Raw genomic sequence first — 42,213 nt, forward strand, 5'->3', positions numbered from 1 at the left:
TCGTGGAACGACTACCTGTTCGGGCGCGTGTTCATGAATTCCCTCGATAATCTCACGCTCACGGTCGGGGTCATGCTGTTCTTCGAGGGCACGCACGTGGACTGGGGCCTTTTGATGGCGGCCTCGGTGTTGATGACCGTGCCGATGGCGCTGGTGTTCGCGGCGCTGCAACGCCACCTCGTCGCCGGGTTCGGCGCGGGCGCGGTCAAGGGTTGAGGCCGCCGGTCATGGACGTTCGTCTCGAAGCGATCAACAAGAGCTTCGGCACCGTCCAGGTGCTGAAGGACATCGACCTCGTGTTTCCCGACCGCAAGTTCGTGACCCTGCTCGGCCCTTCGGGCTGCGGAAAGACGACCCTGCTCCGCATGATCGCCGGACTCGAAACCATCACCTCGGGCGTCATCAAGTTCGGCGATCAGGTGGTCAACCGGCTCGCGCCGCGCGATCGCAACATCGCCATGGTGTTTCAGTCCTACGCGCTCTATCCGCAGATGACCGTGCGCCAGAACCTGAGCTACGGATTGCGCGTGCGCGGAACGCCGAAGGCCGAGCAGGACGCCCAGGTGGCGCGCGTCGCCCGCGTCCTGGAAATCGATCATTTGCTCGAACGCAAACCGGCGCAGCTTTCCGGCGGCCAGCGCCAGCGCGTGGCGCTGGGGCGGGCGATGGTGCGCAAGCCCGATATTTTCCTGATGGACGAGCCGCTCTCCAATCTCGACGCCAAGCTCCGGGTCACGATGCGCGCCGAGTTGCGCCGGTTCCACCTCGATCTGAACGCGACCACGGTTTACGTCACCCACGACCAGCTGGAAGCCATGACCATGTCCGACCTGATCGCCGTTATGCACGGGGGCGTGGTGCAGCAGTTCGGGACTCCGGCGGACGTGTACGGCCGTCCCGCCAACTTGTTCGTCGCCGGGTTCATCGGCAGCCCGCCGATGAATTTTCTCGAAGGCGAAATCGCAGCCGACGCGGGGGCGCCGGCGTTCGTTTCGCCGGGCATCCGGCTCCCGTTGCCGCGCCTCGCCGGCCGGCTCGCGCCCGGCCAGCGGGTGATGCTGGGGGTGCGGCCGCAAGCGGCGACGCTCGCCCCCGCGGGCGGGGCCGCGACCGTTCGCGGCCGGGTTTGGGTGGTCGAATTGCTCGGTTCGGAAAAGCTGGTCGACGTCGAGCTCGGCGACAAACGGCGGTTTACCGTCCAGGTCCGCGCCGATAGCGTTGTCGGCGTCGAAGAGGAGGTCGGCATCCGCCTCGATCCGGAAACGGTCCATATTTTCGACATGGATTCGGGCAACGCGGTTCGGTCAGAGGACTGACGCCACCCGCCCGCCCGGATGCGCGCGGTGCCCGTTGTCTGTTGACGGGCTTTGACCGGTGCGAACCCGGCTTAAACCTGGCCGAGAACGTCGTCGAAGCGGCGCAAGAACTCCGCGCAGATCGCCTCGTCGTGGGCGACGGAGAGATAGAGCTTGGTACCCATCGGGTTAATGAACACGCCCCGCGCGAACAGGCCGAGCATCAGCTTTCGCGCCTTGGCTTTGTCGCCCCGCGCGGTCGAGCGGTAGTTGTTGACCGGCCGGTCGGTGAACACCACCTGGGCGAGCGGCCCGTCGCCGATCACCTGGGCGCGGATCTGGCGGTCGCGCAGCACGCGGGCGAGGCCTTCGCGGAACGTCCGGCCGAGGGCGTGCAGCTTTTGGTAGGTGCCGGGCGTCCGCAGCACGCCGAGGGCCGCGTTGGCGGCCGCGGTCGATACCGGGTTGCCGCCCAAGGTGGACGCCATCCACACGTAGCCGTCACCGCCGATCCGGCTTTCGTCGACCTGCTCCATCAGTTCGCGTTTGCCCCCGAACGCGCCGATCGGATAGCCGCCGCCGAGGGCCTTGCCGTAGGCGACGAGATCCGGGATCACGCCGTAATATTCCTGCGCGCCGCCGTAGGCGAGGCGGAATCCGGTCACCACTTCGTCGAAGATCAGCGGCACGCCCGCTTCGGTCGCGAGCGCGCGCACGCCTTCCAGGAATCCGGGCTCGGGCGGCGTGCAGCGCTGCAACGGCTCCATGATGATGCCGGCGAGTTCATGGCGGTGGGCACGCACGATCTCGGTCGTCGGGCCGAGTTCGTTGTAGGGCGCGATCAGCAATTCGTGGGCGGCGGCGGGCGTGCCGGCGCTGGTCAGCTCGGGCGTGGGAAAGAGGAGATTCTTGTTGGGAAAGAGACTGGTAACACCTGCCTCGTTGGCGCCGTGGTAAGCGCCCTCGAACTTGAGGATCTTGGCCTTGCCGGTCGCGGCGCGGGCGAGCCTGAGGCAATACATGGTCGCCTCGGTGCCGGACGCGCAGAAGCGCAGCCGCTCCGCCGCCGGCGAGATGCGCCGGATTTCTTCGGCGAGCGCCAGCACCTCGGGATTGAGGTAGGCGAAGTTCGAGCCGAGCGGGGCCTGGCGGCGGACCGCCGCCACCACCTCGGGCCGGGCGTGGCCAACCAGCGCCGAACCCCAGCCCATGGAGAAATCGATGAATTCCTTGCCCTCGGTGTCCCAAAGCCGCGCGCCTTCCCCGCGCGCGATGGCGACGATGGCGTCCCCGGGCAGGCCGAATTCGCCGTTCGATATGCCGCCCGGAAAGACCGCGTGGGCGCGGGCCGCGATGTTCCCCATGCCGTCCGACGTCATGTCCGCTCCTCCCTCGCGGGCGATTATCGGCGGGACGGGGGAAAACGCCATATAATAATGTGTCGTAATAATATGTCGGGCAATTCACGGCCCGCGAACGAATAAGCGAACGAACGAAAGGAAACGTCGATGCTCAGCTTTCGCCTGGCCGAAGACCAGGAACGCCTCAGGGCCCGCGCGCGGGCCTTCGCCCGCGATGTGGTCGCGCCGCACGTCGAGGAAATGGACCGGACCAACAACTATCCCTGGCCGGTGGTCAAGGCGATGGCGGCCGAAGGATTCATGGGACTCACCATCGATCCCAGATACGGCGGCGGCGGGCGGCCGCTGATCGACGCCCTGCTGGTGGTCGAGGAACTGGCCAAGGTGTGCGGCACGGTCGCACGCATCTGCGTCGATGCCAACACCGCGGTGGGCAAGGCGATCGCCGAATACGGCACCGAGGATCAGCGCGCGCGTTATCTGCCCAAGGTGGTCGCCGGCGACAAGCCGGCGATCGCCATCACCGAACCGGACGTCGGCTCGGCCGCGACCTCGATCACCACGCGGGCCGAGAAGCGGGGCGATCATTACCTCCTCAACGGCGAGAAGCGCTGGATCACCGGCGCCGGCGTCACCGGGCTCTACCTCGTATTCGCGCGCTTCGAGGGCAAGGACGGCGCCGCCGGCATCGGCGGGCTGCTGGTGGAAGCCGATACCCCGGGACTCTCGGTGCCCAAGGTGCGCGTGATGATGGGCGTGCGCGGCATGCCCGAAGGGGACGTGGTGTTCAAGGACTGCAAGGTGCCGGCGGCGAACCTGATTGCGCCTCCGGGCCAGGGCTTCAAGCGGCTGATGACCGCCTACAACGTGCAGCGGCTCGGCGCCGCCACGGTGGCGCTCGGCATCGCGCAAGGGGCGTACGAGCTCGCCTGCGGCTACGCCGTGCGCCGCGAGCAGTTCGGGCAGCCGATCGGCGAATTCCAGGGCATCCAATGGATGCTCGCCGACATGCGGATTCAGCTCGAGGCCTCGCGGCTGCTGATCTACCGCGCCGCCGCCGAGGCCGGGCACGGCTTTCCCGACAAGGTCGATTCCGCCATCGCCAAGGTCCATTCCGCCGACACCGCGGTCGCGGTCACCAACATGGCGCTGCAGATCCACGGTGCCGCCGGATACTCGTGCGACCTGCCGCTCGAACGCATGGTGCGCGACGCCCGCATGTTCTCGATCGGCGGCGGCACCGCCCAGATGCAGCGCAACCTGATCGGGCGCGAGGCGCTGCGGTCGGCCAAGACCCAGATCCAGGAAGTGGCCGAATGACCGCCGTGCGTTCGACGCCTAATCCGCGCTTTCGATCGACCGGTGGTCAAGGCCAACGTGCTCGCCGGCGGCGACGATGATGGCCCACGCTTCCTCGGGCAACGGCACGCCTTCGGCCTCGCGCCGCGCGCGGGCGCGCCGTTCCGGCTCGCCGGGCGTCAGGATTTCGTCCTTGCCGAGGGCGAGCTTGGAGCTTTTGAAGAATTCGACGTAACTGCGCGCCTCGGCGGCGAAGGCGTCTTCACCCGCGAATGTCGCGGGCTTCAGGAAAATAGACAGCATGCCGTTATTGACCGGGCGCGGCGGCGGTCCGGCGCAGCCCGATCCGGTCAGCGCGCCCGCTAGCAGTTCGATCATCAGCGAAAGGCCGGAGCCCTTGTGCTCGCCCATGGCGCGGATGGCGCCGCGCCCGCCGCTCGAGTGCGGAATCTGGCCCGGGCGCTTCGGCCCGTAAAAGACGGCCGGATCGGACGACAGCCGCCCCTCCTCGTCGATCAGGCTCCCTTCGGGCAAGGGCTTGCCGCCGCTGTGGGCGACGATCGCCTTGCCCTCGGCGACGGCGGAAGTCGCGAAATCGAGGATGAGCGGGGGCTCGTTCGGCAGCGGCACCCCGATCGTGATCGGGTTGGTGCCCATGCGCCGCTCGCGGCCGCCGAAGGGGGCGACCAGGGTGCTGCCCGCGACGTTGACGAAATGAATCGACACCAGGCCCGCTGCCGCGGCCATCTCGGCGAAATCGCCGATGCGGCCCAAATGCCCGCTGTGGCGGAGCGCGACGATGGCCGTGCCGGCGGCCTCGGCCTTGCGGATCCCGATTTCGGTCGCGCGCGGCCCCAGGGTCTGGCCGAAGCCGTAATGGCCCTCGAGCAGGACCAGGGTTTCGGATTCGGCGATCACGGTCGGCGTTTGATCCGGCTTGAGCCAGCCCTTGCTCATCCAGTCGAGATAACGGGGGATGCGGATGACCCCGTGGCTGTCGTGCCCGGTCAGGTTGGCGAGAACCAGGTAATGGGCGATGCGCGCGCTTTCGTCGGCGGAGCAGCCGGCGGCGACGAAAATGCGGCGGGTCAGCGCGCGTAGGCGTTCGGCGGGGATCAGGATTTCGGACATGGGATGGACAACGACGGAAAAGGAGGACGGTGTCGGTGCGAGCCGCTCACAACAAGTGGAAGGCGAATATAGCAACCAAGGTCGGCGGCGCGGCGGCGACCAGCAAGCCGAGCGGGCTGATCGCGCCTTCGTCGAAATTGCCCTTGAGGATGGCGAACCCGGCCGGGTTGGGCGCGTTGGCGATGATGGTCAGACCGCCGCCGGTGACCGCGCCGGCGACCAGGGCGTACTTGAAGGCATCGTCGACTCCGTCCACCAGCGAGCCGAGATAGGTCAGCGCCGCGTTGTCGGTGATCGCGGTCAGGGCGGTGGCGCCGAAATAGAGGGCGTTGGGCGAGAGGCCCGAAAGCAAGGGCTGCAACCACCACTTCTGCATGCCGCCCAGGGTAACCAAACCGGCCAGGAAGAACGCCACCATCAATCCCTCGCGCAAGATCAACCGAGACTGATAGCGCTTGTAGGCGTCGGTGAAGCCGAGGAAGAACAGAAACAGCGCGCTGAATACGATCGCATGGTGACCGAAGAAAACGACGCCGCCCAGAAACATGAGGTGTACCGCGACGACCGGGACCGGAATCCGTTCGAGCTTCTCGCCCGGAAGTCCGTCGGACAACTGGGCGAGTTGGCGACGGAAGATCGCCGTGATCACGACCGCGTTGATGATGACGGCGATCACCGCGCGCCAGCCGAACGTCTTGAGCATGAAAGCGATATCCCAGCCCCAGGTCGAGGCCACCATCAGAACCGGCGGCGCGGCATAGGGCGTAAGCACGCCGCCGATCGAGATGTTGACGAAGAGAACGCCGATGGTCGCGTACTTGAACGGCGCGGGGACATTCTTGGCGAAATAGCGATCGCGCAGGAGAAGCGCGGATAGTGTCATCGCGGCCGGCTCGGTGATGAAGGAGCCCAACAACGGTCCTACCGACAGCGCGACGAGATAATAGGCCGTGGGTTGTCTGAGCGGCATCAATCGCGCGATCAAACGCATCACCGCGCCCGCGAATTCCAGTACCGGACGGCTCGCGGCGATAACCATGATGACGAACACGAAGGCGGGCTCGGTGAAGTTGAGGCCTTCCAGGTATTCGATGGATCGCGCCGGTCCGAGGTGAACGGCGACGAACAGCAGCAGGATCAGCGCCCAGAATCCGAACACCGCTTCGACCTCGCCGAGCAGGTGCCATAGACCCGCGTGCGCCCGATTGACGTGGGCGAGGTGCTCGAACAGCTTGGTTGAAAAGGTGTGCACGACCGCAACCGCAAACAGGGCGGCGGCCATGATGTCAATAGCCGAGGCTAGGGATAGGGACGACATCGCATGTTCCCGGTCGGTGGCGCGGCCTCGAACAACCAATTCCAAGACTCGTGATTTCATCTAATAGAGCATTCCACGGGCGTTGGAAATCGCATGTTGCGCCCCGAAGGCGAAGCGTTCACCCTAATGTCGTCTTCATGGCAAGAAACGGAGCGCCCGCCGGCATCATCGGGGCGACCCTGGCGGCGTTCGCGACATCGTCGCCGGAACTCGCGGTTGCGATCACTTCTGCGCTCGCCGGAGCCCCGAGTTGGCGCTCGGCAACATGACCGGCGGCAACATCGTGAACGTGGCGCTGGTACTCGGGCCGCCGCCGATGATCGCAGGACTCGCGGCGCCTTTCCGTTCGACGGCCGCGTGTCGCGCGGCGAGGCCGCCGTCATGTTTCTGCCGTTTTTGGCGTAGCTGGCGACCACCGGATTCGAGGGACGCCGGCGCCGCGATCCGACTGCGCCCGCGCTTGACAGCGAAACCCCCGCGTCGTGGCGTGGCGTTTCGGCGGCGGCCTCGTTCTTCTGTTCGCCCCCGGCCAACTGATCGTAACCGGCGCTTTCAGCGCGGCGGTCGTCGCGGTTATCTATCCCGGCCCGAAAGGCGTCGTGACGCGCCGGCGCGGCGTGGTGCCGATTCTCCTGTGGGTTGCCTTTGTCCTGGTCCAAGCGCAGGCGCGTGGCGCGATTTAGGCAAATCTTCCGAAAATAATCGCGCATCCATTGTTGCGCCGCGCGCTGAGATCGTTATCTTTAAGGCGTACCGCCATCGTTGAACGGAATCACCGGTCCCCACAATCGGGGACTCGCCGCGCAATCTTTTAGCGGCGATGGGAGTGGAGGACGAACATATGACCGGCGCCCGCGAGCGATTCAAAGAACTGAACGAGGCCAAGGCGAACTTCGACCGCCTCTACGCCGCGCCCGACCCGCGCGAGTATTATCGCGTCCTCTACGGGCTCGACTACATCGTTCCCGACCTGGCGCGGCCCATTTTCCGCGCGCTGATCGCGGCGCGCGAAGCGGATCTCCGGCGACGGGTGCGGGTGCTGGATCTTGGCTGCTCCTACGGCGTCAATGCCGCGTTGGCGCGCTTTCCGTTCGATTTGGCCCGCTTGGCGCAACGCTATGCCGGCCCCGAGATGCAGGGCCTCGCGACCTCGACGTTGATCGATCTCGACCGGCACTACTTCCGCTCCTGGCCCCGCCTGACGGATGCCCAGTTCATCGGCCTGGACGCGTCGAGGCCGGCGATCGACTACGCCACCGCCGTCGGTCTGCTTGATTACGGCGTGGCCACCGACCTCGAGCACCATGAACCGACCGCGACCGAATCCGAAATCCTGTCCGGGGTCGACCTGATCGTGTCGACCGGATGCGTCGGTTACGTCACGCGGCGGACGTTCCGCCACCTGCTCGACCGCGCCCATCCGGGCGATCCGCCCTGGGTGGCGTCGTTCGTGCTCCGCATGTTCTCCTATCAAGAAATCGCGGACTTGCTCGCCCGGCACGGACTCGTCACTGAAAAACTCGAAGGGATCACCTTCATCCAGCGCCGTTTCCACAGCGAGGACGAACTGCGGTCCGTCGTCGCCAACCTGGAAGGACAGGGGGTCGACCCGTCGGGCAAGGAGGCGGACGGGCTCTATCACGCCGAGCTCTACGTTTCCCGACCGGAAGCCGTCGTCCGCGACATGCCGCTCACGTCCGTCTTGTCGATCACCAGCGGCGCAAGCCGGCCGTTCGGCCGGCGGTTTCGTTTCGTCGACGGCGGTTCGGTCAAGCTGGTTCCCTAAATTCGCGCTCCACGCCGATAATTTCACAAAACCGTCACGTTCGGGTCGAAATACCTTTACCGAACCTTGCTAGGGTGCGCTCCGCCACGAACCCAACGAACCGTTAAGTCGGTAGGAGATACATGATGATGTTGCGCACTTCCATCGCCGCTCTGGCGGCAATGGCGTTTTTCGGCCCGGTGGCCACAACCCCGGCGTTTGCGCAGGCAGTCACGCTGGACCCGAAGCTTGCGGACTACAAGACAGCGAGCGGGGTCTCGGGCAGCCTCAAATCGATCGGCTCGGACACGCTCAACAACCTGATGACGTTGTGGGCCGAAGGCTTCCGGTCGGTCTACCCCAACGTCAAGATCGAGATCGAGGGCAAGGGCTCCTCGACCGCGCCGCCCGCCCTGATCGCCGGCACCGCCCAGTTCGGGCCCATGTCGCGGCCGATGAAAGGCGCCGAGATCGACGGCTTCGAGAAGAAGTTCGGCTACAAGCCAACCGCGATCCGGGTGGCGGTCGATGCCCTCGCGGTGTTCGTGCACAAGGACAACCCGGTCAAATGCCTGTCGCTGCAACAGGTGGACGCGATCTTCTCCAAGACGCGCAAGGGCGGCCACGACAAGAACATCGCCACCTGGGGCCAGGTGGGATTGAGCGGCGAATGGGCTAACCGGCCGATTTCGCTCTACGGCCGCAACTCGGCGTCCGGCACCTACGGCTATTTCAAGGAAGAAGCCCTGTTCAAGGGCGACTTCAAGGACACGGTCAAGGAACAACCCGGCTCGTCGACGGTGGTGCAGGGCGTCGCCTCCGACAAGGGCGCGATCGGCTATTCCGGCATCGGCTACAAGACCGCCGACGTGCGCGCGGTGCCGCTCGCGGCCAAGACCGGCGGCAAGTGCGTGGAGGCCAACGCCGATAACGCCTACGCGGGCGATTACGCGCTCGCCCGGTTTCTGTACGTCTACGTCAACGCCGATCCCAACCGCCGGCTCGACCCGGTGCGGGCGGAGTTCATCCGCTACGTCTTCTCCAAGCAAGGCCAGCAGGCGGTGCTCAAGGACGGCTACTTTCCGATCACCGCCGGCATCGCCGGCGACGACTTGAAGATGGCGCGCCTGGCCGAGTAAAGCCCGCAATCAATGTCCGAAGGCCGGCATTCCATCGTCGATCGGCGCCGCGACCGGCGGACGCGCCGCTCCGTGCTGCTGGCCGACCGGATCGCCGATTGGACGATCCGGGTCGGCGGGATCGGCGTCATCGTCGCGGTGTTCGCGATCATCGTGTTTCTCGCGCAGGTGGCCGCCCCCCTGTTCGGCGGGGCAAGGATCGAGAGCGAAAGGAAGTTCTCGACGCCGGGCGCGACGGCGCGGGCGCTCGGGCTATGGGTGGACGAATACAAAAGCCTCGCCCTCACGCTGCTGGAATCCGGGGAAATCTCCCTCGTTCACATCGCGAGCGGCCGTTCGCTGCCGTCCGCGCGTTTCGATTTCGGCGGCAACCAAGTCACCGCGTTTGGCCGAACCCTGACCAACAATTATGTTGCCTTCGGATTCGCTGACGGTCGTGTGCGGCTGGGGCGGCTCGATATTTCGGCGCAAACCTTGCCCGGCGACGCTGTTCCGACGCATGCGGAGCGGTTGGACGAGAATAATTTCGCCGCCGGGGATACGCTTTATGCCCGCATTGCCGGCAACCAGGTCCGTAAAATATCCGTGGCGACCAGGATCGAGCCGGCGCAGGATATCGCACCGGGCAAGGCCATCGTCGCCATCGATTACCGGCACGGCGGCACCGCCGAGCGCCCCAGTGAAGCCTTCGTCACCCTGGATTCGGCCGGGATTGTCCGCTTAAGCCGAACCGAGACCCGCCGGAACATGTTGACCGGACGGGAACAGAAAACGGTGACCTCGGTCGAATTCCCGCCGCTGCCGACGGGCGCGGTGTCGCACCGGATCCTGATGAACGAGGGCGGCGACGAGATTTATCTCGGCGCGCGCGACGGCACCATCTATCGCTATGACGCGCGCGACGTCAAAGGCCCGATTCTCGCCGAAACGCGGCGGCTGCTGACCGGGGACGCAACCCTCGGCGTGTTCGGGTTTCTCAACGGCGACCAATCCCTGGTGGTCGGCGGTTCCGACGGCTCGGTTAATATTTATTTCCGCCTGCAGAGCGAGACGAGCGCGGATGTTGGCGAGCCGACGGCCGACGGATTCGCGCTGGTCCGCGCGCACATGCTGGAAAGGCAACCGGCGGGGATCGTCGCGTTCGCCGCCAGCCAAAGAACCAAGCTGTTCGCGACCGCCGACGCGCGGGGCGGCGTCTGGCTTCGCCATTCCACCAGCGAACAAACGCTGCTCAGACTCGCCGCCGCCGACGCGCCGGAAGCGATCGCGCTGGCGCCGCGCGACAACGGGTTGATCGGACGCGGCGGCAGCGGCGATTTCGGCGCCTGGGATATCTCGGCGCCGCACCCGGAAACCACCCTTAAGACCATCTTCGGCAAAGTCTGGTACGAGGGCTATCCTGCGCCCGCCTACACTTGGCAATCGTCGTCGGGGACCGACAGCTTCGAGCCCAAGCTGTCCCTGACCCCGCTGATTTTCGGGACCTTCAAGGCGACGCTCTATTCGTTGCTGTTCGCGGTGCCGGTCGCGATCTTGGCGGCAATCTACACCTCCGAATTCGTGCACCCGTCGGTTCGCGCCGTGGTCAAGCCGACGATGGAAGTAATGGCGTCATTGCCGTCGGTGGTGTTGGGGTTCATCGCCGCGCTGGTGCTGGCGCCGTTCGTCGAAACGTGGATCGTCCCGATCATCCTCGGCTTTTTGCTATTGCCGCTGACGTTGCTGGGCGGGGCGATGGCGTGGCAGACGCTGCCGTCGCCGTTGGCGTTGCGGTTCGGGGGCTTGCCGAAGTTCGCGTTGATGTTCGCGGCGCTCGGCCTGGGCGGAATCGTGGCCTATGGTCTCGCCACGCCGTTCGAGAAGTTGTTTTTCGCGGGCGATTTCAAACTGTGGGCCGACGGCCAGATCGGCAGCGACCGGGCGCTGCTGGCTTTGATTTTGTGGCCGCTGTCCTTCGTCCTCGCGTGGCTAGCGTTCGAACGTCTCGGCGGGCCGTTCGGCGGGTACGCTTGGCGGGGGAAATTGCGGACCTGGCCGCGAACCGTCGCCGGCGTCGCCGACGGCGCGCGCACCGTCGGCCTGCTGATCCTGGCCGGAGCGCTGGCTGGCGCCGCCGCGATCGGCCTCGATTGGTTCGGCCTCGGCCCGCGCGGCACGCTGGTCGATACCTACGTGCAGCGCAACGTATTCGTCGTCGGCTTCGCGATGGGTTTTGCCGTGATCCCGATCATCTACACCATCGCCGAGGATTCCCTCAACGCGGTGCCCGCCCACCTGCGCGCGGCCAGCCTCGCCTGCGGCGCGACGCCCTGGCAGACGGCGATCCGGGTCGTCTTGCCGACCGCCATCAGCGGCGTGTTCGCGGCGGTGATGATCGGCATGGGCCGCGCGGTGGGCGAAACCATGATCGTGGTCATGGCCGCCGGCAACACCCCGATTTTAGACCTCAACGTGTTCAGCGGTTTGCGCGCGCTTTCCGCGAACATCGCCGTCGAGCTGCCCGAGGCGGTGCGCGACGGAACCCTCTACCGGATGCTGTTCCTGGCGGCGATCGTGTTGTTCGTGATGACGTTCATCGTCAACACCCTGGCCGAACTGGTCCGGCTGCGCTTCCGCAAGCGCGCGGCGCAATTGTAAAACGACATGGATTGCCGATGAACCAAGCCATAATGGCCGCTTCCCCCGATGCCCGGGTGCGATCGGTCCGGGCGAGCGATCTTTCGGCCCACGGCGAGCTGCATTTGTGGATGCTGGGCGGCGCGCTGGCGCTCGGCGTAATGATGGTGGTCGGGTTTCTTTTGTTGGTGGCGTGGAACGGCTTCGGCACTTTTTTGCCCCGACCGATCGAGGTGGTCACCTTGATCGACGACGGGCGCGTCGCGGGCGAACCGTCGCGCACCGAGGTTTTCCGAGTTCCTGCCGATCGACTGGCGACGCTGCCGCCGGACGCGCAGGAACGCATCCGGGCGAACAACGGAGTGGCGCGCCGCACCATTTATCGCACCGGCAATTACGATATTACCAACGAGGATTTTCGCTGGGTGTCCGACTTCGAGGCGCGCGAACGCGTCTTTCCCAGGGACATGGTATTCGTCGAGCGGCTCGAATGGGGGCCGTTCATCGGTCGCGTCAAGGGCTTGGCTGTCGACAGCCGGGCGCTCGACATCGGCGATTTGCGCGACGCGCGGGCGCGCAAGGCGCTGGCCGAAGCGCAAAAGCGGTTGCAGCGCATTCGCGCGATCGAGCGGAAGGAAATCGGCGCGGTCAATCACGAATTGGAACGCGACCGGCTGGCGCTGCGCAAGGAACTGCTGGCGTCGGGCGAAAACAGCGAGGACTATCGGCGCCTCAAGGCGCGCACCGAAGCCAACGCCGTCGCGCTGCAAGTCCGCTTCAAGGCCTTGGCCGAGGAAGCCCAGAATCTCAAACAGCGCGACGAACGCGATACGATTACGCTCGCCGACATCGGCGGCGCGGAAAAGACACTGCCGCTCTCGGCCGTGGTGCGGGCCTATTACGCCAACGATTTGTCGTGGGGCGCGGCGGCGGGCGTCTATCTGTCCCGCTGGTGGGAATTCCTGAGCGAAAGCCCGCGTGAGGCCAACACCGAGGGCGGCGTTCTGCCGGCGATTTTCGGCACCTTCGCCATGACCATCCTGATGGTCATCCTGGTGGCGCCGATCGGGATCGTCACCGCGCTTTACTTGCGCGAATACGCGAAGCAGGGGCGCTTGATGGCGCTGGTGCGCATTTCGGTCAACAACTTGGCTGGCGTGCCGTCGATCGTGTACGGCGTCTTCGGCCTCGGGTTTTTCGCCTATTTGCTTGGCGGCAACATCGATCGCCTGTTTTATCCCGAACGGCTGCCCAATCCGACCTTCGGCACCGGCGGCCTGTTGTGGGCGTCCTTGACGCTCGCGCTTCTGACCGTGCCGGTGGTGATCGTGGCAACGGAAGAAGCGCTCGCCGCCGTGCCGCGCTCGATGCGCGAGGGCTCGCTCGCCTGCGGCGCGTCGAAATGGCAGACCATCCGCCGCATCGTCCTGCCGCGGGCGATGCCGGGCATTCTCACCGGTATCATTCTGGCCATGGCGCGCGGCGCGGGCGAGGTCGCGCCGCTGATGCTGGTCGGCGTGGTCAAGCTGGCGCCGGAAATGCCGATCGACGGCATTTTTCCGTTCATTCACCTCGAACGAAGCTTCATGCACCTCGGATTCCACATCTACGACGTCGGCTTCCAATCGCGCAACTCGGAAGCCGGCAAGCCGATGGTTTTCGTCACCACGCTCCTGCTGATCGCCTTGGTCGCGGCCATGAATATCGCGGCGATCGTCATCCGCAACCGGCTCAAGCGCAAATTCGCGGGCGGGCACTTTTAGTCGCCCATTTTTACGCCGTACATTTTTTTTGATGACCTTCCCCCGCCTTGGGTCAAACCGCAGAGTTCAATAAACCGGCTTTCCCATCACTGAGCGGGATGCAATGATTACGCGGTTATCCACAGGGTTCCGCATAACGAAAGCCGCGTCGCGCTGAAATTACGGTATTAGCCGAAGCGGGCCGTTATGATTTATTCATAGGAACATGACGCCGTCACGCCCCATCTCCGCCGCGCCGTATGAAGCGGAACGAAGCCAAGCCCTGGCGTTGGCCGCCGCCGGCCGCGAGGAAAGCATCGCGGCGCTCGCCCGGCTGGTGCGAATTCCGAGCTTGACCGGCGAGGAAGGCGCGGCCCAACGGCACCTCGCCGCGAGCCTCAAGGATCTGGGCGCGGAGGTCTCGCTGCTGGAGCCCGATATCGCGGCGTTGTTCGCGCGCTTTCCGAACATCGCGCAGTATCCCACCCATTGGCAACACGATCTGATTCTGCCCTACACGGACTTGCCCACATACGAAGCGTTGCGGGCGAGCGGCCTCGAAAACGTGCTCAATTACCGCGACCGGCCAAATGTGGTCGGCATTTTCCGTGGCACGGGCGGCGGTCGTTCGCTGATCCTGAACGGGCATATCGATACGGTGACGATCGAGCCGGCCGGCGAATGGACGCGCGATCCGTTCGGCGCGGCGATCGACAACGGCCTGATGTACGGGCGCGGCACGTCCGACATGAAGGGCGGTCTGATGGCGGCGCTGATGGCGCTCACGTTCCTCAAGCGGGCGGGCGTGCGCTTGCGCGGCGACGTGATTTTCCAAAGCGTCGTCAACGAAGAGCACGCGGGCAACGGCACCCTCGATCTGGTGCGGCGCGGCTTTACCGCCGATGCCGCCATCGTGCTGGAGCCGACCAACAACGGCGTCGCCGTCAGCCATCCGGGGGGCCTTTATTGGCAAGTTAGAATTCCGGGGCGGCCGCGTTCGCCGGGCGCGCGCTGGCAGGGCGGCATCCAGGATGGGGTTAGCGCCATCGAAAAACTCCCCAGAGTGATCGATGCGCTGCTTGATCTCGAACGCCGATTCAACGCCGTTCCCAACGACGACCCGATGGAACGGGGCCGCGCGCCCTTCGCGCTGGTTATCGGCAAGGTCGCGGGCGGCCATTACGAAACCGTGACCGCGGGCGAGGTCAGTTTACGCGGCGGCGCCTACTTCGCGCCCGGGGTCGGCGACATCGGCGACGTGATGCGCGATTTCCGCCAAGCGGTCGGCCGGGCCAACGACGCCGACGACTTCCTGCGCCAGCACCCGGCGCGGCTCGAATTCCTCCACCACGACGACAGCACCCGGCAAAGCCCACAAATCCCGCTTGCCGTCCACATGGCCGAGGCCCTGAAAGCCCGCGGCGCCGACGGCGGGGTGCGGCCGGGCCCGTTTTGCTGCGACATGCGCCATTTGGTCAACCAAGGGGGCATTCCGTCGATCATTTTCGGGCCCGGAACCATCGCCCAGGCCCACAAGCCCGACGAACACATCGCCCTCGGCGAATACCTCGACTGCATTGAGCACTTGATCGAGTTCATCCCGGCTTGGTGTAATTCGGACGCCGAACCCGAGGCCGGAACCCAACCGGCACGCCGCCCCTAAACAGAGGAGATTCCGTCATGACCCCGTTTCGCCTGATCGCCCTTACGACCGCCGCGTTTGCCGTTGGCGCCTTGCTGGCGCCATCGGCGGAAGCGCAGAAAAGAGGCGGCACGCTCACTTACACCTATCAGCCGGAAGCGACGGCGATGTCCACCATCTCGACTACCGCCGTGCCGGTCGCGCTGATTTCGACCAAGATTTACGAAAGCCTACTGGAATACGAGGGGGCCGGAATGACGCCCAAGCCCGGCCTCGCCGAATCCTGGACGGTGTCGTCCGACCGCCTAGTCTATACCTTCAAGCTGCGCGCGGGCGTGAAGTGGCACGACGGCAAGCCGTTCACCAGCGAGGACGTGAAATTCAGCATCGAAAAGGTGGTCACGCCCAACCATTCGCGCGGGCGAACGTATTTCGGCAACGTCGCAACGATCGAAACGCCGGACACCCATACCGTCGTCTTTAAATTGAAGGCGCCGGTGCCGTATTTCCTGCGCGCTTTCCAGCCGAGCGAAACGCCGATGATGCCCAAGCACGGGTTCGCCGACGAGGAACTCGCCGCCGACAAGATCCGTCAGGCCAAGATCATGCAAAATCCGATCGGCACCGGCCCCTTTAAGCTGAAGGAATGGAAAAAGGGCAGTCACATCATCCTCGAACGCAACGCGGACTATTGGAAGGCTGGCCGGCCGTACCTCGACCAAGTGGTGATGCGGGTCCTGCCCGACGGCGCCGCCCGCGCCATCGCGGTCGAGAAGGGCGAAGTCGATCTCGCGCCGATGAACGCGTTGCCGCCGGCGGAAATCCAGCGCTTGAGCAAACTGCCCCAGTTGGTCGCATCGCAAGAGGGCAGCGAAGGCCTCGGGCCGATCATGTGGTTGGAAGTCAACCTGCGCGAAAAACCGCTGAGCGACGTCAAGGTACGCCAGGCGATCAGCCTGGCCATCGACCGCGCCAAGCTGGTCGACGTCATCTGGTACGGCCAGGGCAAACCGGCGCGCGGGCCGGTCGTCAGCGGCAACCCGACCCACTTTGACAAAACCCTGAAGCCTTTCGAATACAGCCCGGCCAAGGCCAACAAGCTGCTCGACGAGGCCGGTTACAAGCGCGGGGCCGACGGCGTCCGCTTCAAGCTGACGCAAAACTTCCTGCCCTACGGCGAGGAGTGGGTACGCCAGGCCGAGTATATCAAGCAGGAACTCGGCAAGGTCGGAATCCAGGTCGAGACCCAAAGCCTCGACATGGGTGGCTGGTTGAAGCGGGTGTACACCGACTGGGCGTATCAGTTCACGTCCAACTTCACCCACAACTACTCCGATCCGACCATCGGGGTGCAGCGCGCCTTCATTTCCACCAACATCAAACAGGGCGCGACCTTCAACAACTCGATGAACTACCGCAATCCGCGGGTCGACGAACTGTTCGGCCTGACCGCACGCCTGGAGGATGGGCCCGAGCGCAACAAGGCATGGGCCGAAGTCCAACAAATCATCCGCGACGAATTGCCGGTGATCTTCCTGATGGAAATCAGCTTCATGAATGTCTGGAACAAGCGGGTGAAGGGCCTGATTTCCAACGGTATTTCGATGTACACCGGCTGGGATCAGGTGTGGATCGAGTAGCCGTCGCGCCACGCGCGTCGTTTTCGGGGCCTTGCCCTTCGATTCGATCGGGGCAAGGCCCTTATTTCGCCGCGCGGTGGATGTGACGCGCACAAACGGCTCTGACGCATCCGAGGAAACGTCGACTCCATGCGTAAAACTACCCTGGCATTCGTCGTCCGCCGATTGTTGCATCTGGTACCGGTGGTGTTTGCCATTGCCGCGATGAATTTCCTGCTGATCAAGCTGGCGCCGGGCGATGCGGCCGACATCCTGGCCGGCCAAATGGGCCATGCCACCCTGGAGTTCACCGAACAACTGCGCCGCAGCTTCGGGCTCGATCTGCCGCTGGCGGAGCAATTCGTCGTCTATATCGGGCGGCTGCTCCGGCTCGATTTGGGCATGTCCTTCATCCAGGGCGTGCCGGTGCTCGACCTGATCGCCGACCGTCTCCTCGCCACCGTCATCCTGATGGTCGTGGCGATCGTTCTGGCCGTCGGTGTCGGCGTCGTGCTCGGCGTCGTCGCGGCGCGCCGGCGCGGCACATGGATCGACACCGTCATCTCGGTGTCGGCGCTGATCGTCTACGCCACGCCCGCGTTCTGGCTCGGCCTCATGCTGATCGTGCTGTTCTCGATCGTGTTCGACCTGCTGCCGTCGGGCGGCATGATGAAGATCGGAGCGGATCTGAGCGGCTTCGCCTATGCGCTCGATGTCGCGCGGCATTTAATTCTGCCGGCGGCGACTCTTGGCCTCTTTTACGTGGCGATCTACACCCGCCTCATGCGCGCGGCCATGCTCGAAGTCTATAGCCTCGATTTCATCACCATGGCGCGGGCCAAGGGCCTTTCCGAAACGACGGTTGCCTGGACGCACGCGTTACGCAACGCGCTGCTGCCGGTGGTGACGCTCGCCGGCGTGCAAATCGGGCATTTGCTCGGCGGTTCGATCCTGGTCGAAACCGTGTTCGGCTGGCCGGGACTCGGGCGGCTGGTGTTCGACGCGTTGTTGCAGCGCGATCTCAATCTGCTGCTCGGCATTCTTTTCGTTTCCTCGATCGTGGTGGTGATCGCCAATCTGATCGTCGACCTTCTCTACGGTTTCCTCGATCCGCGCATCGTCCACAAATGAACATTCTCTGGGCCTTCTGGGCACGTTTCCGCAACAATCGCGCCGCCGTGGGCGGAGCGGTTGTGCTTGCGCTCGTGGTGCTGCTGGCCCTGGTCGGGCCCTGGCTCTATCCGGTCGATCCGTTCGACATGGTCGGGCGGCCGTTCATGCCGCCGTTCGCGCGCTTCCCGCTCGGTACCGACGTTGCCGGGCGCGACATCCTCGCCGGAATTATTCACGGCGCACGGATCTCCCTGCTGATCGGAGTGATGGCCAGCCTGGCGGCAACCGCCATCGGCGTCACCTTCGGCGCGCTCGCCGGTTACTACGGCGGACGGATCGACGACGCCCTCATGCGGATCACCGAATTTTTCTTGACTATCCCGTCGTTCGTGCTCGCGGTCGTGCTGGTGGCGATCTTTTCGCCGACGGTCGCCAACATCACCATCGCCATCGCCATCGTGTCCTGGCCCTCGGTCGCGCGCCTCGCGCGCGGCGAATTCATCGCCCACCGCGACCGCGAATACGTGCAAGGTTGCCGCGCCATCGGCATGCCGGATTGGGAAATCATCCTGCTGCAGATCATGCCCAACGCGCTGCCGCCGGTGATCGTCGTCGCTTCGCTCACGGTCGCGACCGCGATCCTGACCGAATCGGGGCTGTCGTTCCTGGGACTCGGCGATCCCAACCTGGTGTCGTGGGGCTATATGATCGGAGTCGCGCGCACGGTTTTGCGCGTCGCGCCGTGGATGGCGGCGATCCCCGGACTGATGATCCTGGTCACCGTGCTCGCTATCAACCTGGTCGGCGAGGGCTTGAACGATGCGCTCAACCCGAGGCTCAAGCAGCGATGAGCGCCGTGATCGAGGTGCGGGACCTCTCGGTGCATTTCCGCACCACGCTCGGCGTCGTCAAGGCGGTCGAGGGACTTTCGTTCGCCATCGGCGAAGGGGAAACCATGGCGATCGTCGGCGAATCCGGCTCCGGCAAAAGTACGGTCGCGCACGCGCTTCTGCGTCTGGTTCCCGATCCGCCGGGAAAGATCGTCGCCGGGCATGTACGGTTCGAGGATCAAAACCTGCTCGATCTGTCCGACGCTGCCATTCGCCACGTGCGCGGGCGGCGCATCGCCATGATTTTCCAGGACGCCATGGCCGCCCTCAACCCGGTCTTTACGGTCGAACGTCAGATCGGCGAAGTGCTGCGCCTTCACCTTGGCCTCGCTCCCGATCGGATCGCGGCCGAAGTGGTCGAGCTGCTGCGCCTGGTCGGCGTGCCGGCGCCCGAGGCGAGGGCGCGCCAGTATCCGCACAACCTCTCCGGCGGCATGCGCCAGCGGGTGATGATCGCGATGGCGCTCGCCTGCCGGCCGAAGCTGCTGATCGCGGACGAGCCGACCACCGCGCTCGACGTCACCGTTCAGGCGCAGGTGCTCGACCTGATCCAGTCGCTGAAAGCGCGCTTCGGCATGGCGGTGCTGCTGATCACCCACGATCTCGGCGTCGTCGCCGAAACCGCGCATCGGGTGATCGTCATGTACGCCGGGCGCAAGGTCGAGGAAGGCGCCGTCGGCGATATTTTCGGCGACCCGCGCCATCCCTACACCCGGGGTCTGCTGGAAGCGGCCAAGCGCGAGGAATCCGAAGGCGCGTTCCTGCGCGAAATCCCGGGCACGGTGCCGTCGCCGTTCGAGATGCCGAAGGGATGTAGCTTCGCGCCGCGCTGTCCCGACGCGTTCGATCACTGCCGGATGGAGATGCCGGAGTTGCGGGATGTCGCGCCGGGCCGTCCCGTCGCCTGCTTCGCGGCGCAAGGGGCGTCCCGATGACGCCCATCGCCGAAACGGTTCTCGAAGCGCGCGACCTGGTCAAGCATTTCCCGGTCAAGGAAGGGCTGTTCGCTCCGACGCGCGTGGTACACGCCCTCGACGGAATTAACCTGACCCTGGCGCGGGGCGAAACGCTGGCCATCGTCGGCGAATCGGGCTGCGGCAAGTCGACGCTGGCGAAATGCCTGATGCGCCTGGAGGAACCGACCGGCGGACGCATCGTCGTCTTGGGGGAAGATGTCACGCACGCCGGCAAACGAGCGCTGCGCGGCCTCCGGCGCCATTTGCAGATCGTGTTCCAGGATCCCTACGCCAGCCTCAATCCGCGTTGGTCGATCGGCGCGATCGTCGCCGATCCGATCCGCCTGCACGAATCTCTCGACCGCCGCGCGCGGCGGGACAAGGTGATCGAACTGTTGCGTACTGTCGGCCTCGGTCCCGAATTCGTCGAGCGCCATCCGCACGAACTGTCGGGCGGCCAGCGCCAGCGCGTCGCCATCGCCCGCGCGCTCGCTGTCGGACCGTCGATCATCATCTGCGACGAACCGGTTTCCGCCCTCGACGTGTCGATTCAGGCCCAGGTGATCAATCTTTTGAAGCGGTTGCAACGCGATCTCGGCATCGCCTACGTGTTCATTTCCCACGACCTGGCCTTGGTGCAGCATATCTCCGACCGTATCGCGGTGATGTATCTGGGCGAAATCGTCGAGATCGCCGATACCCGCGCGCTGCGGCAGCGGCGCCTGCACCCCTACACCCAGGCTCTGTTCTCGGCGGCGCCGGTCGCCGATCCGAAACTGGCCGGATCGAAGAACCGGATCATCCTCGCGGGCGAAGTGCCAAGCCCGCTCGATCCGCCCGCCGGCTGCCGCTTTCATACCCGCTGTCCTTACGCCGAGGCGCGCTGCCGCGCCGAGGCGCCGCCGCTGCGCGCGGCCGAGGATCGTCTCGTGCGTTGCCATTTCGCCGGCGAGCCGGGATTTCCGCCCGCGCGCGTTGGACCCGCGCGGGGGATCGAATCGTGAAACGGAAATACGCCTGCGACGCGGACCGGCTGCTTGGCGCTCTCGACGAGGTGTCCGCGTTCGGGCGCACGGCGGGCGGCGGGGTAACGCGTCTCGCCGCCAGCCGCGAAGACGGCCAAGCCCGCGATTGGCTTCGCGCGCGCCTGGCGGAGGCGGGGGCCCGTGTCCTGATCGACGCGGTCGGCAACATGTACGGCGTATTCCCGTGGGCCGGGCCGGACGCACCCTTCGTCTTCGCCGGATCGCACCTCGACAGCCAGCCCGCCGGCGGCCGTTACGACGGGGCCTACGGTGTCGTCGCGGCATTGGAAGCGGCGCGCGCAATCGCGCGCACGACGGCGCGCGGCGGCCCGAAGCCGACCCGCAATCTCGCCGTCGTCAACTGGACCAACGAGGAAGGCGCGCGCTTCGCCCCAAGCACCCTTGGCAGTGCGGTCTACGCCGGATTGGTCGAAACGGAATTCGCGCTGGCGCGCGCCGACGGCACCGGGATCACCTTGGGTTCGGCTTTGGAGGATATCGGCTATCGCGGCGGCGACGCGCCGCCCCGGTCGTTGGCGGCCTACCTGGAACTGCACATCGAACAGGGCCCGGAACTCGAACGCGAAGGAAAAACCATCGGCGTGGTCGAGGGCAACTGGGGCACGGTGAAATACGTGGTCGAGATCGTCGGCGAAGCGGCGCACACCGGCCCGACCGCCATGGCGCGGCGCCGCGACGCCCTGCTGCCGGCGGCGGAATTGATCCTGTTCGCACGGGGGCTGTCGGATCAAACCGGGGGCGCGCTGCTGTCCTCGGTCGGGCGGCTCGACGTGCATCCCAATTCGACCAACGTCGTGCCGGGCCATGTCCGACTGTACGCCGAATTCCGCGACGCCGACGCGAATCGCCTGGAAGACACCCGCGCCCGGTTCGAGGCCCGGGCGCGTGCGCTTTCGACGCCATCGGTTTCGGTGGCGCTGACGCGTACCGTCGATCGACCGGCCGGCGCGTTTGATCCGGCCTTGCGCGCGCTCATTGAGCGGGAAGCGCACGGTGCCGGCTACGCCACCCATAGGCTCGCGACCGTCGCCGGGCACGATTCGATACCGCTGCGCGCGGTCGCGCCGTCGGCGATGATCTTCGTGCCCTCGGTCGGAGGCGTCAGCCACAACGAGACGGAATTCACCCCGCCCGAGGACCTTGCCGCCGGGGCCGATGTTTTGACCCGCGTGTTGACGCGACTGATGACATCGTAACGCCGTGGGACGGGAAAAGTCGCGTCCCTACGGAGGCTTCGGCCGCACGTACACCCCGCACGACGGTTTCCACATAGCGGCTGCCGTCCGTGCGATAGCCGCGCGGCAGAGCCGGTTCGACTCGGCAAGGGGTGGGACGAGATTAAGCCCTCAATATTAAGCGCAAGCGTCCCGCAGAATCATGTCGCTGGCTTTTTCGGCGATCATGGTGACGGGCGCATTGGTGTTGCCGGAAACCAATGTCGGCATGATCGAGCAATCGACGACGCGCAATCCGCCGACGCCGTGAACGCGCAGACTCGAATCGACGACGGCCATGGGATCGTTACCCATCTTGCAGGTTCCCGACGGGTGAAAAATCGTCGCTCCCTGCTCGCGGCAGAAGGCGAGCAGTTCATCGTCCGATGTCGCCGCCGGGCCGGGACGGTATTCTTCCCGAACATAAGGACGCATGGCGTCGGTTGCCGCCAAGCGCCGGGCGAACTTGACGGCGGCGACGGCGCAGCGGCGATCGAGCTCCGTGGACAGATAATTGGGCCGCATGGCGGGCGGCTGCCAGGGATCGAGGGACTGGATCCGTACCGTTCCGCGCGACGACGGGCGAAGCTGGCAGACGCTGAAGGTGAAGCCGGAAAACGGATGCGGTTTGGCGCCCGCCATGTCGGCCGAAAGGGTGGCAAAATGAAACTGGATGTCCGGCGTGCGGGATTCCGGCAGAACCCTGGTGAACAGCCCGCCTTGGTTGATGCCGACGGCGAGCGGACCGGAGCGGAGCAGCAGCCATTGCAAACCGATTTTGGCGGCGCGAATCCAGGACCGAAGATCGTCGTTGGTGGTGATGGGCTTCGCGCACTTGAAGATCAATCGGAATTGAAGGTGGTCTTGAAGATTTTCGCCGACGCCGGGAAGATCGGCGACGACATCGATAGCGAAATCGCGCAGTAGCCGGGCGGGACCGATGCCGGACAATTGAAGCAGTTGCGGGCTTTGCAGGGCGCCCGCCGCCAGGATCACTTCCCGGCGTGCGCCGGCGACGAATCGCCGGCCGTGCCTGGCGTATTCGATGCCGACCGCGCGCGGCCGTTCCCCGGGCGGATTGGTAAAAACAATTCTCATGGCCTGAGCATCGGTTGCGACGGTCAGGTTGACGCGTCCGCGCGCCGGTTTCAGATAGGCGACCGCGTTGCTGCATCGCCAGCCGTTGCGCGTGAACAACTGGTAATAGCCGACGCCTTCCTGGGTCGCGCCGTTGAAATCGGGGTTGCGGGGAACGTCCAGGGACTGCGCGCCCTTGATGATCGCCTCGATCAGTTCGTGCGGCTCGCCGATGTCCGAGCAGCTTAAAGGGCCGTCGCCGCCGTGCCAGTCGTCGGCGCCGCGGCTGTTTCCCTCGAGTTTCTTGAAATAGGGCAGGACGTCCCTGGCGCTCCATCCGGCGTTGCCGAGTGCGGCCCAGTGGTCGTAATCCGCGTGCTGGCCGCGGATGTAAATCAAACCGTTGATCGAGGACGATCCGCCGAGGCAGCGTCCGCGCGGCCAGTAGATTCGTCGGTTGTCCATTCCGGCCTCGGGTTCGGTATAGAACTCCCAGTTGAAAACCGGGTGGAACATCGTCTTGGCATAGCCGATGGGAACGTGAATCCACGGATAATCGTCGACCGGACCCGCTTCCAGCAAAAGAACACGATGCCGGCCGCCGTCGCTCAGCCGATTGGCGAGAACGCACCCGGCGGTTCCGGCACCGACGATGATATAATCGTAACCCATCCCATCTTCTCGAAAAAACTGCATTTATTCAAAAAATGGAACATATAGTTCCATAATAGCCGCCGACAGTATTGTTCTCCGCAACGATCGTGTCTAGCATGTTGCGGCCCGCCGACGCGATCGGTCGGGCCGAACAGGGCGTGCGGGATTCGCCATCGGGCACATCGAAGGCCAGGCGTTCGCGCGGGGAGAACCGGGAGGGAGGACGCGACGATGTTTCGCTCGGCGCCTTGGCCGACTGACGGGCAAGACGCTCGAAGCGTTCCGTCGGGGCGGATGCGATAATGGGGCAACGCGCGGCGCTTAAGCCGGTACGGCACGCACAGCCGGTCGCGGAGTTGATGGAACGCGATCCCGCGATCGTTCGTGGGCTGAAAATCGTGGAATTGGTGGCCCAGGCGGACAGGCCGTTGCCGCTGACGGCGATCGGTGAAAGCGCTGGTCTTTCCAAGGCAACGGCGCATCGCATTGTACGTCTTCTCGAACGGGAAGGTTTTCTCCGCCGCGAGCCGGATTCCCGCCGCTTCGAACCCGGTCACCGGCTGGTCGGCATTTCCCTGGACGTTTTGCGGCATTCCTCGCTGCGCGGGGAGCGGCACGCCATCATGCAGGCGCTGGTCCGGAAGATCGGCGAAACGTGCAACTTCACCATGCGTGACGGCAGCGACGTGGTTTATATCGACCGCGTCGAGGCCGATTGGCCGTTGCGGTTGCATCTGCAGCCGGGCTCGCGCGTGCCGTTGCACTGCACCGCCAGCGGCAAGTTGTTCCTCAGTCACCTGTCGGCGCGCGAACGCCGCCGGCTCCTGGCGTCGCTGCCGTTGGCCCGGTGCACCGATAGGACCGTCACCGATCCGCGCGCGCTCGAGACCGCCTTGCGCGAGATTCGCCGTACCGGGGTTTCGACCGACAACGAAGAATTCCTGAAGGGATTGATCGCCGTTGCCGTGCCGGTGACGGATCCGCGCAACCGCAAGCGGATTTGCGGGGCGCTGGCCGTTCACGCGCCGACCGTCCGATTGAGTCTCGCGCGGGCAATGGAGCACGTGGAGGCGTTGCGCGCGACGGCGGCGCGTCTTTCGCGGACGCTGGGACAAGCCGCATCGGCGGTCAAACGATAAAGATCGGGGAAACGGCGAGCGGGCCATGGCAATCGAATATCTGAAAAAGGCGGCGAAAACGCCGGAAACGGAAACTTCCACTGCGGAAAAGGTCGTGGCGGAAATGCTGGCCGAGATCGAAAAAGGCGGCGAACGGGCGGTCAGGGATTACGCGCTGAAGCTCGATAAATGGAGCGGCGATATCTTGGTGTCGGCCGAAGAAATCGAGCGGCGGACACGGGGTATTCCGACATCCGTCAAGCGCGATATCGAATTCGCCGCCGAACAAGTAAGGGCTTTCGCGCTGGCGCAGAAGGCATCGCTGAAGGAGTTCGAAACCGAGTTGCGTTCGGGCGTCACGGCCGGCCAGCGCGTCATCCCGGTCAATGTCGCCGGATGCTATGTCCCGACCGGACGGTACGCGCACATCGCGTCGGCCTACATGGGCATCGCCACCGCCAAGGCGGCCGGGGTGCCGACCGTGATCGCGTGCTCGACGCCGTTCCGGGGCGAAGGCATCCATCCGCAGGTCTTGTACGCGATGAAAGTGGCGGGTGCCGACGTCATTATGACCCTGGGCGGGGTTCAGGCGATCGCCACGCTCGCCTACGGGCTGTTCACGGGCAAGCCCGCCGACATCATCGTCGGGCCGGGAAACAAGTTCGTCGCCGAGGCCAAGCGCAAGCTCTACGGCAAGGTCGGCATCGACGTTTTCGCCGGCCCATCGGAAGTGGCGGTCATCGCCGACGATTCCGCCGACCCGGCCCTTGTCGCCTCGGATCTCGTGGGACAGGCCGAACACGGCCACGAATCTCCGGCCTGGCTTTTCACCACTTCTCGCGTCTTGGCCGAGGACGTCATGCGGCGCGTTCCCGATCTGATCGCCAAACTTCCCCCGACCGCCCGCGACGCGGCCGGTGCCGCGTGGCGCGACTACGGCGAGGTGATCCTGTGCGGCTCGCGCGACGAAGTGGCTTCCATTTCCGACCGTTATGCGAGCGAACACCTGGAGGTTCACGCGCGCGACCTGGATTGGTGGCTGCGGAATTTGACCTGCTACGGCTCCCTGTTCCTGGGCGAGGAAACGACCGTCGCTTTCGGCGACAAAACGTCCGGCCCCAATCACATTCTTCCGACCAAGGGCGCGGCGCGGTACTCGGGCGGGCTTTCGGTCCATAAATTCATGAAGACGCTGACGTGGCAGCGCATGACCAAGGCCGCGGCGAAGGAAATGGCCCTGGTCACCGCCCGCATTTCCCGGCTTGAGGGGATGGAGGCCCATGCCCGGACTGCGGACGACCGGCTGGCCAAGTATTTCCCCGGCGAGACGTTCGATCGCGGAACGCCGGTCGAGGCGTGAATGAGCGGACAATCCTTCCTGCAACGCTGTTTTTCGCTCGACGGTCGCCGCGCCTTCGTTACCGGGGGCAATTCCGGTATTGGTGCGGCGATGGCGCTGGCCCTGGGGCTGGCGGGCGCCTGTGTCATCATCGCGGGGCGGCGGGAAAAGGAAAATCGCGAAGCCGCTGCGCGCCTCAAGCAAGCCGGAATCGAGGCCGACTCTTTCGTTTGTGATCTGTCGAACCAGGACGCACTGCCGGACATCGGGCGGACCGTCGCCGGACGATGGCCGGATGTCGAAATTCTCGTCAACGCGGCGGGGGTCAACCTGCGCGAGCCTTTTGCCAAGGTCACGCCCGAAACCTGGCAGACCCACATCGCGCTTCATCTTTCGGCGCCGTTCTTCCTGACCCAGGCGTTGGCGCCCGCGATGGCGGCGCGCGGCCGGGGGCGGATCATCAATCTGGCGTCGCTGCAATCCTACCGGGCGTTCGAAAACGGCGCTTCCTACGGCACAGCCAAGGGCGGCATCGTGCAACTCACCCGGGCGATCGCCCAGGAGTGGTCTTCGCGCGGGATCACCTGCAACGCCATCGGGCCCGGTATTTTCCCGACGCCGCTGACCGATCCGGTTTTCAAGAACGAAACCTTGGCTGCCCGTCATGCCGCGCAAACGGCCATCGGCCGAAACGGCCGGGATGAAGATCTTTACGGCGTCACCGTGTTCCTGGCCAGCGATGCCTCCGCCTACATCACTGGACAGGTGATCATGGTGGACGGCGGATACACGGCGAAGTGAAACGGCAAAGGAGCAGGGTCACGCCGCGATGAAAGCCTTAGTCTACACCGCCCCCAACGAGGTCCATCTGCTCGATCGGTCGTATCCCGATCTGGCGGAGGGCGAGGCGATCGTCCGTATCGAAGCGGTCGGCATCTGCGGATCGGACATGCACGCGTTTCGCGGTCACGATCCGCGCCGAAAGCCCGGTCTCGTGCTGGGGCACGAATTTTCGGGGGTTGTCGCGGAATCGGCGGACAAAACCTTGAGGTCCGGCACGCGCGTGACCGGCAATCCCCTGATCGTGTGCGGACGATGCGAATATTGCCGGCAGGGACGGGACAATCTTTGCGCCCACCGCACCATGGTCGGCATGACCCGGCCGGGTGCTTTCGCCGAATACATGAGCATTCCGGCGGCGGCATTGATTCCGATCCCGGACGATCTCGATCTGACCAAGGCCGCGTTGACGGAACCGGCGGCGACGGCGCTGCACGCGGTCAATCTTTCCGTTCGCCAACTGGCGAAACCGCTCGCCGATTGCCGCGTCTTGATTCTGGGGGGCGGCGCGATCGGGCTTTTGAGCACGCTGCTCTTGAAAGGCCGCGGCGTCACGCGCCTCGACGTCGCCGAGGTCAATTCGGAAAGGCGGATGCGATTGCAAGCCGTCAGCGGGTATCCCGCCCACGATCCACGGGAAACGCCGCCGGCCGAGTCGAGCGCGGACTATGTGATCGACGCGGTCGGATCGGCGGCGACGCGCAAGGCGGCGCTTCATGCGGTCCGTCCGGGCGGAGTGGTCATGCACATCGGGCTGCAGGATTGGGCCAGCGAAATCGATATGCGCAAGCTGACGTTGGCCGAAATCGCCCTTCTCGGCACCTACACCTACTCGACGGCGGATTTGCGCGAAACGGTAAGGGCGCTCGCCGGCGGCGACTTCGGCGACCTTTCGTGGATCGAAACCCGACCGCTGTCCGAAGGACCGGCGGCCTTCGCGGATTTGCATCACGCGCGGGTTTCGTCGGCGAAGATCGTTCTTCTTCCGCACGCGGCCGACCCCCGAATAGGCGCGGCTTCGGCATGCTGACGGATAATTTGCCATGGTTCTTGATCATCGCGATTGCGGCTGGGCTTGTGCGGGGACTGACGGGTTTCGGCGGCGCCATGGTTATGACTCTTCCCCTGGCGTGGCTGCTCCCGCCCGGGGAAGCCATATCCGTCGTGCTGTTGATGGAGAGCATCGCCGCCGCGCCGCTGCTTCGCCGCGCATACGCCCATTGCTCGGGAAAGACATTAGTGCCCATTTGCGCGTTCGCCGCCGTTTTTCTGCCCTTCGGCGTTCTGGCTCAATCGCGGATGGATCCCGATGCCATCCGGACGGGAATCGCGTTGCTGGTTCTGGTCTTTTCCGTGTTGTTGATGTTCGGCGCCGGAATTCGGAACACACCGCCGCGCTGGGTTTCCGGCGCGGTGGGAAGTTTGAGCGGATTTCTGATGGGCTCGACCGCGATCGGCGGCCCCATTGTTGTCATTTACCTCATGGCGTTGAAAGATCCGCCCGAGGTCTCGCGCTCGAATCTCATGATCTACATTACGTTCATCGCCAGCTTCGGGCTTTTGATTCTGGTTTTGAACGGGCTCGTCGGCCGGTCGGGACTTTATCTGATGCTGCTGATGACGCCGATTTATCTGGTTGGCGGATTCGGCGGCGAACGCTTGGCCCGCACCTTGCCGGTGAATGCGCTGCGCCGCTTCACGCTTTCGTTTCTCGCCCTTTCGGGGCTGGCGTCCCTTTTTTTCTGATGAAGTCGCAAACAACGAAATCCCCATATGAATCCGCACGTGGAGAAAGGAGGCCAACGACAAGATCCTTCGTTGCGAGTGCATATCACCTACAAGTACGATGACACATCCAACACAGGGAGACCGATATGAAACTGTTGAAAGCGATATGTGCGATTGTGGTGGGAGCCGGCCTGATGGCGGCTCCGGACGTTGCCGACGCGCAAAGCAGAACGGTCAAGATCCGCGTTCAATCCGTCATTCCGACGTCGGCCGACGAAGTGACCATGCTGAAGGACTTCGCTAAGGATGTCGCCGATCTGACCAACAATACGGTTCAATTCGAGGTTCTGCCGGCGGGCGCGGTCGTGGCCGTCGCCGATACCCTGGACGCGGTCGACAAGGGCCTGATCGAGGGCGGCTTCGCCTGGACTCATTATTGGTCGGGCAAGCACCCGGCGGCGACTTTGTTCGGCTCGCCAGCCGCGGGGTCCGGCGTCGGTATGGACAATTTCGCCTGGCTGTCGTGGTTCCTCTACGGCGGCGGTCAGGCGCTTTACGACGAGTTGTGGAAGGAAATGAAGGTCAACGTGAAGGGATTCATGCTCCAGCCGGTCGGGCCCGAGGCGCTCGGCTGGTTCAAGAATCCGATCACCAGCATGGACGATTTCCGCAAGCTCCGCTTCCGCACGCCGCCGGGCATTCCGGGCCAGATCTATAAGGATATTGGCGTCGCTTCGGTGGCGATGGGCGGTGGCGACATCCTGCCGGCTCTGGAGAAGGGCGTCATCGATGCGGCCGAATGGTGCTGCCCCAAGCCCGACATGACCTTCGGATTCCAAAAGGTTCTCAAGAACTACTATCTTGAGGGCCTTCATCAGGTGGTCGTGAATGCCGACCTCTATCTCAACGGCGATCTCTGGAAGAAATTGACACCCGGCCAGCAGAAGGCCATCGAAGTGGCGGCCAACGCGTCGCTGACCAAATCGGTTGCCTATCGCATTCACGAAAACGGCAAGGCCCTGCAGGAACTGACGACCAAGCATGGCGTGATTCTGCGCGACACGCCGCCCGAGTACTTCAAGCTCTACGGCGAAGCGGCACTGAAGAACTTCGAGAAGAACGCGAAAGAAAACGCTTTCTTCAAGAAAGTTTGGGACAGCCAAAAGGCGTTCGCCGATACGGCCATTCCGTTCTGGGCGCGCGCCCAGAAATCGAATGCCGCACTCGGCACCGCCTACGCCGACGTACTGGCCAAAGAGAAAAAATAACGGCGCTTTGAAGAGTGCAAGGAGGGCGGCAAATGCCGCCCTCCTTCTTTTCAAGAGGAAACCGCATGACGGAACATCTTGAACCCATGGACGAGATGATCGCCGGGCGGCGCGCCGGCGATCCCGATCATCTTCCCGGCGACATGCTCCCGTGGATGCGGCATGCCATCGCAAGGATCGATCATTTTTCCATTTTGACCGGCAAGGTCATTTGCTGGCTTTCGCTCCCCCTGATGGCGGCGATGGTCTACGAAATCGTCGCGCGGTACCTGTTCACCGCGCCGACGGCGTGGGCCTACGACATCAGCCGGATGATTTACGGCGCCATGTTCGTTCTCGGCGCCGGGTACGCCCTGCAGAAGGGCGTGCACATTCGTTCCGATTTCCTCTATCGGGACTGGCCGGTGAGGACGCAGGCCAAGGTCGACCTGGCCATGTACGTCGTTCTCTATTTTCCGACCATGCTCGTGCTCGTGTGGTTCTCCGGCGAGTGGGCATGGACCTCGGTCGTGCGCACGGAACGGGGAATGGACACCACCTGGATGCCCTACCTGGGTCCGATCAAGATGTGCCTGCCGATCGGAGTCGTGGGGCTGATCCTTCAAGGTTTTTCCGAAACGTTGAAGGCTGCTTACGCCTCCAAGCATGGGAAATGGCCCGGCAATGGAAACTGAACTCATCGGCTTGCTCATGGTCGTCGCCATGCTCGGCGGGATCTTCGTCGGATTTCCCATTTCATTCGTTTTGATTTTCCTGGGAATCGTTTTCGGTTATTGGGGGTTCGGGAAAGTAGTTTTCTACCAGCTCACCCTGCAATTCTACTCGTCCATGATGGAGCAAACGCTGGCGGCCGTGCCGCTGTTCGTATTCATGGGCGTTATGATGGAACAGGCGAACCTGATGGAACGCCTGTTCAATTCGGTTCAGAAGCTTCTCGCCAAGGTACGCGGGTCGCTTTATCTCGCCGTCATGTTCGTCGCGACAATATTCGCCGCGGCGACGGGAATTGTCGGCGCATCGGTCACCATCCTGGGGATCATGTCGGGCAAGCCGATGATCCGCTCGAACTACGACGTCAAGCTTTCCGCCGGGTTGATCGCCGCCGGCGGGACATTGGGCATTCTCATTCCGCCGTCGATCATGCTGGTGGTCATGGGGCCGATCCTCCAGGTTCCGGTGACGACGTTGTTCGCCGCGGCGATCCTGCCCGGCATCCTTCTCGCGGTGCTGTTCACGGCCTACGCCATGATCCGCTGCTGGATCGACCCGACTCTCGGTCCGCCGCTTCCGTCTGAGGAGCATTTGAAGAACCTCGGCGAGGCCTGGATGGAGTTCTTCAAAGGACTGGTGCCGCCGGCGCTGCTGGTTCTGGCGGCGCTGGGAAGCATCATCTTCGGCATCGCGACGCCGACCGAAGGCGCGGCGTGCGGCGCTGCGGGTGCCCTTCTGCTGTGCGCGGCCTACGGGCGCCTGACGATGGAAAACCTGAAGGACGCCCTCATCAAGACGCTCGAGATTTCCGTCTTGATCTTGTTCCTGGTCGGGGCGTCGAATTTCTTCGGCGCCGTGTTCGCCCGGCTGGGCACCCCGGGCATGCTGGTGGATTTCCTGCTGAATTTGAACCTAAACCGCTACGTGATCCTGGCGATCATCATGGGCGTCATTTTCCTGCTGGCTTGGCCCTTGGAATGGGTTCCGATCGTTCTGATCGTGGTGCCCTTCCTGATCCCCCTCATAGATAAACTGGGCTTCGATCTTGCGTGGTTCGGAATCCTGGTTGCCGTGAATCTGCAAACGGCGTGGCTTTCGCCTCCCGTGGCGCTGTCGGCCTACTTTCTGAAGGGGGTGGTTCCGGAATGGAATCTTGGGGATATATACAAGGGCATGTCCCAGTTCATGGTTCTGCAGTTGCTGGGATTGGTCTTGGTGGTCGTATTCCCCGGGATCGCGTTATGGCTGCCCGAAGTGTTGGCTAAGTAAACGCCACTCACTCTCCTTCGCAGCGGGGTCTGGCCTCGGATGTGCCGTGCGGCGCCGGCGTGTCCTGCCGCCGAGAAGGGATAGGCCAACAAGATCGTCTCGGGCCGCGCCGGGCGGAGATCTTGAGTGCTCAGACAGGTCTCCGATTCCGACGTGATCCGTTGGATTAGGTTGTCTCAATCGGAAAAGGTTGGCGGAGGGAGAACATCTGAAATCCAACGTTCTCTCGCAAGATTACGCTCCTCCCCGCATGATTATGAGGATATTTATCTCCTGGATTAGGTCCGCTTAGGGAAGAGTGCTTCGGTTGGCAACACGGTTTGGGCGGATGCCGCGAACGCGGCCGATTCACACCACGTCATGACGGCATCAAGTTCGGGCCCGAGCGATGCCGCCAGGTCGCCGTGGTACGCCCGCCAGGGCGCGAGATACGGCTCGCGCACGGCCGTGAGCACAGGGATCCCGGCGGAAACCGCCGCCGAAACGCATGTCAACAAGCCTCCGCCGTGCGATTCCGCCCGGCCGAAACGATTGACGACGAGGAGATCGACGCGCTCCTCGATGGCCGCCAGAACCATCGGCACCGTATCGACCAGGCTACGTTCGTCAAGACGACAGTCGGACGTGCGCGCGCCGGGGCCTTCCCAGATGTTGAATTGCCGGCCGCTGCGCAAATCGATTGCCGCGATCGATCCCGCGCGCGAGCCGCGAAGACCGGACATAACCTGGATCAGGCCGCCGAGCCGCAGCCCCTTCGCCGATAGCCGGCCGCACACGCTTGCAAGGAAGGAATCGAGGGTAAACCCGCGCTCGTAAATAATGGCGGCGAGACGAACGGCATCCGTGTCGGCCATGGTCGAACCCCATCCACCGGTCGCCGAATGGCATTCTACGATGCCGCTTCCGCGCGACAATGAGACAATTACAGCGCCGCTCCTGCCGCCGCTTTGACCGATGTCAAATCGGGACAGCCTTTGAGCGAAGTTCGCTCTGATTGCTTCCTCGCTCCCGACTCAGATCCGGTCAGGAAGCCAAAGCCAGCGAATGGCATCATACACAAACAGCCGCACCAGCATGTACCATTCATGTGCCGTGCCATAAGCTAAAGCTAACAAGGCAAGGTCTACGAGCCGGCGATCTGTATGTTGCCGATCATCGCAGAGCGCCAGCGGCTATTTGCGCTTCTTTCCTGCGGGCGCTCTTATTTCTTCAACCCCACGTAACTCCTCATGGAGATCGGCGGACGCGTGGCGTAGCTGAAGGGGAAGCTGAACGCGTGCACGAGCTTGGTGAAGGGCAGATACGCGAAGAAGACGAACGCGACGATGATGTGCAGCTTCATCGTCAGCGGAGCGCCGGCAAGCAACTGAGGATCGGGCTGCAACAGGAAAAGGCTCACGAACCACGGGGCGGCAGCGTACGTGACGCCAAACACCATCTTGACCGCCGCGTGATAGAGGCCAAGACCCGCGATAATGAGCAGGAACACAAGGACGATGTAATCCTCCGCGCTGCTCATCGCACGCAGTTGGGGAATGGCAAACCTTCGCACCAGGGCCCACGCCATCCCGTAGAAAGCGAGCACGCCGCCGAACATGCCAGCCCAGCGGAAGGCCTCGACCCAGGCGGGCCACCCGGCGACGCCTCCGGCCAGGCCCACGATGTGAGAGATAAACAGGATGAATAGACCCCAATGCAACGCAAGTGCCGCCGGTCCGATGGAAGCTCGCCCGAAGAACCCTGATGACCGAGTGGTCCACAAGAGATCGCCGCGCGCGCTCCAGGTCCATCTGCCCCGGGCGATGGTCCGGAAGCCGGTGAAGGCCCGATAGACCGAACCGCCGACGAGCAGAAGAATAGCGACATAGGGCAGTGCGACAAAAAAGAAAACGTCAAACATGGCTCACCTCTCGCGCCTGGGCGATGTCGATCCGCAGCACCCGCTCCAGCGCCTCCAGCAGCCCCGCGTAGGGCGTATTCAATTGGTCCAACTTGGAGCGAATCCGCGGCAGGTAGGGTAACATGTACTCCTTGATGAGTTTCTCCCGGACGGGATCCTGCGAACCGGCTGAAAGGAAGAGGAACTCCACCATCAGTGGCAGGTAATCGGGCATCTCGCTGCGATCCGGGGAGAGCCCCATGTGCCGGTAGACGCCGAGCAGCTCGATCATGTAGCCGTTCCTTTCCGAAAGGCCGGCCTTGGCGCAGGTCTTCGGCTCCTCGAAAACGTGGCTCCCCACATAGAGCGGGCACCGGGGATCGAGTTCGAACAGTTCGACATACTCTTCTTCGGACACGGGGTTGCCCAGGAACCGCGAGAGCAGGGCGGCCGCTTCAGCGTCCGCAGCCTGCAACTGCGCGACCGCTCCCGTGGTGCGCTTTTCGAGGGCCGCCCTGTCGACGTCGCGCGGGCTGCACCATAGCTCGGCGATGCAGCCGTAGGCCTCCCGCAGCACTTCGCCCGCTTCATTCATAGGTCTTGTCCGGCGTATGGTGCGATTTGAAGTAGCTCTTTCTGCGCTTCGCTGGCGCCCAGGGGCCCATGCCGGTGAAACCGGCGAGCCCGCGTTCGGTGTAGGGGCTGATGTCGGCCCCCTCCCGCTTGGTCGTTGGCACGACGAAGCGCTCGTGGTAGAAGGCGAGTGAGACGCTGCGCACGATCCCTTTGGCGTCCTCTTCCGATAACCCGGCCTTCGCGAGCACTTCGAGGTTGGGCTTGCGATCCACCCTCAGGCTACGCTCGTAGTGCCGGACGGCGAGCTGCCGGGAAAGCGACTTCTTCACCTCGTCTTCGTTTCCCGCGGCGAACATGCTCGCGAGGTACTTGAGGGGAACGCGGAGCTTGTCCAGTTCGTCGAGCCCCAGTAGCACGTCGCTCGACTTTTCCATGTCGAAGACGTCCGTGGCAGAGGGAGAGTCCTTTCCGGCGCTCGTCATGAGCGGGCTGAGCGGCGGGATGTAGAAAAGCATCGGAAAGGTGCGGAACTCCGGGTGCAGCGGCAGCGCCAGTTCCCATTTCTTGACCAAGCGGTAGACGGGCGAGCGCTGCGCGGCATCGATCCAGTCATCCCCCAGTCCGCCCTGCTTCGCCGCCTCGATCACGTCCTTGTCAAAGGGATCGAGGATGACGCTTCGCTGCGCGCGTACCAAGTCCTGGTCCTCCGCCCGCAGCGCCTCCTCGACCCGGTCCATGTCGTAGAGGAACACGCCAAACGAGCGGATCTTGCCGACGCAGGAGTGGAAGCACACCGGCGGCATGCCCGATTCCACGCGCGGGTAGCACAGGATGCACTTCTCCATTTTTCCCGACATCCAGTTGTAATACGGCTTCTTGTACGGGCAGCTGGAGATGCAGTAGCGCCAGTTGCGGCAGCGGTTCTGGTCGATGAGGACGATCCCGTCTTCCTCGCGCTTGTAGGCGGCGGCCGACGGACAGGCGCCGACGCACGCGGGATTGATGCAGTGGTTGCAGATCCGCGGCAGGTAGAAGTAGAAGACGTCCCTCAGCTTCAGATAGGCGTCGTGCTCCGCCTTGCTCATCGCCTTGAAGTTCACGTCGTGCTTGCCAGTGACGTGGGCGCCCCCGGCGTTGTCTTCCCAGTTCACGCCCCAGGTGAGCGGGATGTCCTCCTCCTCCGTGACCATCGACTTAGGCCGCGCTACGGGCTGCTGCGTGAGCTGCCGCGAATCGTGCAGATCATCGTAGCTGAAGGTGTATACGTCCTTGCCGTAGTAATCGCCCATCTCCGGCATATGCGGATTGAAGAAGAGGTTGAGGAGCCGGTACGCCTTTCCGCCGTAGCGCAGTCTCAAGCCGTCGGCGTTCTTGACCCATCCCCCCTTCCACAGATCCTGGTTCTCCCACCGCTTGGGATAGCCGATCCCGGGCTTGGTCTCGACGTTATTCCACCACATGTATTCGGCGCCTTCCCGGTTCGTCCAGACGTTCTTGCATGCGACGGTGCAGGTGTTGCAGCCGATGCACTTCTCCAGGTTGAACGTCATCCCAAATTGCGCCTTCACCCTCATGGCCCGCTCCTTGTTGTTTCGCGTCTGTCCCTGTCCCGGCTAGGCGCTCGGCAGCCTGTCCAGGTCCCGTTCCTGGTAAATCGCGCCTTTCTTGCCCGGCGCCAGGGGCATCTTGCGGATAAGCACCCCGTGGTCTCTCTCGGAAGGGCTGGTTCCCCAGTAGTTGATGTAGTAGCTGAACTGCGCGTATCCGCCGATCATCGTGTGCGGGTTCATCAGGATGCGGGTGGTGGCGTTGTTGTTTCCTCCGCGCAGATCGGAGGCGTTACGCTTCTTCGCGAGCGGCGAGAACGGAATATTCACATGGCGCTCCACCTGGTGGTAGGTAATCGCCATGTTCTTCGGTACCTGGTGGCTGACCACCGCCCGCACGACCTCGATGCCGTTCTGGCAGTACATCTCGACCCAGTCGTTGTCGGCGACCTCGATCTCGCGGGCGTCATCCGGGTTGAGCCACACGGTGGGACCGCCCCGCGACATGTGCATCATCGGCCAGTGGTCGCGGAACGAACTGTGGATCTGCCACTTGCCGTGCGGTGTGATGAAGCGGAACACTTTCGATCCGGGTTCCGCCCTGGCGAGATCTATATCACCGATCGCCGCCATGTCGAGCGGCGGTTTGTTAGTCGGAAGCGCTTCTCCCAGTTCTCGGATTCCCTGGTGGTCGTAATACACCTCCTGCCTTCCCGACAGCGTATGCCAGGGTTTTAGCCGCTCGACATTCATCGTCCACGGCCCGAAGGTGCGCTCCTTGCCGTCCTTGTCGCTGAGGATTGCGCTCCACTGTGGCGTAGTGTTGATCCTGCGCGGCTGCGAAATGATGTCCTTGTAGTGGACCTTCTTGTTCCTGACCGCCTCCACCATGTCGGCGAGCGGCAGACCGACCTTCTTTTCCATCTCCTTGAAGAAGAGCCACGACAGCCTGCCGTTCAGTTCCGGCGAAATTTGCAGGATCAGTTCGCACGCCTGCTGCGGTGTCTCGAAGTGCACGCGCCCGTTCTTCACCTCCAGGACCTCGTTGTTCTTCAGTTCCTCCTCGACGATCGGCGTCAGGTCGCAATACTGGCCCTTCGAACCGTAGCCCTTGGGCTGGGACAAGAGCGGCCCGAGCGATACGAGTTTCTCGTACGTCTTTGAGTAGTCGCGCTCGACGATGGCGATGTTTGGGAAGGTCTTGCCCGATACCGGCTCGATGTCCCCCTTGCGCCAGTCCTTCACCGCGCCCATCGGCTGGGCGAGCTGGTCCGGGCTGTCCATCCAGAGGGCGTTCATCACCACTTCTTTCACCGGCTGCGGGAAATGCTTCTTCGCCAGCTCGGAGAACTTGGCGGCGATGAGCTTGAACGCCTCCCAGTCGTGCTTGGTCTCCCAGGGCGGTTCGGTCGCGGGCGTCAGCGGATGGACGAAGGTGTGCATGTCGCCGAACGTGACGTCGTATTTCTCGTACCAGAAGGCCGCGGGCAGGACGACGTCGGCGTAGTTCGCTGTTGAGTCCATACGGATGTTGAGATTGACCAGCAGGTCCAGTTTCCCGACGGGTGAGGGATCGCGCCACTGGATCTCCTTCACCTTGCCCTTCGCCGGTTCGTGGTCCCAGAGCGCGTTGTGGTGCGTGCCGAGGAAGTGCTTCAGCGCCAGCTCGTGCCCCCGCATGCTGGTTCCGATGAGGTTGCCCCGGTACACGGTCAGCACCTTGAGCTGGTTTTCCCTGGCGTCCACGTCGTGGATGGCGAAATTGAGCTTACCGTCCTTGAACTGCCGCACCACCCAGTCCTTGACATCCGCGTCGCTCTTGCAGCCGGCCTTGAGCGCCTCCTGGTAGAGCTCGATCGGGTTCTTCTTGTCCAGTTGTGGGAAGAACGGCAGCCATCCCGAGCGGATCGCGAGCGCGTTCACGTCGGCGGCGTGGTTGTATCCAGGGAGCTTCTTCGCCCCAACGGCCCACTGCGTATCGAGCTGCATGGGGTCGTAACGCCACTGACCGGTATGGAAATACCAAAGCGACGTCGAGTTCATCAGTCGCGGCGGCCGCTGCCAGTCGAGGGCGCCCCCCAGATTCACGAAGGCGGCGTTCAGGCGCGTGTGCTGCGTGCCGACGTAATGGTTGAAATTGCCTCCGTTCACGCCGTTGCAACCGCACAGCGCGAGCATTACGGCCTCACTGCGGTAGTAGAGCGACGCTCCGTGGTAGAAATGCTGCAGCCCGGGCCCGGTGATGAAGAGCGATTTGCCTCTGGTCTTCTCGGCGTTTTCGGCGAACTCGCGGCCCACCTGGATCGCGAGGTTCCGGCTCACGCCCGTCTGCGATTCCTGCCAAGCCGGAGTGTAGGGCTTCGGATCGTCATAGTCGCGCGGGTAGTCCCCTTTCAGTCCCCGCGCCACCCCCGCATGCGCCATCAGGAGGTCGAAGGCGGTGGTGACGAGGATGTCCCCGGCCTTGCCCTTGATTCGCTTCGCCGGCACTTCGCGCAGCAGTTCCTTCGCCTTCTGCCCGTGCCCGTCCGTCTTGCCGATGACGATATTGAAAGTGTCGGTGAAATCGCTAAACGAGACCGTCGCCCTATCGGATCCGTCTGTGAGCAGCGTGAGCAGCGGGTCGAACTCCTCCTTCGTGACTGCGTTCTTCAACTGCAGGTTCCAGTTGCCGGTCGGTTCCTTTTCCCAGCGGAAGCCAATCGACCCGGTGGGAACATGCAGCTTGCCCTGGCCGTCGGCCATGACCAGCTTCCAGTCGGCATTTTCTTCGTTCGCGTACTCCGCAAGGTCCGACGCGCGCAAAAACCGCCCCATCTGGTGCTTGTCGCCGTCGCGATCCAGGACCACCAGGAACGGCAGATTGGTGTACTGCTTTGCGTACTTCGTGAAATAGGGCGTCTCGCGGTCCGCGTAGAACTCCTTCAGGATCACGTGGATACACGCCATCAGGAAGGCGCCGTCGCTTCCGGGAACGAGCGGGACCCAGGTGTCGGCGTACTTCGTCACGTCCGAATAATTCGGCGAGAGCACCACCACTTTCGTTCCCCGGTACTTCGCCTCGGGAAGGAAGTGGCAGTCGGCGGTGCGGGTCATGTTAAGGTTCGACCCCGCGATCACCCAGTACGTGCCGTGGTACCAGTCCGAGCTTTCGCAGTTCTCCGTCTGGTCGCCGAACATCGAGGCCGAGACGTGCGGCAGATCATGGTACCATTCGTAGTAGCTGCAGTAGATGCCGCCGATCAGGTTGTTGTAGCGGTGCCCCGAGATGAAGCTGAGCAGGCTCATCGCGGGGATGGGCGCGAAGTTCGCAATGTGGTCGGCCCCGTATTTCTTGATCGTGTAGATCTGCGCGCCAGCGACCAGCTCGACCGCCTCATCCCAGGTGACGCGCTTCCAGCCGGCCTTGCCCCGCGCCGACTTGTACTGCTTCGATTTCTCGTCGTTTTCGATGATCGCCGCCCAGGCCTCGACGGGATCCTTGCCCTTATTGCGCTCCAGCGCGAAGAAATCCCACAGCACCTTGCGCACGTAAGGGTACTTGGGCCGCAACGGGCTGTACGGATACCACGAGGCCGTCACGCCCCTCTGGCAGCCGCGCGGCTCGACGTTGGGGATGTCGGCGTCGATCTGGGGATAGTCGGTCTTCTGCAGTTCCCAGCAGATGAGCCCGTCCTTGACGAAAACCTCCCAGCTGCAGGCCATCGAGCAGTTCACGCCGTGGCCGGTGCGCACTGAGTAGTCGTACGACCAGCGGTTGCGGTAGAACTCCTCCCAGGAGCGGGAATCCTCGGTGACGTTGAACCATCTGCTGCTCATACCACTCCTCCGTCTGCCTTCTTGGATCCCGCGACAAGGCCGATCAATGTGAATGCGACGATGGCTGCCAGGCTGGCGAGCAGGGTGGAAACGTATTGCCTCGGCAGGCTGTCGGGAGCAGCTTCCGCGGTCTTGAAGAAGGCGATGATTGCCGCGACCTGCGGCTCGGTGAGCCCGAGCTGAGGCATGGGGGCGCCATAAATCTTGACGTTAGCCATCGCGATCGGGTCGTCCTTGCGCATTCGCTCGGGGTCGGCGATGAAGCGCGTGAGCCATTCGTCGCTTCTGCGCTCGGCGACCCCCAACAGGTCCGGCCCGACCAGACGCCCGCCGCCGATGGTGTGACAAGAAACGCAGTTCTCTTGGAAGAGCTTTACGCCTTCCTGCGGCGCGGATTGGGCCTGCGCGGACATCGGCAGCAATCCGGCGAACAACGCCGCCGCGCATAGCTGCAGCACTTCTCTCATTCCGCTCTCCTTCGTCGATACAGTCGAAACTACTGCGAAGCGATGCCATGCGCACGCACTCGTTGGGATTACCCACTCTGCGCCGATCGGACGCTCTGCATGCCGCGCTGCGATCGGAGCACCGTACGATTCGGCAATGAGAACACGAGCTTAATATGGCGGTTTTTCTACCCCCAAGTGGGTAGTTCGTTTTCTTGTCCTGCGGTGCCACTTGGTTTTCAGGAGCGCGGCGTGCACCTAAAGTTTGCGCCCGAACTGGGTGCGTGCGGGGGATCGGGGAGATGGTCTCGCGGGAGTACAAGGGCTGGTCGGTGGTGGTGGCGAGCACGACCGCATTCACGGTGTGCTTCGCCGTGTGGATGATGTTCGCGGTGATCGGTATTCCGATCAAGACGACGCTCGGCTTGAGTGAAACTCAGTTCGGGCTGCTCGTCGCAATGCCGGTGCTCACGGGATCTCTCATCCGCGTGCCGCTCGGAATGCTCACCGACTACTACGGCGGCCGGGTCGTCTTCTTCGTGCTGATGTTCTCGCTCGCGATTCCGGTCTGGCTTGTGTCCCACGCCAGCGCCTACTGGCATTACCTAGCGCTCAGCCTCTTCGTCGGCGCCGTCGGCGGCTCGTTCGCGGTCGGTATCGCCTACTGCGCGCACTGGTTCGAGCGTCGGCGCCAGGGACTGGCGATGGGCATCTTCGGCGTGGGCAATGTCGGCGCGGCGGTGACCAAGTTCGTCGCGCCGTCCCTCGTCGTGGCTTTCGGCTGGCAGATGGTGCCTCAGGTGTACGCAGCGGCGTTACTCGTGATGGCGGCCCTTTTTTGGATGACGACCTACACAGACCCGTCCCATTCCGCCGGAGAGACCCGGAAGGTGACGCTGCGCGCGCAGCTTGCGGTGCTGAAGGAACCGAACATATGGAAGTACTGCCAGTTCTACTCGATCGTATTCGGCGGCTACGTCGCGCTATCGCTGTGGATGACGAAGCACTACATCTCGGAATACGGCTTCGACATTCGGGTGGCGGCCCTGCTTGCCGCCGCGTTTTCCCTGCCAGGCGGCGTGCTGCGCGCGCTCGGCGGCTGGATATCCGACCAATACGGTGCCCACCCCGTCACCTGGTGGGTGATGCTTTTCTCCTGGGTGTGCCTTGCCGTGCTGTCGCTGCCGCAGATCGAGCTGACGATCAAGACGTCCAGGGGCGATCTCAGTTTCGGCATAGGACTGAACGTGTGGCTGCTCACAGCCCTGATGTTCGCGATGGGCGTGGCTTGGGCGATTGGCAAGGCCTCGATATTTAAATACATCTCAGACGAGTACACTGGCCCTAGGCTCGGCACGGTCGCGGGTATGGTCGGCATGTTCGGCGGCCTGGGCGGTTTTCTCCTGCCGATCCAGTTCGGCCTACTGGTCGATCTCACCGGCATTAACAGCACAGTCTTCATGCTGATGTGGGGTGTCACCACGGTGTCGCTGATCTGGATGTACTGGACCGAGATCGTCTCGATTCGAAGAGCGAATAGCGGGGGCAGGGTCGTGCGCTCCGCGGCCGGTCCGACGGAGGCCACTTTCACGATCGGACGTTCCAGAGATGGATGAGGCGTTGAAAAGAACCGGACAGGCTGCGGAATCGCGTTTGCCCGCGCGCTGGAATTTCAATGATCCGGTGTTTTGGGAAACGCGGGGTTGCGGCATCGCCGGTCGCAATCTGTGGATTTCCATCCCGGCGTTAGCGCTTGCCTTCGCGGTATGGCTGCTCTGGAGCGTCGTGGTCGTGAA

The 42,213-nt window shown here is 63.8% G+C and carries 35 protein-coding genes; 25 read left to right on the plus strand and 10 right to left on the minus strand.

The genetic code is table 11. The annotated features are described in order from the left end of the window. Both FJ311_05920 and ugpC read left to right on the plus strand, forming a co-directional pair. On the plus strand, positions 1-216 hold a 216-nt coding region (locus FJ311_05920; protein MBM3950972.1), incomplete at its 5' end, for a carbohydrate ABC transporter permease. 11 nt (positions 217-227) lie between these two features. After that, positions 228-1,316 carry a sn-glycerol-3-phosphate ABC transporter ATP-binding protein UgpC gene (gene ugpC / locus FJ311_05925; protein MBM3950973.1) on the plus strand — a complete coding sequence of 363 codons (1,089 nt, stop codon included), beginning with the start codon at positions 228-230 and terminating at the stop codon, positions 1,314-1,316. 71 nt (positions 1,317-1,387) lie between these two features. Here ugpC and FJ311_05930 read toward each other — a convergent pair whose 3' ends face one another. Further along, positions 1,388-2,725: an aspartate aminotransferase family protein gene (locus FJ311_05930; protein ID MBM3950974.1), complete on the minus strand. Its 1,338-nt coding sequence runs from the start codon at positions 2,723-2,725 to the stop codon at positions 1,388-1,390. A gap of 78 nt (positions 2,726-2,803) precedes the next feature. On the opposite strand from FJ311_05930, the gene FJ311_05935 reads away from it, so the two are divergent. After that, positions 2,804-3,976 carry an acyl-CoA dehydrogenase gene (locus tag FJ311_05935; protein ID MBM3950975.1) on the plus strand — a complete coding sequence of 391 codons (1,173 nt, stop codon included), beginning with the start codon at positions 2,804-2,806 and terminating at the stop codon, positions 3,974-3,976. An 18-nt stretch (positions 3,977-3,994) separates the two neighbouring features. Here FJ311_05935 and FJ311_05940 read toward each other — a convergent pair whose 3' ends face one another. Then, the gene (locus FJ311_05940; protein ID MBM3950976.1) at positions 3,995-5,086 is read right to left on the minus strand and encodes a malate/lactate/ureidoglycolate dehydrogenase; all 1,092 of its coding nucleotides are present in this window, start codon (positions 5,084-5,086) and stop codon (positions 3,995-3,997) included. A 46-nt stretch (positions 5,087-5,132) separates the two neighbouring features. Further along, positions 5,133-6,404 carry a hypothetical protein gene (locus FJ311_05945; protein MBM3950977.1) on the minus strand — a complete coding sequence of 424 codons (1,272 nt, stop codon included), beginning with the start codon at positions 6,402-6,404 and terminating at the stop codon, positions 5,133-5,135. Positions 6,405-6,886: 482 nt separating this feature from the next. On the opposite strand from FJ311_05945, the gene FJ311_05950 reads away from it, so the two are divergent. The 12 genes from FJ311_05950 (at position 6,887) to FJ311_06005 (ending at position 22,128) form a co-directional block, all read left to right on the plus strand. Next, the gene (locus FJ311_05950; GenBank protein ID MBM3950978.1) at positions 6,887-7,087 is read left to right on the plus strand and encodes a hypothetical protein; all 201 of its coding nucleotides are present in this window, start codon (positions 6,887-6,889) and stop codon (positions 7,085-7,087) included. 158 nt (positions 7,088-7,245) lie between these two features. Next, entirely contained in the window at positions 7,246-8,190 is a 945-nt protein-coding gene (locus FJ311_05955; protein MBM3950979.1) for a class I SAM-dependent methyltransferase, read from the plus strand. Between the two features lie 122 nt (positions 8,191-8,312). Further along, positions 8,313-9,308, plus strand: coding sequence for a phosphate ABC transporter substrate-binding protein (locus FJ311_05960; protein ID MBM3950980.1), 996 nt, complete (start codon positions 8,313-8,315; stop codon positions 9,306-9,308). Positions 9,309-10,055: 747 nt separating this feature from the next. Next, positions 10,056-11,945: an ABC transporter permease subunit gene (locus FJ311_05965; GenBank protein ID MBM3950981.1), complete on the plus strand. Its 1,890-nt coding sequence runs from the start codon at positions 10,056-10,058 to the stop codon at positions 11,943-11,945. Positions 11,946-11,977: 32 nt separating this feature from the next. Then, complete coding sequence (gene pstA / locus FJ311_05970) at positions 11,978-13,687, plus strand: phosphate ABC transporter permease PstA (GenBank protein MBM3950982.1); 1,710 nt, start codon at positions 11,978-11,980, stop codon at positions 13,685-13,687. Between the two features lie 205 nt (positions 13,688-13,892). Beyond that, complete coding sequence (locus tag FJ311_05975; GenBank protein ID MBM3950983.1) at positions 13,893-15,329, plus strand: M20/M25/M40 family metallo-hydrolase; 1,437 nt, start codon at positions 13,893-13,895, stop codon at positions 15,327-15,329. A 17-nt stretch (positions 15,330-15,346) separates the two neighbouring features. Next, positions 15,347-16,948, plus strand: a complete 1,602-nt coding sequence (locus FJ311_05980; protein ID MBM3950984.1) for an ABC transporter substrate-binding protein — start codon at positions 15,347-15,349, stop codon at positions 16,946-16,948. A 129-nt stretch (positions 16,949-17,077) separates the two neighbouring features. Beyond that, complete coding sequence (locus FJ311_05985; GenBank protein MBM3950985.1) at positions 17,078-18,058, plus strand: ABC transporter permease; 981 nt, start codon at positions 17,078-17,080, stop codon at positions 18,056-18,058. Next, positions 18,055-18,891, plus strand: coding sequence for an ABC transporter permease (locus FJ311_05990; GenBank protein ID MBM3950986.1), 837 nt, complete (start codon positions 18,055-18,057; stop codon positions 18,889-18,891). Before FJ311_05985 ends, FJ311_05990 begins: the two co-directional genes overlap by 4 nt. Next, positions 18,888-19,865 carry an ABC transporter ATP-binding protein gene (locus tag FJ311_05995; GenBank protein ID MBM3950987.1) on the plus strand — a complete coding sequence of 326 codons (978 nt, stop codon included), beginning with the start codon at positions 18,888-18,890 and terminating at the stop codon, positions 19,863-19,865. Before FJ311_05990 ends, FJ311_05995 begins: the two co-directional genes overlap by 4 nt. Beyond that, positions 19,862-20,890, plus strand: coding sequence for a dipeptide ABC transporter ATP-binding protein (locus FJ311_06000; protein ID MBM3950988.1), 1,029 nt, complete (start codon positions 19,862-19,864; stop codon positions 20,888-20,890). The genes FJ311_05995 and FJ311_06000 overlap by 4 nt, the downstream gene beginning before the upstream one ends. After that, positions 20,731-22,128, plus strand: coding sequence for a Zn-dependent hydrolase (locus FJ311_06005; GenBank protein MBM3950989.1), 1,398 nt, complete (start codon positions 20,731-20,733; stop codon positions 22,126-22,128). Before FJ311_06000 ends, FJ311_06005 begins: the two co-directional genes overlap by 160 nt. A gap of 156 nt (positions 22,129-22,284) precedes the next feature. Here the strand turns inward: FJ311_06005 and FJ311_06010 are convergent, their stop codons facing one another. After that, entirely contained in the window at positions 22,285-23,895 is a 1,611-nt protein-coding gene (locus FJ311_06010) for a choline dehydrogenase (protein MBM3950990.1), read from the minus strand. A gap of 284 nt (positions 23,896-24,179) precedes the next feature. On the opposite strand from FJ311_06010, the gene FJ311_06015 reads away from it, so the two are divergent. From FJ311_06015 to FJ311_06050, 8 genes are all read left to right on the plus strand, one after another. Beyond that, the gene (locus FJ311_06015; GenBank protein ID MBM3950991.1) at positions 24,180-25,016 is read left to right on the plus strand and encodes an IclR family transcriptional regulator; all 837 of its coding nucleotides are present in this window, start codon (positions 24,180-24,182) and stop codon (positions 25,014-25,016) included. 25 nt (positions 25,017-25,041) lie between these two features. Then, complete coding sequence (hisD, locus tag FJ311_06020; GenBank protein ID MBM3950992.1) at positions 25,042-26,355, plus strand: histidinol dehydrogenase; 1,314 nt, start codon at positions 25,042-25,044, stop codon at positions 26,353-26,355. Next, positions 26,356-27,135: an SDR family oxidoreductase gene (locus FJ311_06025; GenBank protein MBM3950993.1), complete on the plus strand. Its 780-nt coding sequence runs from the start codon at positions 26,356-26,358 to the stop codon at positions 27,133-27,135. Between the two features lie 28 nt (positions 27,136-27,163). Further along, positions 27,164-28,204, plus strand: coding sequence for a zinc-binding dehydrogenase (locus FJ311_06030; GenBank protein ID MBM3950994.1), 1,041 nt, complete (start codon positions 27,164-27,166; stop codon positions 28,202-28,204). Further along, positions 28,198-28,920: a sulfite exporter TauE/SafE family protein gene (locus FJ311_06035; protein MBM3950995.1), complete on the plus strand. Its 723-nt coding sequence runs from the start codon at positions 28,198-28,200 to the stop codon at positions 28,918-28,920. The genes FJ311_06030 and FJ311_06035 overlap by 7 nt, the downstream gene beginning before the upstream one ends. 137 nt (positions 28,921-29,057) lie before the next feature. After that, entirely contained in the window at positions 29,058-30,170 is a 1,113-nt protein-coding gene (locus FJ311_06040; protein MBM3950996.1) for a TRAP transporter substrate-binding protein, read from the plus strand. Positions 30,171-30,202: 32 nt separating this feature from the next. Then, positions 30,203-30,844 (plus strand): TRAP transporter small permease subunit, encoded by a 642-nt coding sequence (locus tag FJ311_06045; protein MBM3950997.1) that lies wholly within the window; start codon positions 30,203-30,205, stop codon positions 30,842-30,844. Then, positions 30,834-32,150, plus strand: a complete 1,317-nt coding sequence (locus FJ311_06050; GenBank protein ID MBM3950998.1) for a TRAP transporter large permease subunit — start codon at positions 30,834-30,836, stop codon at positions 32,148-32,150. Before FJ311_06045 ends, FJ311_06050 begins: the two co-directional genes overlap by 11 nt. A 278-nt stretch (positions 32,151-32,428) precedes the next feature. Here FJ311_06050 and FJ311_06055 read toward each other — a convergent pair whose 3' ends face one another. From FJ311_06055 to FJ311_06080, 6 genes are all read right to left on the minus strand, one after another. Further along, positions 32,429-33,004: a DUF2478 domain-containing protein gene (locus tag FJ311_06055; protein MBM3950999.1), complete on the minus strand. Its 576-nt coding sequence runs from the start codon at positions 33,002-33,004 to the stop codon at positions 32,429-32,431. 347 nt (positions 33,005-33,351) lie between these two features. Next, entirely contained in the window at positions 33,352-34,050 is a 699-nt protein-coding gene (locus tag FJ311_06060; GenBank protein ID MBM3951000.1) for a respiratory nitrate reductase subunit gamma, read from the minus strand. Next, positions 34,043-34,624: a nitrate reductase molybdenum cofactor assembly chaperone gene (gene narJ, locus FJ311_06065; protein MBM3951001.1), complete on the minus strand. Its 582-nt coding sequence runs from the start codon at positions 34,622-34,624 to the stop codon at positions 34,043-34,045. The genes FJ311_06060 and narJ overlap by 8 nt, the downstream gene beginning before the upstream one ends. After that, positions 34,617-36,179, minus strand: coding sequence for a nitrate reductase subunit beta (gene narH, locus FJ311_06070; GenBank protein MBM3951002.1), 1,563 nt, complete (start codon positions 36,177-36,179; stop codon positions 34,617-34,619). Before narH ends, narJ begins: the two co-directional genes overlap by 8 nt. Before the next feature lie 39 nt (positions 36,180-36,218). Continuing rightward, a complete protein-coding gene (locus FJ311_06075; protein ID MBM3951003.1) occupies positions 36,219-39,971 on the minus strand; it encodes a nitrate reductase subunit alpha in 3,753 nt (1,250 codons plus the stop codon). After that, positions 39,968-40,438 (minus strand): cytochrome c, encoded by a 471-nt coding sequence (locus FJ311_06080; GenBank protein MBM3951004.1) that lies wholly within the window; start codon positions 40,436-40,438, stop codon positions 39,968-39,970. The genes FJ311_06075 and FJ311_06080 overlap by 4 nt, the downstream gene beginning before the upstream one ends. 281 nt (positions 40,439-40,719) lie before the next feature. Here FJ311_06080 and FJ311_06085 point away from each other — a divergent pair, with 281 nt between their 5' ends. Then, complete coding sequence (locus tag FJ311_06085; protein MBM3951005.1) at positions 40,720-42,033, plus strand: NarK/NasA family nitrate transporter; 1,314 nt, start codon at positions 40,720-40,722, stop codon at positions 42,031-42,033. Continuing rightward, a partial coding sequence (locus tag FJ311_06090; GenBank protein ID MBM3951006.1) for a hypothetical protein occupies positions 42,026-42,213 on the plus strand: 188 nt, incomplete at its 3' end. The genes FJ311_06085 and FJ311_06090, both read left to right, overlap by 8 nt.

The sequence above is a fragment of the Rhodospirillales bacterium genome (assembly GCA_016872535.1).
GTDB lineage: Bacteria > Pseudomonadota > Alphaproteobacteria > Rhodospirillales > 2-12-FULL-67-15 > 2-12-FULL-67-15.

Coding starts and splice junctions, on each gene's coding strand:
- FJ311_05975 (MBM3950983.1), top strand. CDS start 13,893: ATGACGCCGTCACGCCCCATCTCCGCCGCGCCGTATGAAGCGGAACGA.
- FJ311_05945 (MBM3950977.1), bottom strand. CDS start 6,404: ATGTCGTCCCTATCCCTAGCCTCGGCTATTGACATCATGGCCGCCGCC.
- FJ311_06025 (MBM3950993.1), top strand. CDS start 26,356: ATGAGCGGACAATCCTTCCTGCAACGCTGTTTTTCGCTCGACGGTCGC.
- narJ (MBM3951001.1), bottom strand. CDS start 34,624: ATGAATGAAGCGGGCGAAGTGCTGCGGGAGGCCTACGGCTGCATCGCC.
- narH (MBM3951002.1), bottom strand. CDS start 36,179: ATGAGGGTGAAGGCGCAATTTGGGATGACGTTCAACCTGGAGAAGTGC.
- FJ311_06055 (MBM3950999.1), bottom strand. CDS start 33,004: ATGGCCGACACGGATGCCGTTCGTCTCGCCGCCATTATTTACGAGCGC.
- FJ311_06000 (MBM3950988.1), top strand. CDS start 19,862: ATGACGCCCATCGCCGAAACGGTTCTCGAAGCGCGCGACCTGGTCAAG.
- FJ311_05955 (MBM3950979.1), top strand. CDS start 7,246: ATGACCGGCGCCCGCGAGCGATTCAAAGAACTGAACGAGGCCAAGGCG.
- pstA (MBM3950982.1), top strand. CDS start 11,978: ATGGCCGCTTCCCCCGATGCCCGGGTGCGATCGGTCCGGGCGAGCGAT.
- FJ311_05985 (MBM3950985.1), top strand. CDS start 17,078: ATGCGTAAAACTACCCTGGCATTCGTCGTCCGCCGATTGTTGCATCTG.
- FJ311_05940 (MBM3950976.1), bottom strand. CDS start 5,086: ATGTCCGAAATCCTGATCCCCGCCGAACGCCTACGCGCGCTGACCCGC.
- FJ311_06075 (MBM3951003.1), bottom strand. CDS start 39,971: ATGAGCAGCAGATGGTTCAACGTCACCGAGGATTCCCGCTCCTGGGAG.
- FJ311_05930 (MBM3950974.1), bottom strand. CDS start 2,725: ATGGCGTTTTCCCCCGTCCCGCCGATAATCGCCCGCGAGGGAGGAGCG.
- FJ311_05960 (MBM3950980.1), top strand. CDS start 8,313: ATGATGATGTTGCGCACTTCCATCGCCGCTCTGGCGGCAATGGCGTTT.
- FJ311_06035 (MBM3950995.1), top strand. CDS start 28,198: ATGCTGACGGATAATTTGCCATGGTTCTTGATCATCGCGATTGCGGCT.
- FJ311_06030 (MBM3950994.1), top strand. CDS start 27,164: ATGAAAGCCTTAGTCTACACCGCCCCCAACGAGGTCCATCTGCTCGAT.
- FJ311_06050 (MBM3950998.1), top strand. CDS start 30,834: ATGGAAACTGAACTCATCGGCTTGCTCATGGTCGTCGCCATGCTCGGC.
- FJ311_06085 (MBM3951005.1), top strand. CDS start 40,720: ATGGTCTCGCGGGAGTACAAGGGCTGGTCGGTGGTGGTGGCGAGCACG.
- FJ311_05990 (MBM3950986.1), top strand. CDS start 18,055: ATGAACATTCTCTGGGCCTTCTGGGCACGTTTCCGCAACAATCGCGCC.
- FJ311_06080 (MBM3951004.1), bottom strand. CDS start 40,438: ATGAGAGAAGTGCTGCAGCTATGCGCGGCGGCGTTGTTCGCCGGATTG.
- FJ311_06045 (MBM3950997.1), top strand. CDS start 30,203: ATGCCGCCCTCCTTCTTTTCAAGAGGAAACCGCATGACGGAACATCTT.
- FJ311_05995 (MBM3950987.1), top strand. CDS start 18,888: ATGAGCGCCGTGATCGAGGTGCGGGACCTCTCGGTGCATTTCCGCACC.
- FJ311_05980 (MBM3950984.1), top strand. CDS start 15,347: ATGACCCCGTTTCGCCTGATCGCCCTTACGACCGCCGCGTTTGCCGTT.
- hisD (MBM3950992.1), top strand. CDS start 25,042: ATGGCAATCGAATATCTGAAAAAGGCGGCGAAAACGCCGGAAACGGAA.
- ugpC (MBM3950973.1), top strand. CDS start 228: ATGGACGTTCGTCTCGAAGCGATCAACAAGAGCTTCGGCACCGTCCAG.
- FJ311_05965 (MBM3950981.1), top strand. CDS start 10,056: ATGTTGACCGGACGGGAACAGAAAACGGTGACCTCGGTCGAATTCCCG.
- FJ311_06010 (MBM3950990.1), bottom strand. CDS start 23,895: ATGGGTTACGATTATATCATCGTCGGTGCCGGAACCGCCGGGTGCGTT.
- FJ311_06015 (MBM3950991.1), top strand. CDS start 24,180: ATGGGGCAACGCGCGGCGCTTAAGCCGGTACGGCACGCACAGCCGGTC.
- FJ311_05935 (MBM3950975.1), top strand. CDS start 2,804: ATGCTCAGCTTTCGCCTGGCCGAAGACCAGGAACGCCTCAGGGCCCGC.
- FJ311_06060 (MBM3951000.1), bottom strand. CDS start 34,050: ATGTTTGACGTTTTCTTTTTTGTCGCACTGCCCTATGTCGCTATTCTT.